This window comes from Ketobacter sp. (assembly GCF_003671495.1).
Lineage (GTDB): Bacteria > Pseudomonadota > Gammaproteobacteria > Pseudomonadales > Ketobacteraceae > Ketobacter.
In genome coordinates, this window is record NZ_RCHN01000039.1 from 1 (window position 1) to 54,092 (window position 54,092).

Annotated in this window: 38 protein-coding genes and 1 pseudogene; 33 read left to right on the forward strand and 6 right to left on the reverse strand. The window is 53.6% G+C overall.

Going from position 1 to position 54,092, the window contains the following annotated elements; translation table 11 throughout:
* The coding region (locus tag D9N14_RS18105; RefSeq protein ID WP_290582350.1) for a sugar transferase at positions 1 to 387 on the forward strand (387 nt) is incomplete at its 5' end.
* On the opposite strand, the gene xrtE is transcribed toward D9N14_RS18105, so the two are convergent.
* Together xrtE and D9N14_RS18115 are read right to left on the reverse strand one after the other, a co-directional pair.
* A complete protein-coding gene (gene xrtE, locus D9N14_RS18110; RefSeq protein WP_290582352.1) occupies positions 388 to 1,953 on the reverse strand; it encodes an exosortase E/protease, VPEID-CTERM system in 1,566 nt (521 codons plus the stop codon).
* Positions 1,954 to 2,196: 243 nt separating this feature from the next.
* Entirely contained in the window at positions 2,197 to 2,478 is a 282-nt protein-coding gene (locus D9N14_RS18115; protein WP_290582354.1) for a hypothetical protein, read from the reverse strand.
* 493 nt (positions 2,479 to 2,971) lie between these two features.
* On the opposite strand from D9N14_RS18115, the gene D9N14_RS18120 reads away from it, so the two are divergent.
* The 9 genes from D9N14_RS18120 to D9N14_RS18160 all read left to right on the forward strand — a co-directional run bounded on the left by D9N14_RS18120 (position 2,972) and on the right by D9N14_RS18160 (position 16,814).
* Complete coding sequence (locus D9N14_RS18120; RefSeq protein WP_290582356.1) at positions 2,972 to 3,811, forward strand: glycosyltransferase; 840 nt, start codon at positions 2,972 to 2,974, stop codon at positions 3,809 to 3,811.
* A gap of 26 nt (positions 3,812 to 3,837) precedes the next feature.
* Entirely contained in the window at positions 3,838 to 4,296 is a 459-nt protein-coding gene (locus tag D9N14_RS18125; protein ID WP_290582358.1) for a UDP-N-acetylglucosamine--LPS N-acetylglucosamine transferase, read from the forward strand.
* Positions 4,293 to 4,775: a glycosyltransferase gene (locus D9N14_RS18130; protein ID WP_290582360.1), complete on the forward strand. Its 483-nt coding sequence runs from the start codon at positions 4,293 to 4,295 to the stop codon at positions 4,773 to 4,775. Before D9N14_RS18125 ends, D9N14_RS18130 begins: the two co-directional genes overlap by 4 nt.
* 110 nt (positions 4,776 to 4,885) lie before the next feature.
* The gene (locus tag D9N14_RS18135) at positions 4,886 to 5,806 is read left to right on the forward strand and encodes an ExeA family protein (RefSeq protein ID WP_290582362.1); all 921 of its coding nucleotides are present in this window, start codon (positions 4,886 to 4,888) and stop codon (positions 5,804 to 5,806) included.
* Positions 5,807 to 6,427: 621 nt separating this feature from the next.
* Positions 6,428 to 7,243: a CheR family methyltransferase gene (locus D9N14_RS18140; protein ID WP_290582364.1), complete on the forward strand. Its 816-nt coding sequence runs from the start codon at positions 6,428 to 6,430 to the stop codon at positions 7,241 to 7,243.
* Positions 7,244 to 7,267: 24 nt separating this feature from the next.
* On the forward strand, positions 7,268 to 13,066 hold the full coding sequence (locus tag D9N14_RS18145; protein ID WP_290582366.1) for a non-ribosomal peptide synthetase: 5,799 nt from the start codon (positions 7,268 to 7,270) through the stop codon (positions 13,064 to 13,066).
* A gap of 277 nt (positions 13,067 to 13,343) precedes the next feature.
* Positions 13,344 to 14,495 (forward strand): O-antigen ligase family protein, encoded by a 1,152-nt coding sequence (locus tag D9N14_RS18150; protein WP_290582368.1) that lies wholly within the window; start codon positions 13,344 to 13,346, stop codon positions 14,493 to 14,495.
* Between the two features lie 111 nt (positions 14,496 to 14,606).
* A complete protein-coding gene (locus D9N14_RS18155) occupies positions 14,607 to 15,542 on the forward strand; it encodes a glycosyltransferase family 2 protein (RefSeq protein WP_290582371.1) in 936 nt (311 codons plus the stop codon).
* A 42-nt stretch (positions 15,543 to 15,584) separates the two neighbouring features.
* On the forward strand, positions 15,585 to 16,814 hold the full coding sequence (locus D9N14_RS18160; protein ID WP_290582373.1) for a glycosyltransferase family 4 protein: 1,230 nt from the start codon (positions 15,585 to 15,587) through the stop codon (positions 16,812 to 16,814).
* A gap of 117 nt (positions 16,815 to 16,931) precedes the next feature.
* On the opposite strand, the pseudogene D9N14_RS22720 reads toward D9N14_RS18160, so the two are convergent.
* Positions 16,932 to 17,141 (reverse strand): annotated as a pseudogene (locus D9N14_RS22720) (hypothetical protein); the annotation flags it as partial.
* Between the two features lie 830 nt (positions 17,142 to 17,971).
* Here D9N14_RS22720 and D9N14_RS18170 point away from each other — a divergent pair.
* From D9N14_RS18170 to D9N14_RS18200, 7 genes are all read left to right on the forward strand, one after another.
* Positions 17,972 to 19,753, forward strand: coding sequence for a hypothetical protein (locus D9N14_RS18170; RefSeq protein WP_290582377.1), 1,782 nt, complete (start codon positions 17,972 to 17,974; stop codon positions 19,751 to 19,753).
* Between the two features lie 352 nt (positions 19,754 to 20,105).
* Positions 20,106 to 21,653, forward strand: coding sequence for a GumC family protein (locus D9N14_RS18175; protein WP_290582379.1), 1,548 nt, complete (start codon positions 20,106 to 20,108; stop codon positions 21,651 to 21,653).
* A gap of 28 nt (positions 21,654 to 21,681) precedes the next feature.
* The gene (locus tag D9N14_RS18180) at positions 21,682 to 22,491 is read left to right on the forward strand and encodes a CpsD/CapB family tyrosine-protein kinase (protein WP_290582381.1); all 810 of its coding nucleotides are present in this window, start codon (positions 21,682 to 21,684) and stop codon (positions 22,489 to 22,491) included.
* 15 nt (positions 22,492 to 22,506) lie between these two features.
* Entirely contained in the window at positions 22,507 to 23,775 is a 1,269-nt protein-coding gene (locus D9N14_RS18185) for a polysaccharide pyruvyl transferase family protein (RefSeq protein WP_290582384.1), read from the forward strand.
* A 33-nt stretch (positions 23,776 to 23,808) separates the two neighbouring features.
* Positions 23,809 to 25,044 (forward strand): Coenzyme F420 hydrogenase/dehydrogenase, beta subunit C-terminal domain, encoded by a 1,236-nt coding sequence (locus tag D9N14_RS18190; protein ID WP_290582386.1) that lies wholly within the window; start codon positions 23,809 to 23,811, stop codon positions 25,042 to 25,044.
* 53 nt (positions 25,045 to 25,097) lie between these two features.
* A complete protein-coding gene (locus D9N14_RS18195) occupies positions 25,098 to 26,549 on the forward strand; it encodes an oligosaccharide flippase family protein (protein ID WP_290582388.1) in 1,452 nt (483 codons plus the stop codon).
* Positions 26,549 to 27,262, forward strand: a complete 714-nt coding sequence (locus D9N14_RS18200; RefSeq protein ID WP_290582390.1) for a CatB-related O-acetyltransferase — start codon at positions 26,549 to 26,551, stop codon at positions 27,260 to 27,262. Before D9N14_RS18195 ends, D9N14_RS18200 begins: the two co-directional genes overlap by 1 nt.
* On the opposite strand, the gene D9N14_RS18205 is transcribed toward D9N14_RS18200, so the two are convergent.
* Positions 27,259 to 28,128 carry a prolyl oligopeptidase family serine peptidase gene (locus D9N14_RS18205; RefSeq protein ID WP_290582392.1) on the reverse strand — a complete coding sequence of 290 codons (870 nt, stop codon included), beginning with the start codon at positions 28,126 to 28,128 and terminating at the stop codon, positions 27,259 to 27,261. The two genes, D9N14_RS18200 and D9N14_RS18205, sit on opposite strands and share 4 nt — an antisense overlap.
* 325 nt (positions 28,129 to 28,453) lie before the next feature.
* Between D9N14_RS18205 and asnB the strand changes: the two genes are divergently transcribed.
* From asnB to D9N14_RS18245, 8 genes are all read left to right on the forward strand, one after another.
* Positions 28,454 to 30,436, forward strand: coding sequence for an asparagine synthase (glutamine-hydrolyzing) (asnB, locus tag D9N14_RS18210; RefSeq protein ID WP_290582394.1), 1,983 nt, complete (start codon positions 28,454 to 28,456; stop codon positions 30,434 to 30,436).
* A gap of 29 nt (positions 30,437 to 30,465) precedes the next feature.
* A complete protein-coding gene (locus tag D9N14_RS18215; protein WP_290582396.1) occupies positions 30,466 to 30,723 on the forward strand; it encodes an acyl carrier protein in 258 nt (85 codons plus the stop codon).
* On the forward strand, positions 30,720 to 31,778 hold the full coding sequence (locus D9N14_RS18220; RefSeq protein WP_290582398.1) for a hypothetical protein: 1,059 nt from the start codon (positions 30,720 to 30,722) through the stop codon (positions 31,776 to 31,778). Before D9N14_RS18215 ends, D9N14_RS18220 begins: the two co-directional genes overlap by 4 nt.
* Before the next feature lie 40 nt (positions 31,779 to 31,818).
* Positions 31,819 to 33,006, forward strand: a complete 1,188-nt coding sequence (locus D9N14_RS18225) for an acyltransferase family protein (RefSeq protein ID WP_290582400.1) — start codon at positions 31,819 to 31,821, stop codon at positions 33,004 to 33,006.
* Positions 32,996 to 36,184 (forward strand): non-ribosomal peptide synthetase, encoded by a 3,189-nt coding sequence (locus D9N14_RS18230; protein WP_290582402.1) that lies wholly within the window; start codon positions 32,996 to 32,998, stop codon positions 36,182 to 36,184. The genes D9N14_RS18225 and D9N14_RS18230 overlap by 11 nt, the downstream gene beginning before the upstream one ends.
* The gene (locus D9N14_RS18235) at positions 36,184 to 37,002 is read left to right on the forward strand and encodes a prolyl oligopeptidase family serine peptidase (protein WP_290582404.1); all 819 of its coding nucleotides are present in this window, start codon (positions 36,184 to 36,186) and stop codon (positions 37,000 to 37,002) included. Before D9N14_RS18230 ends, D9N14_RS18235 begins: the two co-directional genes overlap by 1 nt.
* The gene (locus tag D9N14_RS18240; RefSeq protein WP_290582406.1) at positions 36,995 to 40,696 is read left to right on the forward strand and encodes a beta-ketoacyl synthase N-terminal-like domain-containing protein; all 3,702 of its coding nucleotides are present in this window, start codon (positions 36,995 to 36,997) and stop codon (positions 40,694 to 40,696) included. Before D9N14_RS18235 ends, D9N14_RS18240 begins: the two co-directional genes overlap by 8 nt.
* 151 nt (positions 40,697 to 40,847) lie before the next feature.
* Positions 40,848 to 42,239: an alginate lyase family protein gene (locus D9N14_RS18245; RefSeq protein ID WP_290582408.1), complete on the forward strand. Its 1,392-nt coding sequence runs from the start codon at positions 40,848 to 40,850 to the stop codon at positions 42,237 to 42,239.
* A 23-nt stretch (positions 42,240 to 42,262) separates the two neighbouring features.
* On the opposite strand, the gene D9N14_RS18250 is transcribed toward D9N14_RS18245, so the two are convergent.
* Together D9N14_RS18250 and D9N14_RS18255 are read right to left on the reverse strand one after the other, a co-directional pair.
* Positions 42,263 to 43,891 carry a methyl-accepting chemotaxis protein gene (locus D9N14_RS18250; protein ID WP_290582410.1) on the reverse strand — a complete coding sequence of 543 codons (1,629 nt, stop codon included), beginning with the start codon at positions 43,889 to 43,891 and terminating at the stop codon, positions 42,263 to 42,265.
* Positions 43,892 to 43,982: 91 nt separating this feature from the next.
* Positions 43,983 to 46,064 carry a CocE/NonD family hydrolase gene (locus D9N14_RS18255; protein WP_290582412.1) on the reverse strand — a complete coding sequence of 694 codons (2,082 nt, stop codon included), beginning with the start codon at positions 46,062 to 46,064 and terminating at the stop codon, positions 43,983 to 43,985.
* 252 nt (positions 46,065 to 46,316) lie between these two features.
* Here D9N14_RS18255 and D9N14_RS18260 point away from each other — a divergent pair, with 252 nt between their 5' ends.
* The 8 genes from D9N14_RS18260 (at position 46,317) to atpE (ending at position 53,970) form a co-directional block, all read left to right on the forward strand.
* Positions 46,317 to 47,711, forward strand: coding sequence for a hypothetical protein (locus D9N14_RS18260; protein WP_290582414.1), 1,395 nt, complete (start codon positions 46,317 to 46,319; stop codon positions 47,709 to 47,711).
* A 137-nt stretch (positions 47,712 to 47,848) separates the two neighbouring features.
* The gene (gene mnmG, locus D9N14_RS18265; RefSeq protein WP_411267959.1) at positions 47,849 to 49,738 is read left to right on the forward strand and encodes a tRNA uridine-5-carboxymethylaminomethyl(34) synthesis enzyme MnmG; all 1,890 of its coding nucleotides are present in this window, start codon (positions 47,849 to 47,851) and stop codon (positions 49,736 to 49,738) included.
* An 18-nt stretch (positions 49,739 to 49,756) separates the two neighbouring features.
* The gene (rsmG, locus tag D9N14_RS18270) at positions 49,757 to 50,401 is read left to right on the forward strand and encodes a 16S rRNA (guanine(527)-N(7))-methyltransferase RsmG (RefSeq protein ID WP_290582418.1); all 645 of its coding nucleotides are present in this window, start codon (positions 49,757 to 49,759) and stop codon (positions 50,399 to 50,401) included.
* A gap of 20 nt (positions 50,402 to 50,421) precedes the next feature.
* Positions 50,422 to 51,222, forward strand: coding sequence for a ParA family protein (locus D9N14_RS18275; RefSeq protein WP_290582420.1), 801 nt, complete (start codon positions 50,422 to 50,424; stop codon positions 51,220 to 51,222).
* A 100-nt stretch (positions 51,223 to 51,322) separates the two neighbouring features.
* Complete coding sequence (locus D9N14_RS18280) at positions 51,323 to 52,222, forward strand: ParB/RepB/Spo0J family partition protein (protein WP_290582422.1); 900 nt, start codon at positions 51,323 to 51,325, stop codon at positions 52,220 to 52,222.
* A 157-nt stretch (positions 52,223 to 52,379) separates the two neighbouring features.
* Positions 52,380 to 52,772, forward strand: a complete 393-nt coding sequence (locus tag D9N14_RS18285; protein WP_290582424.1) for an ATP synthase subunit I — start codon at positions 52,380 to 52,382, stop codon at positions 52,770 to 52,772.
* Between the two features lie 44 nt (positions 52,773 to 52,816).
* Complete coding sequence (gene atpB / locus D9N14_RS18290) at positions 52,817 to 53,668, forward strand: F0F1 ATP synthase subunit A (protein ID WP_290582426.1); 852 nt, start codon at positions 52,817 to 52,819, stop codon at positions 53,666 to 53,668.
* Between the two features lie 65 nt (positions 53,669 to 53,733).
* Positions 53,734 to 53,970 carry a F0F1 ATP synthase subunit C gene (gene atpE, locus D9N14_RS18295; protein ID WP_101894459.1) on the forward strand — a complete coding sequence of 79 codons (237 nt, stop codon included), beginning with the start codon at positions 53,734 to 53,736 and terminating at the stop codon, positions 53,968 to 53,970.
* The last annotated feature ends 122 nt before the right edge of the window (positions 53,971 to 54,092 follow it).

Below are 54,092 nucleotides of genomic sequence, written 5' to 3' on the forward strand. Positions count from 1 at the left end.
GCCAAGGTAACGCAGGCATCAAAAAACGATTCCCGCATCACGCCCTTCGGAGCTTTCCTGCGCCGTACCTCGCTGGACGAGTTGCCCCAGTTCATCAATGTGCTGCAGGGTACCATGTCCATTGTGGGGCCCCGACCCCATGCGGTTGCCCACAACGAGGAATACCGCAAGCAGATCGAGTACTACATGCTGCGGCACAAGATGAAACCCGGTATTACCGGCTGGGCTCAGGTCAACGGCTGGCGCGGTGAGACGGACACCCTGGACAAGATGAAAATGCGCATCCACTACGACCTGGAGTACATCCGCCATTGGTCCCTGTGGATGGACTGCAAAATCATATTTGCAACCTTCACCAAAGGCTTTGTGGGCGCCAACGCGTACTGATCACAGTAACGACCACTGGCCGTTGTAAAGCACCACCGCAAACAGCACCGCATTGGTAACGCCGTGGGCGATGATGGCGTCCAGGATGTGGGTGCTGCGGTAGCGCACCCACGCGTACACGAATCCGGCTAACGTCCCTTCCAACCAGGCACCGTGCAGCAGGCCAAAGGCCACCGAACTGCCCACAAAGGCAAAGGCGGAAAACAACAGCGGCCCCCGGTTGGCAACCGGCTGGGACGAGAGCTTGCACAGAAGATAGCTCCTGAACCCCAGCTCTTCCGCAATGGGCACGGTCACTGACGATCCCACCAGGCGGAAGAACAGCCAGAGCCCCACCAGCCAACCCGGCGTTTGCTCAAATGCGCTGCTGTACTGCTGATCCACCTCGGCATCCGTGTTCACCATCAGTATCCACATCACCGCCACAACCAATCCCGCCGCGATGGAAAAATAGTTCCAGGTGAATGGCCGCAGGTCCAGATAGCGAAAACAGTACAGCACCACCGCACCCACCACGATGACGCGCAAAGGATACAACCAGTCGAACTGGCCGGAGAGGGCCTGGGTGAGGAATGTCATGGCCAGCAACGCAATCAATGGGAGCAGTGTCGCGATGGGTACGTTCATGGTGTGGGAGAACGGTTGGGCGGAGGCTTTTTGTTTGACGAAAAACGCGCTGTGATGGGCCAGCCACATCAAGCCGACGGAGGTCAGGATAAAGGTGATCCAGCCGGCCTGGGTATGGAACCCCCAGACGGCCACATCCGGTGACCACAGGGCACCGATGAGAATCAGAACCACTATCCGTACGATGTTGAACAACCAGATGACGATGGCGCCGATGGGGAACAGCAGCAGCGCCCGTGGAAACCGAAAATCCGCCCGAAAGCTGTAAAGAAACACAAACACAAAGGCGGTCACCAGGCCAATGCCCTCATAACCGGAGCATTGCGTGTCGATGTTCACCAGAAAACGGTGGAAGCCGATGATTCGATCTTCGGGGTCCACATAGACATCGTTACTGAACCACGCCAGACAACCGGCGACCAGATAGAAGGTGAAATCAGCAAAGTGGGTCCACAGCCCCTGGGTGGCGATACTCAGGGTCCATACCAACACACTGAGGGCCACCGCAAAAACGATGGCCCACTTTTGTTCCCTCAGGATCCGTTGCCAGAACTCCAGGCTGGCAAAGGCCGCCAATGTCAGCAGGGCCAGCAATAGCCCCAGCGCCAACCACAGGGATTGAAAAGCCACCTGCCCGGGGCCCGGCAGGAAGGCAGGCGTAGTACACCAGTAAAACAGACCAAAAACGGCCACCTGGGCCAGCAACATCACCACAGAGCGCGGGCTGTAGAGCGTGATGAACAAACGTCGATAGTCGTTTAACTGCTTTTGAATGAGAATCAGAAAAATAATAACGGCCAGCACCACGGAGCGGGATATGGCTTTCCCATGGCTGAACAGCAGCTCCCCCAACACGGTGTCGTGGGAATTTTTCACCGCCGAATACACATGGGAACCAATTGCAAACTTTTCCAGTACCAACACCAGAAAGACCAGCAAGATGCTTCCGATGATGAGGAATTGTGAAGCTGGTTTAGTCTGTAATGTGCCCATTCAACCTGCTTTAACCACAGAGTGGCGCTTGAAAGTGGACTGTTATATTAGCGTGGAGAAGGACGTACCTTAAAGCGCATTTGCAGCGCGGACATGGCTGCGTCCTTTTGCAGGAGGATCATACAGAGTGAACAGAAACCCGAACCCCGGATAGCAATCCGGTAGCCCGGGTTCTGCCTGCGTAACGGTTTAACCCCGATCAGAGCTGCGACGCTCTCGGGCGACCAACACCAGGCCGCTCAGCAGGGCCAAAGCGATGGCGGTGCCACCGGCATTGATTTCGGGTACTTTCTCAGCGTCATGAGAGTGGTCTTTTTCGCAGTATTGACCGCCATGATGGTGGCCACGCTTGTGACCCTTGTGATCACGATCGCTGTAGCGATGCTTGTCCGGATGGGAGCTACCGCTGAAGGCATAGCTCGGCACCATCACAATCACCAGTGTTAACAAGAATGCTTTCACGGTATTCATTTAAGTTTGCCCCACATTGAAAATTGATGCTTTAACACCGGATACAACCAGAATCGGCGATTAACGCTCCGGCACCTGGGGTAAAGCAAGTAGTGGGCCAATCTGTGCCCGCCTACAATATCAGCCATTTAGAGCATTTTATGATCAATGTTGCAAAAAAATCCGACACCGATACGCGCGAATCCATCGACTGAATCACATTAATGAAATTTTTATTCGAGATAATTCCCGGTTGCTCTATCGGATTGTGTGATTTTTGGCCAGATACCGGTTTGCGGGGGTCAACTGTTAATGATTTCGACACTGCTTGCATAACCGGATTCCACAGGGGTTTGATTTGCAATCAAGACCGGAGCAGAGCATGCTTTGCAAGTCGCGGGAGTGTGGTAAATGGCGGTTCCCCGCTGGCAGACTCCCGCATTCCTGTGCTGGCAAAACGCATACGTTTTCGAGTCTTCACTTTTATTTTTGATTATCTGACAGGGACTTAGCAGTGTTTAGTATTGTCATTCCGGCCCATAACGAAGCTTCGGTCATTGGGCGGTGTCTGGCTGCCTTGCTGGAAGGTTTGGAGGGCAATCAGTTCGAAATCATCGTGGTCTGCAATGGCTGTGTAGACGAGACGGCCACCATCGCCCGCCAGTATTCCGGAGTCCAGGTCATTGAACTGGAGGTTGCCTCCAAAGTGGCAGCATTGAATGCCGGGGATGAAGCAGCTTCAGGTTTTCCAAGGGCTTACATCGATGCGGACATTCAGTTGAAGGGGTCAGACCTGTTGCGGGCCCTGCAGGCGTTTGAAACGCCCGGGGTTGAAATAGTGGCCCCCAGATTGCATGTAGATTTGGCCAGATCCAGCGCCATGGTCAAGGCGTTCTATGGCATCTGGATGCAGCTTCCCTATTTTGCCGATGGCCAGATGGTGGGGTCCGGGGTGTTCATACTGTCAGAATCAGGGCGTCAGCGCTTTGGGCCGTTCCCCCAGATCATAGCCGATGACGGCTATGTCCGATCCTTGTTCGGCGGACAGGAACGACGCACAGCCACAGGCTGTCAGTTCACCATTTTTGCCCCCCAGAACCTCTCGGATCTGATCAAGATCAAGAGCCGGGTGCGGTTTGGCAACATGGAGCTGAAAATGAAATTCCCGGAGCTTGCGGTGGGCAGTGAGAACTCCCCCCGAGCCTTGTTGTCTCTGGTATTGAAGAAGCCGTGGTTGCTGCCTGCGGCGGTGGTGTATGCCTACGTACAATGGCAAACCAAACGCAACGCAGACCATCGCATGGCCATCGCGGATTTCAGTACCTGGGAGCGGGACAACTCATCCAGGGTGTAGCGGTTACAAAGGAGTAGAGTCATTCAATGAAGGCAAAGAAAAGAATACTGTTGATATCATCCTGCGGTGGGCATTGGGTTCAAATGAACCGATTGCGACCGGCATTTGAAGATCATGATGTGTATTTTGCCTGTACTGAGCGAGCCTACGCACAAGCCGCACCGGAAGGGCGGTTCTACTATGTGCCGGATGCGTCATTGAAGAGCAACCCGCTCAAGATCCTTTGGCTTGCCTTTAGTGTGCTGGCTATACTGATTAAAATAAGACCACATGTGGTGCTCAGTACCGGCGCGGCGCCGGGTTTCTTTGCGCTCATATTTGCTAAGCTGATTAGGAGCAAGACCATTTGGGTGGACAGTATTGCCAACGTCAATGAGCTGTCTGTGAGTGGCCAGAAAGTGGGGCGGTTCGCTGATCTCTACATCACCCAGTGGGAACACCTGGCACGGGAAGACGGACCACAGTATTTTGGATCAGTTGTATGATTTTTGTGACCGTTGGCACCCAGTTGCCGTTTGAAAGACTGATCGAAGCCGTTGACCTGTGGGCTGCGGAGCACCCGGAAACCGAAGTGTTCGCCCAGGTCGGGGAAACCCGGTACCAGGCCCGGCACATGACCTGTGTTGAGAAACTGGGCCCTGGTGAATACACCGAAAAATTCAATCAGGCCGATGTGGTGGTGTCCCATGTGGGCATGGGAACCATCATTTCCGGCCTGGAACATGCAAAGCCCCTGGTATTGATGCCCCGGCTGGCCGAAAAAGGTGAACACCGCAACAATCACCAGCTGGGCACTGCGGAGAAGTTTGCCAAGTACAAGCAGATCCAGTTTGTGAACACGGCCCAGGAACTGAATACCGCCATTTCGGCGTGCCTGGCCACCAAGCTCAGCTCTGAACAGGGGTGTCCGGAGACTTCAGTGAACCTGATCAAAAAACTGAAATCTTTTGTCAATGAAGAGTAGAATAGTTTACATATGAATGATTCGGTGATTGCTAAATTATTGGACACCGGTCCAGCTGATCCACAGCGGAACCCAGCGATGAGTACCCGGAACGGGTAACGGAGCGCACGATGTACGAAGCATATTTTGGACTCAAGAAAAAGCCTTTCACGCTGATATCAGATGCTGAGTTTCTGTACATGGGAAACACGCACAGCGCAGCGTTTGCGATGCTGGAGTATGGTGTGCTCAATCAAGCCGGTTTCACTGTGATCACCGGAGAAGTCGGCAGCGGTAAAACCACGCTGATCCAACATCTGCTCAAGCAGTTGCCGGGCAAAATCACCGTCGGTCTGATCACCAACACGCGCAAGAACATGGGTGAGTTGCTGCCCTGGGTGTTGCACTCATTCAAGCTGGACTACCGCGAGCAGCACCCGGTGGCGCTGTATGAAAACTTCTCCAAGTTTCTGCAGAAACAGTTCGAATTGAAAAAGCGAACGGTGTTGATCATCGACGAAGCTCAAAACCTGGGTGAAGACGTGTTGGAAGAGCTGCGCATGCTGTCCAACATCAACGCCACCAATGACCAGTTTCTGCAGGTCATCCTGGTGGGCCAGCCGGAGCTCCGGGAGTTGTTGAGCAAACCGCAGTTGATGCAGTTTTCCCAGCGGGTCACCGTTGATTACCATATCGCCCCCCTCACACCCCTGGAAACCGCCTCTTATATCAAATGGAGACTGGTGCAGGCGGGAGCAGAACGGGATCTGTTCACCAAAGCGGCTTATCAGTTGATCTACGCCGCCAGTCGGGGTGTTCCGCGTCTGATCAACGTCCTCTGTGATACGGCGCTGTCCTTTGCCTTTGGCGATCGGATCAAGGTCATTGATGAGGAATACCTCATGGGCGTGCTGAAAGAGCGCGCAGAAGGGGGTCTGCTGGCCTTGGGTCAAAACCCCATGCGACAGCTTGGCGATAAAGCGTTTCAGGCACAGGATTTCGAGCAACTGTTCAATAATGTGGTGACCAGCATCAAGAGCAGAAGAGGTTAATCGCCTAAATGTGTCGAGAAAATTGACACAGACACTTCCTTTTTAACAGTAAGGCACTGTTTTTTCTAATTTATTTTGGTTATGGTTCGATTATTGCCTATGCATTGCCATGGCAGATATTGAGTGACTCCAAACCATGAAAGCATCATCAGTCAGTCAAATAATGGGTGTTTAATGTACCGGAGTGATTGGCGCGGAGCAGTGCAACACCGCAGTCTTCGATCAGCACTCATTCGTTTTCAAGCACCAATAGCCGAGTTTTTGCCCTCTGTCTGCTTGGGGTGATCGGCCAAGCACCAATCTGTACTATGAAGAACATCTGGATCGATAGTTGCGGGCCTGCATGTGATATTTGTTCTGAACAGCATTTGCCCTCCAGCTACACCGTTTTGTTTTTCTTAATATTAAAATTCATACCAACGAAAATGTGATAATTTTCAGGTGTAATAATTTTAAATGTTTGAATAATAAGGCCATCCATAGTGGCCTTTTAGTTGGGTGGGGAATCAAGCCTGACGTTTCCGGATAAGTCTGGAGTTCTACCCGGCCAACATTGTTGTGTCTCCCCGGGTTGATGGACCTACGAACCTTATAGCATCTTCAGTGAGCAGTGGAACAGACATGCGCGAATCAAAGTTAAAACGGTTTTTGCGAACCCTAAAGTATCGGCTGATATTGAAATTCAAACCTCGTAAAAACCGGGTTTATACCCAGTTCTATCGCTTTCCAAACCAATATGTAGCGATTGTGGACCGGGTCATCCCCGAATTAATGCAGAGCTCGTCCTATCGCGATGACGACGTGCTCGAAATCGTGATCTTCGCCTGTTGCAACGGCGCTGAGGCCTTCACGTTATCGCATTTGTTAAAATCGAAATTCCCCAACCTGAAATTCAGAATCCGGGGATTCGATATTGTTCCTGAAGTCATCAGCCAGGCACAAACTCAAAAATACACCCGCGATGAGGTGTACTGCGGCCCGTTCGTCACCGAAGAGTTCGTCGCAGAAACCTTCGATAAGATCGACAACGATGTCTACATCATCAAGCCCGAGATCGCGAACCCCGTACAGTTTGCAGTGGGTGATATGCTGGATAAACCCTTTATGAACTCACTGGGGAAAGTGGATCTGTTATTTGCCCAGAATGTTCTGTTCCATCTGCCACCGCCAAAATCAAAAGAAGCCTTCGCCAATCTGGTGGATCTGTTGAAGCCGGGCTCCACCTTGTTCATCAATGGCATGGATACAGACATGCGAATCAAATTGACCAAGCGCTACGGGTTGGACCCACTTGAATATCTGATTGAGGAAATCCACAACGACGCACGCGTTGATCGCGGCGCGGGTTGGGCAGGTGCGTACTGGGGAAGAGAGCCCTTTTCCCGCAGCACGAAAGAATGGGTGAGGAAGCACTGCACCATTTTTTCTTTGAGATGAACCCTGACTTTAAATGGATTGGTCATGAGCATGTATAACAGTCACCTGAACGAGTTTTCCCGCTTTCCCAAGGTTGCAACGGAGCAGTCGATCGCAACCCGGTTTGAACAGCAGGTGGAACTCCACAGTGACCACATGGCAGTGGTGGACGCAAAGGCGGCTCTCACCTATAACGAACTGAATCGTCAGGCCAACAGAATCGCACGCACTATCTGTGCGCGCCTGGACAACCAGGCATCTCAGCGGGTGGCAATCTACCTTGAGAAAGGTACGCTCAACATGGCGGCAATACTGGGCGTATTGAAATCCGGTAATACCTATGTCCCGGTTGACCCCGCGTTCCCTGAATCCAGAAACGAATATATTTTCAATGACGCCCAGGCAGCACTGATACTGACCAATACCGAGCACCTGGGATCAGCACAAGCCGTGTCGGGTGATGCCTCGGTACTGGTGAACCTGGACACCATCGACCCCACTACGGATGACAGTAACCTCGAGCTGAACATCGATCCCGACACCCTGGCCTACATCCTGTACACCTCCGGCTCTACTGGCAAACCCAAAGGCGTCATGCAGAACCACCGTAACGTTCTGCACGGATGCATGCGGCGCAGTAACCTGCAATCCGTCACGCCCGAAGATCGCTTCACGCAATTGTATTCCGCCAGTGTTATGGGAGCGGTGTACTGCATTTATGGCGCCTTGCTGAACGGTGCCTCCCTGTATTCCTATGACATCCGGGAACAGGGTCTGGACAACCTGGCGGCCTGGCTGGTGGATAATAAAATCACCATCTATCACTCGGTGGCCTCGGTATTCCGGCAATTCGCCGCTGAGAATGAAACCAGCGGCGCAGACTATGCCATCCGCCTGGTGATTTTCGGGGGGGAGCGGGTACTGACGTCGGATGTGCACCTTGCCCGCAAGGTATTTGGCCAGCACATTCATTTCTTTACCGGCTTGGGTTCCACAGAAACCGGTACCATCCGTCACTTTAAAATCGACCCGGAAACCAAACTGGAAGGCAAGGTGGTGCCCATTGGATTTCCGGTGGACGATGTGGAAGTACGTTTACTGGGGGAAGATGGTGCACCGGTGGCGGTGGGCGAGGTGGGTGAAATCACCGTGCGTAGCCCTTATATCGCCCTGGGCTACTGGCGCAATGAAGAGATCACCCGGCAGGTATTCGAAACCGACCCCGACCAGCCGGATACGCGAGTGTACCGCACTGGCGATATGGGGATGATGCTGGAAAACGGCCTCTTGCTCCACAAAGGCAGGAAGGATTTTCAAGTCAAAATCCGGGGGTTCCGGATTGAAATAGGCGAAATCGAAACTGCATTGCTGGATCACCCCTGTGTGGAAGAGACCGTTGTGGTTGCGAAGGACGTCGGCCAGGACACCCAGTTGGTGGCTTACCTGGTATTGACCCCAGGCGATGCATCCGAATCCATCAATGTGCGGATATTGCGCCAGCACCTGGCGGATCGGCTCCCTTACTACATGATTCCCGCCATGTTTATCAGGATGGAGTCGTTACCCAAAACCCCCAACAACAAAATTGACCGCAACCAGTTACCAGACCCCAGCCCCGAAAACGAAATCGTCACGGATCAATACGTCGGCCCTGCCAATGAGTGCGAGCAGGCACTGGTTGAGTTGTGCGAAGCCCTGCTGAAAAAAGAAAAACTCAGTACCAACCAGAGTTTCTTCGAATATGGTGGGGATTCCTTGAAAGCCACGCAGCTGGTGTCCCGCATCAACAAGCGCTTTGGCGTGAAATTGTCGATGCGATCCGTGTTCGATGCGATTGACCTCAAACAACTGGCAGAGAGCATCGAGTCGGCCGCCTCCGAATCCACGGATGCCCTGCCAGATCTGCTGCCCATCCCCAGAGCGGACAACCAAAAGCTGCCCACCAGCTACGCGCAAAGAAGAATGTGGCTGGTGAACCAGCTGCAGGGGGGCAGTGCCTCCTACAATATTTCCAACACCGTTCGGCTGAGTGGCGAACTGAATAAGCGGGCGTTGGAAGCGGCGTTAACCGAAATGGTCGCGCGCCATGAAACCCTCAGAACCCATTTCCCCCATGATGATAACGGCCCTTACCAGGTCATCCGGCCACCTTATCCCATCACGCTCACCACCATGGATTTGTCGGATCTGGGCAGTGATGAACGTGAGCAAAAACTGGATGAGTTGGTGCACCAATCCCTGTCGAAAGTGCACCACGTTGAGCGTGATGCGCTGTTTGAGTGCTCCCTCATCAAACTGGGCAGCGAGGACCACGCCCTGGTCCTGATTTTCAATCACATCATCTACGATAACATCTGGTCTTCGGGCATATTCTTTCAAGAGCTTGGGTTACTGTACGATGCGTTTGCCAAGCAAATGGCCGCCGGCCAACCCCTGAATTCGCCGCTGCAACCGCTGGCGATCCAGTTTGCGGATTTTGCCGCCTGGGAGCAGCAGAACAGCCAAAGCCATTCCTATCGGGAAGATCTTGAATACTGGAAAGAACAACTGGCCAATCCACCGGAGCCACTTCAGTTGCCCAGTGACCACCGGCGCCCGGACAAACCCACCCTCAAAGGCGGCCAGGTCAAATTTACCATTCCTGCTTCATTGCGAATTGCATTGGAGTACTTCGCCCGGGATGAATCCGCCACCATGTTTATGGTGTTGCTGGCTGGCTGGCAACTGCTATTGCATCGTTACACACAACAAAACGATATTCTGGTGGGCACCCCTACCGGGCGCCGCAACCGAATCGAAACGGAAGGCCTCATCGGCCTGTTCATCAACAACCTGGTGATTCGCACCGATTTGTCTGGCAACCCTTCGTTCAAAACGCTGGTGTCCCGAGTGCGAAAAACCACCCTGGATGCGTTGTCGCACGATGAACTACCGTTTGAACGTCTGGTGGAGGAGCTGCGACCGGAACGCAAGGCCGGAATATCCCCGTATTTCCAGCATCTGTTCATTCACCGCAATGCCAAGCACACGGAATGGACCATTCCCGGCCTGACGGTGACTCCGGTGGAAGCCCATCCGGGTGGCTCCAAGTTTGATTTGACGCTGTCGATGCTGGAGGAAGACCACGAACTCAGCGGCACACTGGAATACAGCACGGATCTTTTCAACCAGGATACCGTGGCCAGAATGGCTGACAACTACATCCAACTGCTGAGCAGTGCGATGGAAAATGCAGAACGCCCGGCCTGGGATATGGAGCTGCTCTCTGTTGCCGAACGGAACATGGTGTTTGAGCAATGGAATCAAACGCAACAGTCGTATCCTGACCGGCAGTGCACTTTTGAACTGTTCCAACAGCAGGTGGAACGCAAGCCGCAGGCCACGGCCCTGATTTCCGAAGCGGGCACCCTGAGTTATGAAGAACTCAATGTACGCGCCAATCAACTGGCTCAACACCTGATTGACCTGGGTGCCGGGCCAGAAAAACTGGTTGCCGTTTGTTTGAACCGCTCCGCCGAGCTGGTCATTGCATTGCTTGGGGTTATGAAAGCCGGCGCTGCCTATGTTCCGCTGGACCCGGATTTTCCTGCTGAGCGCCTGGTCTACATGATCGAAGATTCACAGGCAATGGTACTGATCACCCAGCCCGGAGTGGCCGAAAAACTGCCGGCCTGTGATGCTACCCCGGTATTGCTGACGCCGGATTCGGAAATCTTCGACTCCCCTCATACCGAGAATCCCCCCGTCAGTGTTAAACCTGAGAACCTGGCTTATGTGATCTATACATCCGGTTCCACCGGTAAGCCCAAGGGCGTGCAGTTACAGCATCAATCGCTGGTGAATTTTTTGTGTTCGATGCAGGTTGAGCCGGGAATCACTGAGCACGATATTCTGCATTCCATTACCACCATCTGCTTTGATATCGCTGCACTGGAAATATTCCTCCCTCTGATTACCGGCGCCCAACTGGTCATGAAAAGGCGCGAGGTCTCGATGTCACCCACGTTGCTGATGGAAAGCCTGAACCAGCACCGAGCCACCATTCTGCAGGCCACACCGGTGACCTGGCGCATGTTGCTGGAATTTGGCTGGACCGGGGAACCCAAGCTGAAAGCCCTGTGTGGCGGTGAAGCCATGGGGATCGATCTGGCGGAAAAGCTGATTGCCGTGGGTTGCGATGTCTGGAACCTGTATGGGCCAACGGAAACCACCATATGGTCATCCGTATGCAATGTGAAACGCAAAGAGGATGCACTGATCCTTGGGCATCCGATCGCCAATACACAACTGTATATCTGCAGCGATCGCCAAACCCTGCAGCCCATTGGTGCTCCCGGGGAGTTGTTGATCGGTGGTGATGGACTGGCACGGGGCTACTTCAATCGGGAAGACATCACCCGCGAGAAATTTATACCCAATCCATTCCTGTCCGGTACGCGACTGTACCGAACGGGCGATCTGGCCATTCGCCGGGCGAACGGGGATATCGAATTTTTGGGGCGGATGGATAATCAGGTCAAGATTCGCGGTTTTCGCATCGAGCTGGGCGACATCGAATCCCATATTTCTGAATACCCGGATATTGCCCATAACGTGGTTATCGCGCGGGAGGATACCCCGGGGGACGTGCGTCTGGTGGCCTACATGGTAGGCGCCGGGGGCGCAAAAATAGCGGTGGATCAGGTGCGCGAGCACATCCGCAACAGCTTACCGGATTACATGGTGCCATCGGCGTTCATTGAATTGGAAAGCTTTCCATTAACACCGAATGGAAAAGTCGACCGCAAGAAACTGCCGGCGCCACAGGAGCAGACCAAAACCACCACCGCCACCAATTATCTGTCCCAGAGCACCGTGACCAGCCAACTGCTCAAGATGTTTGAGGATGTGTTAAAAACGCCGGTTACCTCATTACAGGCGAATTTTTTTGATATGGGGGGGCACTCGCTTTCGGCGCTGCATCTGGTGGCCAAGATCAACAGACAGTTTGCCCTTGAGCTTCCGCCCACAATACTGTTTGAACTGCAATCGGTAGAAAAACTTTCCAATGCCATTGTCGCCATCACCCAGGCGGGAGATCAGTCCACGTATCAGGATTTTTCAACCCTGAGCGATGAAGATCGCAAGAAAGTGGATGACATACTCGCGGTCTTTTCCGGGTTGCCAAAGACGGAGCCAGCGCGAGCGAAAGGCGGCTTTGGTATGAAGGAATCCTGGCTGTGTAAACACCTTTTGTCGTGGATGTATAAAGTGGCGCCAGGCAAACTGAAGGGCTCCATCAAATTCCTGATTCTGAAGCTGGAAGGTGGCTCCACGTTCACGGTGACGATGCGCAAGATCTTCAAGGAGCAATACGATATCGAAGTGGGTGATTTCACCAGCCTCGCTTTCAACGTCCGTCATTTGCGCCGCACCACCAAGATCGGTAAATACTGCTCTGTGTTTCGTACATCCTTAATCCAGAATGCAGACCACCCGAGGAACACACTCTCCACCCACGGCATGTTCTATCATCCCCAGTTCGGCTTTACGCCGGGTTATGAACTGGATCGGGTACAGGTCGAAATCGGAAATGATGTATGGATCGGTGCAGACGCCAAGATACTGTACCCCACCAAGAAGATCGGTGACGGAGCGGTGATTGCTTCCGGTGCGGTCGTGGTGGGCGATGTGCCACCCTATGCGATTGTAGGAGGCTACCCGGCGCAGGTGATTCGGTATAGGTTCTCGCAGGAAACCATTGAAAAGCTGCTTGAAATCAAGTGGTGGGACTACTCGATCGAAGAGTTGCAAAGTATCAGGGATGAATTTATGAAGCCGTTGGAAGGGGACCGCATACGCTAATAATGTAATATAATTTTACTTATTGATTGCCGCGTATACAATTAGCCATTAAACCCGAAGCGAGATCGGGTTCAATGGCGTCAACGTTTAGGGTCGCGACGGCGTCCGTTCAGGAGGCCTAGACGGCGTTCACTACTGCTAATACCAAGAGTGGTATTTTATAAATGAAGCACCTTAAACTGGGAGGAATATGAGAGTTAGCCCCTTCCTCTTTTATTCGTTCTTCTTCGCAATGTTTCTCCCTACGACCATATCAATCAATCTGGGGTTTATGAGGATGACGCCCTACCGATTGATTCTGATCGTGTTCTTCCTGATGAACTTGCAGAAAATCCTGCTTCAATTCCAGTTCAAGCGTGGTAACCCAGGCTTCTATTTGGTGTTCTGCGGCTTTTGGTCGTTTCTGGCTCTCTGGTTAAACCATGATTTAGCGCTGGGACTGGAAACCGGAGGCATAAATTTTATTGAGCTCACTGCACCGTTCTTTATCGTGGCGGCCTATGCGAAGGACTTAAGGCGCTATGAGAAAATGATAAAAATCCTCATGATTCAGGTCTGTCTGCTTTTGACCATTTCACTTCCTGAGACCGTCACGGGGTTCAATTGGTTCAGAACGTTGACAGATGCCATTTTTGGCGGATGGCACGTCCACATTGATCCACGATTTGGATTTGACAGGGCGATGGCTACCTTCGACCACCCAATCATCAATGGCGTCGTTTCTTCTTCCATCATAGGCTTCGTTTATTTCTGTACCCGTTGGTGGATGACGGCGTTTCCCGTGGTCGCAACCGCAACCTCGCTCTCATCCGGAGCGATTGCGTCCATAATGACCCAGTTCATGTTGATGGGATGGGAGCGATTTGTAAAAGTTCGCAAACGTTGGCTTATTCTGTTTGGAATTCTGTTTGGAATTTATCTTGCTGCAGAATTCATTTCGAATCGATCCGGGGTTATGGCCATACTGAGTGTTTTGGTTTTCAGCCCAGGTACGGCATACAACCGCTATTACATATGGATATACGGAACCGAGAATGTCGCTAATAACCCATTCTTCGGATTGGGACTTAATGATTGGGAAAGACCCTCCTACATGGGTGCCAGTATCGACAATTATTGGCTGGTAATCATGATGCGTTATGGGCTACCTGCCTTGATCAGCTATGTTATCTTTATCTCGATTATCTGCCGACAACTGTTCCGATACCGGGTTAAAGACAAGAAGCTGACCGCATTGCGGCGTGGATGGTTGACCGGGCTGGCAGGTTTGTGTGTGTCGGCCGGCACAGTGCATTACTGGAATACAGCGTATATTTACTTTAACTTTTATATTGGCTTGGGTTTTGCTTTAATTCCGTTGCTCAGGGCAGCAGCTATGGAAGAGAGAGAGAACAAAAGGAAGAAGGCGAGCCCGCCAGCGGAAGCTTAGGTAGTATGTGATTATGGAATCTTTGGATTCTGATGGGCTGATGTGTACAAACAATTGGTTCATTGAGCCTGCAATGCGATAACCCTTATTACAACCGTAAAGGTAATTCAAATGACAACCCTATCCATCGTTATCGTCAGTTGGAATACAAAAGATATTCTTGATGACTGCTTGGAGTCTGTATATCGAGAAACTGACGGAATCGAGTTCGAAGTCATTGTGGTTGATAACGACTCACAGGATGGCTCGGCGGAAATGGTAAAAGAGAAATACCCTGGGGTTATCCTCATCGTTAATGAGAAAAATGTAGGATTTGCAGCAGCGAATAATATTGGATTCAACTACTGTAATGGTAAGTATATTCTCTTATTGAATAGTGACACTGTTGTTTTGGATGGCGCGCTGCAGAAGACAGTATCCTATGCGGATCAGCATCCTGATCTGGGTGTGCTGTCCTGTAAGATTCTCAATGATGACCATACTCTCCAGCCAAACTGTTCAATGTACCCCTCATTGCTAAACAGCGTGCTGTTCATAACGGGCCTTTACAAAGCATTTCCCAGAAGCAAATTTTTCGGACGAGCCCAAATGACTTGGTGGGATTACGACGACGAACGGCAAGTGCAGGTACTAAAAGGCTGCTTTATGCTCGTCCGCAAAGAGGCGCTGGATGCAACGGGTCCCATGGATGAGCGCTTCTTTATGTATTCTGAAGAAGTTGATTGGTGTTTTCGGTTCTCCAAAGCGGGGTGGAAACTGGGCTATTTCCCAGATGCCAGCATTATCCACCTCGGTGGGGTCAGTGCAGCAAAACTTGGCGGTAGCAGAGCGCTGGTTAAGGATAAGTCCACAAGGCGATACATGAAAAAGCACTGGAGTAAACCGGCTTATGCCGTTGGTCTCACCTTCATGTTTACTTTTTACCTGTCCCGCTTGCCCGGCGCATTGTTACTGGCGTTGCTAAGTGGAGGCAGCAGCAAGTACAAGAAGCGTCTGGAAAATCATTGGACGGGCTTGCGCGGCTTAGCGACCAAACAAGATATCTGATATTGAGTTCTACCAACTTACTTAATCTATTCAGGAATACATATGAACTCCGGTAAGAAGCTGAACATTTTGTTTCTGGCACCGTTCTGTGACGGAAAGGATGTTGGTGAATCGTTCAATTCGCATCGCTGGGCGTCTAAATTAATGGATAGGGTGAATTTGACAGTGCTTTCTTTGCATCGCAAAGGTCAGATTCCGTTGGCGGAACAGCTGCCCAACGCACGAACACACACCTGGAATGAACCAGCGTTCTTTGCCCAGTTTGAGCGCTTCAATGCCATAGCAAAGCCGGGTTACGTAAAATACTACTATGCGGTGAAGCAGTGGTTGCGTGAGGCACTCAAGAATGGGGAAACTTTCGACGTAATACACCAGATGACACCGGCAGCAATGCGTTACCCCAGTCCCGGAATCGGATTCGATATTCCGTTGATCCACGGGCCGGTTCAAGGCAGCCTCGAAACTCCGGAAGGCTTTAAATCTGAATGCAATGAAAGTACAGCCTGGTATATGAAGCTTCGAAATATCGATCGCTTTCGTTTGAAACATGATCCATGGCTTCGCAACTCCATCCAAAAGGCTGATCTGATGCTGGTCGGATCAAGGTACGCCCGGGAGTTGCTTGAGCTTGCACAGCCGAAAGCAGTGGCTGAACTGGTTCACTTGAACATTGATGACGTTGTCGAGCATCCGGAGCGTAAGAACCCTGAGCCAGGTAATTTAAAATTACTTCATGTTGGGCGTACGGTCAGAACGAAGGGGCTTTTGGACTCTATTCGTGCACTAGCCCAACTGGACAAGGACCTCAATGTATCCTTGGACGTGGTCGGTGATGGAGATAACATGAGTGCCTGCGTGGCTGAAGTGAAGAGACTGCAGTTAGAATCGAAAGTAATTTTCCACGGCAAACAACCACGGGCCCAAGTGGAAAGTTTCTATGCTAACTGCGATGCGTTGCTCTTCCCAAGTTTTCGAGAGCCGGCCGGCGGTGTGGTACTGGAGGCAATGCGCCATGGGCTTCCGGTAATAACGACCAACTTAGGTGGACCAGGTTATTATGTGAATGAGGACTGTGGGTTTACGGTGGATGCCATCACCCCTGCGCAATTATCAGATGACATTGCCAAGGCCGTTACCAAGCTGGCTACCGAACCCGGGCTTTATCGTAAGATGCAGGATGGTGCCTACGAGCGAGTAAAAGATTTGGGAAATATGGACAAAAAGCTTAACTGGTTACTGGATCAATACCTGAGGTTAAGTAAAGCCCCCTGAGGCTTTTTAGTTGGGGTGTTGGGCTGGTGCATGAAGTATAGGGTTGTTGTCTTCCAGATCGGCCACGCTCACGCAAAAATCCTTGCGGAACTGAACCAATTCATTGAATGAACGTTCCCACCAGAGACTTTCCAAGAGTGATGCAATGGTATCCTCATCGAACCGGTAGCGGATGATCTTTGCCGGATTCCCGGTGACGATGGCGTAATCGGGAACACTTTTTGTCACCACCGCTCCGGCTCCGATAATGGCGCCGGTGCCAACTCGCTTGCAGCCCGGCAGAATGATGGCGCCCTGGCCGATCCATACGTCATGGCCTATCACTGACTCGCTCGGTTCAAGCTGATCAGATTCCACGACCCCAAAACCACGTTCATAGAAATAGGGATGGCTGCTCAAGCGGTCGATAGGATGGTTTTGTGTGAATACCCGGACGTCTCTGGCAATGGAAACAAATTTTCCCACTTTGACACTGGGTGCGAACGCACCTGGAACGAAGCATTCCCCATAGCTGTGTGCTTCGACTTCAACCGAGTAATCGCGGGCCAGTAACGCCCGCACCGACGCAGAGCGGTATTGGCCACCTTCCAATCGGAACAGTAACTTGAACACCAGCTTGGCTACCGATCTTCTTCGCTTGCCACCCAAGACCTCATAGATTCGGACTAATAGCGGGGACAGGGGGTGCTTGCGCAGATCAGACACAGAGATCTCCTTTAATCATCCGGTGAGATACACATCAATCGCGAGCCCGCGATTATAGCAGTGCACGAAAGGAAACGAACAATAATGTACCAATTAGGTCGAATTCGGATGTGGTTAGAGGAATTTGGCCGGTAAACTAATGAAATGAGGCCCTTCATTCCGTGCATAGATAACACCACACATGATAACCAGTTACAATTACGGAATCAGGCTACAGACTGATTTGCAATTTGGTTGGTCTTTTTAGCGTGAGTTGCTGCTCATATTGGGGGTGTCAGTATAGATTGATAATGTCAGGGTGCTAGACTCACATATACTGTATCAAGGTATGCAGTTTTTTACTTTTGATAACCCAGCACAAAGCTTTCCGGCCTGGTTAATAATTGTTCAGAATTACGAGTTCAATGAATGTATTGGATCCAGGCACACTATGCCAGTTAACAGGTATGCACATGAAACACACGGTAGTTTTATCAACCTTATTCCGATCAAAATTTATACGCTTACTTCCACTGCTCATGGTGGCCGGCGGTTACAGTACCGTTGCCCAGGCAGCTTGTGATTGCGGATCGACGGATGAGTCAAAACCCTGTACGGGTAACAGTATAAATGTCAGTGTGACTGACTCAAGAACAGTATCGTTCAACTGGTCTTTTAATTCTGGCGGCAGCAACGCATTCTGTGGACAGTTTGCAAACGGTGACTATTGGATTGCTCCTGCTTCTGGCAAGAGCAGTGTGACGGTAACGGCACTCACCGCGAGTGGCAGTGGGCCGGTTGCTCTTGATGTGAATCCGCAGCTGGAAGCCATGGGCTTGCTCGATTCTTCCGATACCTACGGCAACTACGTAGCTTCTGAGAACATTCGTGGCAAGTTGCCGGCAACCTACAGCAAAGCGGTGTCTTTGGTGGCTGCTACCGAGCGGAATGAAAGCGCTCATGGTGAATGTGGAACCAAGCAGATCGTGGGCAATTGCGCAGACGTATACAACGTCGTTACCGTCTTGACTGCTCCGCCAAAAAATAACGGCGCTTATACCCTCCGCCCGAATATTGATGACGATGTCAAAGACTTGATCACCTTTGATGATATCGACTTCAGCCGCCTGCCCTCCAAGAGCTACCTGCAGGGTACCGATGCGGACGGGCTGGAAGCCATTCGACAACGCTGGTCACATTCCACGGAAGTGTTGTCGGTCCGTGGATACGATGGTTCGCTGTACTCTGAGGGTGGGCGCGCGTTCCGGGCGAGCCTGCTGGTACCGGACTACGGTGGTGGTGTGGCCAAGGTTTGGCATGACGATCTCATGAAGCTGTTCTCCAGCGACAATACCCTGGAAGAAAAGAAACCCGCTCTGGCAGCCATGCTGGTATACGGCAAAGACCTGTTCCACGCCATGTACGATGGCTCAACCAGAACCCGTAACTGGGGTTCCGGCGCAGGCCAGTCACTGGGCAAATTCCCCACGGCTGTGTTCTTCGCCGCCATGATGAAAGATACCTTCTACGCCGATGTTCTTTCCAAGACTTCGACAACCTTACTGGGGTACGACGATTTGCGCGGCCCGCACGAGCTTGATCAGGTGAATATCGGTAAGAATGGCCCCATTTGGGGAGATTATCCTGACGACATGTCTGAGACAGATATCGGAGCATATTGGGCCAGTGCTCTGAAATCCCAGTGTTTCGACGGTGCAACGGGCTCTTGTAATCCTAATGTTGGCAAGAAGACATCCCGCGATCCCTATGGCTATATCGATGGACCGCCTAATAATCCCGGCACCAGCTATATGTCAGTCTCATTGGGCCCTATGCGATCCATGGTTGCCACCATGTTCCTGCTGCCAAAAATGTGTGACATCGTAAATTACCAACCTCTGGTGGAGTATGTTGACCGAGTGCACAAGGATGGTATCAAAGCGAGTGACGATCCCTGTGCACCGCCCGATCCGCGGGAAAGCGTTAGCGGATGCGATGCCTATCGTGGTGGTGACGGTTGCCGATATTACGGAGTAACCTGGGGCCCAGATCCGAGCAATCCCGGTATGTGTATTACCAATGGGGCTGGCCAGAATGGCCGATTCCCAGACCGCGATGGCGATCGGTTGAACCCAGGGTACCCTTCGTCACAAGTTGAGGATAATTGGGAACGCATTCGGGGCAGTCAGCCTACCTGCTTGAGTGCGAACTTACCCATGCCCCCCAATACCATCAACGTTCAGCAAACCAACTAATTCTACAATTGCGAAAAAGCCGCCATCCCCCCGGGGGTGGCGGCTTTTTTTTGTCTAAACTCATGGTAGTTCATCTTTGTAACCTGGCCCTGTGCTATGTAGATACACAGCCAACAATGGTGGGTGTTGGACAAGGGTAAGGTAACCGGCTGGTACGATTGTCTGCCTCTACCGGCTCTGAAAAACCCTATTCAATAACAAACGGTTACCAGACTCTCTATTGGCACAGTTAAGGTGTATCAATGTGTTTTATTAACTTTATTTCAGGCGGGAAACTGGCTTAACATGCTACAATCAGTCGCTTTTTAATCAAACTGGCACCTAAAATCGGTATTTCAAGGCAATATTCACGATGTACGAAGAAGACGAACAATCACCGTCCAATATTCTTCCGGCTCTGAAGCGCTACAAATGGCATTTAATTGTTTCAATACCCCTGCTACTGATCATTGCTGTTGTGGTTGTACTGGCAATACCGCCGGTCTACCGCTCAACCGGTACCGTGATGGTCGAAACACAACAGATTCCGTCCAGTTTGGTGCAGTCCACCGTAACCAACGCCGCCTCAGAACAGATTGAGATCATAACGCAACGGGTAATGACCCGAGAGAAGTTGGCGGGCATCGTGGGGGCACATGAGTACTTCGGTTATCATGTGGCCGACCAATTCGGGCAAAGCCGGATACTCAGCGAATTTCGCGACAATGTGGACATCAGGGTCACCAGCGCCAAATCCGGGCGTGAAACCGTCGCCATCGGCTTCAGTGTTTCCTATGATTCTGATAGCCCGGGTGTTGCCCAGGCAATGGCAAGAAGCTTGACCAAGCTGTTCCTGGATGAGAACGTCAAAGCCAGAACTGAACGGGCGTCCGAAACCACTGATTTCCTGCGTACTGAAGCAGATAAAATCAAGATCCAGCTTGAGAAAACCGAAGCTGAAGTAGCAGAGTTCAAGCGCAAGAACAAGGATGCCCTGCCGGAACACCTGAACCTGTATATGGGGATGCGGGAAGACGCCAGGCGCAACCTGAGTGGCGTCAACGAATCGATTACCGCGGTGAAAGACCAGATCAGCATTTTGCAAAACCAGCTTTCACTCTCCAAACAGCAGGGCGTGGTGGTTGGCAGCGAGGCGCAATCCGAATTAACCGCCTTAAAGCAGGACTATAATCGCCTGCTGCTTCAATATCAGCCGGACCACCCCGATGTGGTCTTGCTGAAAGACAAAATTGCGCTGTTGGAAGGCAGCTCAGGGCAGGGCCAAAACAACGATCTGAATACCGAGGTTCAGAGGAACCTGCAATCCCAGATTTCCTCGCTGCAGGCCAAGCTTCGGTATCTGGAAGAAGACAAGCAGGAAGTTAACGAAAAGCTGGCGGACCTGGAACAGCGCATCATCAAAATCCCCCAGGTTGAACGGGATTTCACGTCTATCAATCGAAACTATCAAACCATACTGGAACAGTACCAATCGTTGCAGGCCAAAGCCCAAAGCGCGGCCATGGCAGAAAGCCTGGAGCACGAACAAAAAGCCGAACGATTCACGCTGCTGGAAGCGCCATTCCTGCCCACCCAACCCTACAAACCGGATCGCAAAAAACTGTTGGTTGTTGCCGTAGGCGCAGCGATGGGTTTACCGGTGGCGATCGTTTTTCTGCTGGGCTTTCTTGATCGCAGCATTCGCAGTGCCGAGGCACTGACCAAGATCGTGGGCACTGGCCCGCTGGTGGAGATCCCCTACATAACCACTCGAGCGGAAGAAGAGGCAGCCCGCAAGCAATTGCTGTATGGGGTAGCCGCTGCGGTGGGGTTTGTGGTGTTTGGGTTGCTCATCATACATCTGATGGTGATGCCGCTGGACGTGTTTCTGGGTAAAGTCGTTACTCGTATTGGAATTTGATTATGACCGATTTTAGGAGGTTGCTTGGATGAGTCGAATAAAATCGATTGTTGAGCATGGAAAGCAAGAGCTTGGAATCGGGAATCAGGCGGCAGAACCTGCCAATGTGGGGGATGACCGCTCCGGTAAGCTCTACCCCCAATATACCAACACCCGAACGGTGGAAGTGACCCCGGACACACTGCTCGCCAATCGCATCATTGCTCAAGGTAACCTCGACCCCCGCGCCAAGCGCTTTCAGGTTCTGCGCACCAAAATCCTGCAGCAGATGCGTAAGAAGAACTGGAATACGTTGGCGATCACGGCACCGACAGAAGGGGCAGGTAAATCGCTGGTTGCTGCCAACCTTGCGGTGAGTATGGCCATGGAAGGGAACCAGACAGTACTGCTGGTGGACATGGATCTGAGTAAACCCAGTATCCATCGTTATTTTGGCCTGCATCCTGAGCACGGTATTCACGACTATTTTGATGGCTCATCAGGAATCGAGGAAATCCTGGTGCACCCGGGCATCGAGCGTTTGGTGCTCCTGCCGGGAAAAAGAGGCATTGTAAACTCATCGGAACAGATATCGTCGCCTATGGTTAAGCATCTGGTGCAGGAATTGAAAGCGCGATATGAGTCCAGACTGGTCATTTTCGATCTGCCACCCACGCTGGTGTCGGATGAAGTTTTGGTGTTTTTGCCCTATGTGGACTGTTCCTTGCTTGTCGTTGAGGCAGGCAAGAATACGCCAAAGGAAGTGGAAAACGCTTTGGAAGCCGTGGGCACCAATCCTTTGCTGGGGACCGTGCTGAACAAATCAGATCAAGCGAAAGATCTGCCGATCTACAATTAATTTTTGGGGAAGGAAATGAGCGGGCTGGAACTCATCCTGGCTGGTGCTGCACCTGATACGGGAAACTTGGGCGTATCTGCACTATGTTATTCCACTGTAGCCAATATACTGAAACAACGGGAAGATGCTCACATCAGTATACTGGGGCACGGAAGTCACAAGAAAACAGAGCAATTTACAGTAAACGGCAATCAAACCTGTGATGTGGTTGCCGCCAAGCACACCCGCCGGTTTTACGATCCTTCTGCGTTCATCAACATTCGATACTCCATCAAGCTCGGGCCCCTGGCATCGAAAACGGCCAAAATGTTTCGCAATGCCAATGCGCTGTTGGACATCAGCGGCGGTGACAGCTTCACCGACCTGTACGGTAAGCGGCGTTTTGAAGCGATTGTGTTACCCAAAATCATCGCACTGGAAAACAATATTCCCCTGGTTCTGCTGCCACAAACCTATGGCCCGTTTGTGGAAGGCGGTGAACCGAGAGCCGTGGCGAAGGACTTGATACGAAGATCCCGGTTGGCCTATGCCCGCGATCAGTACTCATTTGAATATATGAAAGAAATGTTGGGTGAAGATTTCAATCCCCAGGTGCACAAGCAGGGGGTGGACGTGGCCTTCTTGTTGCCTGCTGCCAGCAAAGAACAGGTGGATGCAAAAGGTTTGACTCCCTCCAGGGAGCCATCCACCGAAGTGTTTGGCATCAATGTCAGCGGATTGATTTACAACGATCCTGAGAATGCGAAAACCCAGTACGGCATCAAGGTCGATTATCACGCCTTGCTGAAAACGTTCATCGAGCATGTGCTCAGTCAGTCCGCCGGTGATGTCTGGTTGGTTCCCCATGTTCATGCACCCTATGGGCATTATGAGTCGGATCTGTTTGCCTGTGAAAAGCTGAGATCCCATTTCAGTGAATCACAACAGCAGCGCATCAAAGTGGTTAACGGCGACTATGATCAATGCGAAATCAAGGGGGTCATTGGCCAATGTGACTGGTTTACTGGCACGCGCATGCATTCAACCGTCGGTTCTCTTTCACAGGCTGTGCCGACTGCCGCGATAGCCTACAGCGGAAAAACCCGAGGCGTGTTTGCCACCGCTGGCCAGGAGGCAATGGTGTTTGATGCCCGCCAGGAAACGACGGAAAACCTGCTGGAGCAGCTGATCGGTTCCTGGGCCTTGAGATCACAAACCAAAGAAGAGTTGGAGCGAGATATTCCGTTGTTGAAGCAGCGCGCCCACCGCCAGTTCGAAGAAATCGTATCCAGTATTTCCCAATAGATTCATTCACTTCTTTTTTCTCAAGAGTGCATCATGATCAAGGTTAAAAACATTGATGACGTTGTTGAATGGCAGTTGTGCACAGGTTGTGGAATGTGTGCCGCAATGGAGCCGCAACGATTTTACATGGATGATATCCCTCACTTGGGTATGCGGCCAAAGCTTAAGGCCTCGCCAGAGCCTGAATCTGGCACAGCATTCAAGCATTGCCCGGGGCATCAATTGGAACATCGTTTTTCCCCGAATGATCCGCAGCTGGTGCAAAGTCTGGTGGCGGGTTGGGGCCCGATTCTGGGGGTGTGGGAGGCACACGCCAGCGATCCGGACATTCGGTTCAGGGGCTCCAGTGGCGGAGCTGCTACGGCGTTAGCTCTCTATGGGATTGAGCAAGGTGGCGCCAGCAAAGTTCTGCATGTGGCGAGCAAAGCCGATAAGCCTTACCTTAATGAGACCGTCTTCAGTTCCAACAAACAGGAGTTGTTGATGCGCGAGGGGTCGCGCTATGCCCCTGCCAGCCCTTGCGAAAAAATCAATGAGGTTGCGGCAGACAGTGAACGTACGGTGTTCATCGGTAAGCCCTGCGATGTGGCTGCAGTAGCCAGTTGGGAGGCAGAATCCAAAGCCAATGAGATGGCCATTAAAATCGGCTTTTTCTGTGCTGGTGCGCCTTCAACCAACGGCAACCTTGAACTGATCAAGCGGCAAAAAATCGAACAGCAGAATCTGGTGCGATTAAAGTACCGCGGTGAAGGTTGGCCCGGCATGTGGAGAGCAGAAGAAGACTCCGGAAAATCCAGCGAACTCACTTATGCGGAATCCTGGGGGTTTTTGCAGAGCTTTAGACAGTGGCGCTGCTATATCTGCCCAGACCATACGGCGGAATTTGCCGACATAGCGGTGGGCGATCCCTGGTATCGCGACATAAAAGAGGGGGAGCACGGCAGCTCATTGATTATCGCCCGGACGGAAAAAGGCCTGCGCTACCTGAAAGCGGCCGAAGCAGCCGGATACATCAATGTTGTCGGTGAAGACCCGAGCCTGTTGCCGCGGTCACAACCCAACCTGATGCGCACCCGTGGCATGTTGTGGGCGCGATTGATTGTGCTGGCTGTGCTGGGGGGGGCGGTACCCAAGTTTAAAGGGTTCCCCTTATTTCAGTTCTGGTGGAAGGAGCTACCAATGAAGGAAAAAATTCAGTCCTTCACTGGAACCGTCAAACGGGTGTTCCGTAAATCGTTGAATAAAAGAATCAACGTCTCTCGTGGATAAGCGATCGTAACGCCGGCATTATCACGGCACGATCCACTCTGGAAACTCTGGGCATGGCATTCAAAAAGTTGGTAAAAGGCGCATCGCTGTTAACCACAAGTCAGTTGTTGGTGGCGTTGTGCACCTTTTTCCGTAATATCATCGTTGCTCGACTCATCAGTGTTGAAGATTATGGTATCGCAACGATCTTTGCCTTAACCGTCTCGCTGATTGAAATGAGCGGGAACATGGCATTCGACAGAATCCTGGTGCAAGACAAGAAAGGGTCCTCTGACGATATGCTGGCATCAGCGCATCTGCTGCAGTGGTCCAAGTCATTCGTGATGGCGCTGATACTCTTTCTGTTGGCCTCTCCGGTAGCCGATTTGTTTGATTTACCTGAGTTGATCTGGGCATTTCAGGTTTTGGCGCTAATTCCGTTTATCAAGGGCTTCACCCATTTTGACAGTGTCACCCAACAGCGGGATCTGAAATTCACCGCAACCGCCTATATCGACTCCATTCCCCAGATTGTGGTGATTGCCGCAGCCTATCCTTTGGCCCGCTGGCTGGGTGACTATCGCGTTATGTTGGTGATCGTGATCGCCCAGACAGCGGTCAGTGTGCTGCTGTCACACATTTTGGCGACCCGACCTTACCGTTGGACCATCAACAAAGAATTGATCTACAAGAAGCTGAATTTCGGTTGGCCATTGTTAATCAATGGCCTGCTGATGTTCGCCATATTCCAGGGTGATAAGGCCATCATCGGTGCTCAATACAGTATGGAAATTCTGGGTTGGTATGGTGCTGCTTTTGCGCTCACCATGATGCCCACGCTGTTGTTTGCCAAGGTAAGCGGATTTCTGTTGCTGCCCGTGTTGTCGAAGAGCCGTGACGATGAAACCCGGTTCATCTCGGTCGGCATGCTGTCAATTGTGTTCTGTACTTCGGTCGCGGTTTTTTGTGCTATTTTTTTCACCATCGGCGGAGCAGCGTTTATCAACCTCAGTTACGGTGAAAAATACCTTGCCGGTGGTACGGTGATTGCCATATTGGGGCTCATGCAAGGCATGCGGATTATCCGGATTGCGCCTACGGTCATGGCAACGTCACAGGCAGACACAAAAAACCCCATGTATTCCAACATTGTACGAACTGTAGCACTGATTCTGGCGTTGATTTTCGCTTACTATAAGCTGTCTGTTGAGTGGATCGCACTGAGCGGTTTGATCGGCGAGGTTTTTGCATTAATAGCGGCATTGTATTTGTTGAAACTACCGAGCAGTAAGTCGAAGTATATAAACTGTATGTTGATTCAGCTTTTTGTCAGTTCCGCTATCTGTGCCTTGGTGTACTTCGTTGTGCCAGCTCCCGATTTAAGCAGTTTGTCCTCAACCCTCATTCGCCTGGTGGAGGCGGTTCTGGCGAGTCTGGTGTTGGGCATTTTCGTGGCGATGGTGGATAGCACAACTCGACAGTTTGTAATCCAGCAGTATCGACGCTTGTTGAATAGGGCATCTTGATGACTGAGCGAAACTCAGAGAAAGTAAGGGAGCTCGCGTGGGCAAAAGCAAAACAGGACGTATCCGAATCCAGGTTCAGCCGTTGTCTTTATCTGCTGTATGCCAATCGACGACTGAGACCTTACATCACGCGCATCGTCAAGCGCCTGGAGGCCGGTGAATTTTTCTCAAAAACGTTAAGAGCGATTTTTAAGGATTATCATCAGATCACGGTGGGAAGGTACAGCTATGGCTGTTTTCGACGTTCGTTCCCGCCGGGCACCACCATCGGTTCCTATGTCTCTGTTGCAGAAGATGTCACCATACTGCGACGCAATCATCCCTACACGCGCTTAACCCAGCATCCCTTCTTTTATAACCACGAATTGGGCCTTGTTGAGAGCGATACCATTGAGCTGGATAGCGATAATCCCCTCACCATCGGCAGTGATGTTTGGATCGGGCGGGGCACTCTGATATTACCGGGCTGCCGAACCATAGGGGACGGTGCCATCATTGGCGCGAACTCCGTAGTAACCAGGGATGTGCCGGCCTTTGCCATTGTGGGCGGCAACCCGGCCAAAAAAATCCGGGATCGCTTTGATCCGGAGGTGGCTGCTGAACTTCATGCATTGAAATGGTGGGAACGCAGCATTGAGGAATTGATCGAAGGCGACTTTCCCTACCTGGACGATTGCAACCTCCAGCTGCTCAAGCGCTTTACACTGCCTTAAGCCTCATTCTTTTGCGCAAATAACCATTCGAACAGTTCTTTGGTATAAACCTGATCCCGTATGTCGTGCCCGGCGTTGGGCAGTTCAGTATAGATGGCGTTGTTGGGGAAGCTTTGCAATGCCTGGTTCAGCGCCCGGCTATTTTCAACCGGAGTGATGGTATCGGCGCTGCCGTGGAAGAAGCGTATCGGCATACGTTCAACGCGGGGCAGGGCTGCCGGATCACCGGCGCCGTTCAACGGGATGGCCGCGGCGAATAGATCCGGGTAGTACGTCAACGCATCCCAGGTGCCTTCACCGCCCATGGAAATCCCGGTGATATAGACTCGTTCCCGGTCGATGCCATAGGTATCAATCACATGCTGGAGCAGCTGAATCGCCGTTTTCAGGTTGGCGCTTTGGGGGATCTCCTGCTGGCTGAAATTCAGGAAGGGCGGGGAAAAGGAGTCGTAGTCGACCCAATGGGTCCATTCGTCGGCCTGGGGCGCCAGAACATAAGCGGGCTCGATCCCCTGGACGAGATCTGAAATGAGGATCTCGATGGTGTGATCAATCTGCTTGATGTTGTCGTTGGCCCGACCGCGCCCGCTGTGGAGTGCCAGAATGATGGGATAAGCCCGGTCTGTAGCGGTTGCTGCTGACTTTGGTATGAACAGCCGATAGGGCATCTGCACATCCAGTTCAGCGTTGTGGTAGTGACCCGCCACCATCCTTTCGGCCACGCTGAGCTGCATCTGTCGATACGCTTTACGCTCCTGCTGCTTACTGTAGGATTTGTGGGCCTTGATGGTGACAAAGATGCCCAAAATCACAATCAGAACGAATACGGATACCTTAAGGCCACCCTGGAACATGTTGCTACTCACCCCTATTACCAAGTGCTTGCTGCAAAACTACCGCGAAAGGCGCTAGGTGGGCTAGGTTGGCATAATATCTGCGTAGATTAAATAGGCAGTTAACCAAAGATGAGCGTGATGGCTCTCCTGAATCAGGCCGCATTTGTGGCACGCCCAGGCCCCGTACAGCGCGCGTTTCGCTGGCCAGGCTTGAGCCCGGCGGATCGATGTTTGGGAAGTTGAATCCCAGATATCAACTATACTCAAAAAGATCAACCACCTGAACTAGGTGAATAAGAGTTGAAGTTGGGAGTGCGTATAGGCTTTTCTATCATTTAGTTAGAGGACACAGCGTGTGTGTGGGGTATTCGGAATCTACGCTCCCGACCTGTCGCGGGAGCAGATACGGGAACAACTCTATCTCGGAGTAGCTCAACTGGATCATCGTGGGCCGGATGCCTGGGGTTGCTATTTTAGCGACGGCTTGGCCCTGGGCCACACCCGGCTATCTATATTCGATGTGGCGGATGGCCATCAGCCCATGATTACGGAGTCCTCGGCGTTGGTGTACAACGGTGAGGTGTACAACCACTATGAATTACGCCGGGAGTTGGAGCGTGATGGTGTGGTGTTCCACAGTAAGTGTGATACGGAAGTCATCCAGAGGCTTTACGAAAAAGAAGGGCCTGCCTGCCTGAGCAAAATGAATGGTCAGTTCGCCATAATACTGTGGGACAAACGCAGCCGAACCCTGTTCCTGGCGCGGGACCGTCTGGGAATGCGGCCGCTCTATGTGCTGGAGCGCAATGGTGCCCTGTATTTCAGCTCGGAGATGAAGGCATTCGACGCAATTTTCCCGGGTGAGCGCTCCATTGATCCTGCGCGCCTGCTGGACCATGCCCTGCTTTGGAATACCCTGGGCCGGGACACGATCTACCGTAACATCAGCACGGTCGCCTCCGGCACCTACGAATGCTATCAGGGTGGTCGCCTCACCGAGCGCAAGCGTTACTATGAGATTGGCGAGCAGACCCGTGATGGCTTCAGTGCGTTGTCGTTTGACGAGGCAATGGAGGCGTTCAAAGCCAAACTGGATGAGAGTGTACAATTGCGGCTGCGCAGCGATGTGCCGGTTGGGGCCTACCTGAGTGGTGGAATTGATTCCACGGTGATCTCCAGCCTGGTGAAGCAGCACAAACAGGATCTGTTCAAAACCTTCTCGGTGGAATTTGAGCAGGCGCAATTTGATGAAAGCCGGTATCAGCGCCTGGTGAGCGAGGCCATCCAATCGCAACATCACCCGGTTTCCATCAGCAGCGAAACCTTAAGCGAAAACTTTCTCAATACTGTTTACCATTGCGAACGACCGATCTTCAGGACGGCACCGATACCCATGCTGCAGCTCTCCAAAAAGGTGCGGGAAACGGATATCAAAGTGGTGCTGACTGGTGAGGGCGCAGATGAGATTCTGTTTGGCTACGATACCTTTAAAGAGCTGAAGATACTGGAAAGATGGTCCCAGGGTGAGGGCGCGGCGGAGATAGACAGCGCCATTTCGAATCTTTACCCCCATCTGAATCACTATGCCGATCCCAAACAGTTCGGCCTGATCAAGATGTACTATGAAGGGTTTCTCAATTCTTTTGGTAATAATTTTGTTGGCCTGAACATCAGGATGAACAACAATAAAATAATACAGAACTACCTGAACAAGGATTGGGGTCTGAAACCGGACCCGGCAGATCTTGCCTCCAGGCTGGATGCGACACTGCCGAATAATTTTACAGATTGGAGTCTGCTGCAAAAGAACTCTTTTCTGGAAATCAAAACCCTGCTTCAGGGGTATTTGTTGTCTTCCCAGGGCGATCGGATGGCCCTGGGCAATAGCGTCGAAGGGCGTTATCCCTTTTTGGATCACAACCTAATTGAGTTTGTTTTTTCCTTGCCGGATGAATACAAGCTCCAGGGCTTCACCGAAAAACATTTGCTCAAACAAGCATTTGCCGAGCAGATACCACAAGATATTATAGACCGCCCCAAACGGCCCTATATGGCACCGGATATCGCGGCATTTTATCGTGGCGGAGAGTTGGTGGAAGTCGCCGAAGAACTCCTGAATCCAGCGAAGGTCGCTGAATATGGCTGTTTTGACGAAAAGATGGTGACCCGGTTTTTGCGAAAATTCAAGAACGGTGTTCCAGATCATGTTGGTTACCGCGACAACATGATATTCACATTTCTGATGTCAACGCAGGCATGCCAGTATTGGATCGACCATCCGCGGCAAAAGCCACTGTATCTGGACAAGTGCACAGTGGAAGTGTTCGAGTATCACTAGAAACTGAAGATTAAATATTGGATGAGCAAATGAGTTTTAATGCAGAGCAGGCGAGATCGCAGCTGTTGGAATTTATCGTTAACAGCTACATGGTGGATCTGGAGGAAATTCCTCTGGATGAATCCCTCATTGATGAGGGCATCATTGATTCGTTTGGCCTGGTGGAGATCGCCACGTTTCTGGAGAAGGCGTTCAAAATCAAGGTCGCCGAAGAAGACATGATTCGGGAGAATTTCGGCTCTGTTAACAAATTGATTGCGTTTGCCGAGAGGAAACAAAACTCATGAGCGAGAGTACCGGCTATGAACGCTGTACCAAATGCGTGTTATCCAAACACTTCCCACGAATCAAGTTCGATGAGGACGGCGTTTGCAATTATTGTCGGCAGCCCAATACCATCATCAAGACGGAAGATGTCATAGCCGAGGCTCGGGACCAGATTGAATCCTTGTTCAAGAACCGGGATCACACCAAGGAGTATGACGCCATCGTGTGCTACAGCGGTGGCAAAGACAGTACCTATACGTTGCAACTGGCGGTACAAAAATACAATCTGAGGGTGTTGGCGTTTACCCTGGACAATGGCTTCATCTCCAAGGCCGCCTGGAACAATATAGAGCGGGTGGTGGATAAGCTGGGCGTGGATCATTGGGTTTTTCGCCCCAATTCCAAACACTATGCGGCCATCGCCAAAGCCAGTGCCGAGCATGACATCTACAACAAGAAAACGTTGACAAGAATTTCGTCGATCTGCAATTCCTGCATCTCGATTGTGAACACCACGGCATTGAAGTTGGCGCTGGAAAAAGACATTCCTTTTATTCTGGCCGGTTTCACCCTCGGCCAGATTCCCATCAACTCCATCATTTATAAAAACCATCAGAAATTCCTGGCGGAATCCAGGGCTGCGTCAATGGAAAAACTGAGGCAGCACGCCGGTGATTTTGTGGACCAGTATCTGGCTGTGCCCGACACCCTGTTGCGGGATCTGGAAAACTATCCCCACAACATTAACATCCTCTGTGTTGAAAATGTTACCGAAGAAGAGATCATCGAACAGGTCAAGACCCTGGACTGGAGAAGCCCTGGCGATGTGGATGGTTGTTCTTCCAACTGCATGTTGAACACCTTCAACAACTATGTGCATGAGCGTGTTTTTGACTACAACCCCTATGAGATGGAATTGAGCCACTTGATCAGGGAGGGCTTGCTCACCAGAGAAGAGGCCCTTACCAAAATGCAGACTCAGCCCAGGGAAATGATTCCAACCATTATGAAGAAGCTGGATATCGACGATGCATCCATTGATAAAGTGAAGTGGATCTACTCAAACCAGAAGTAACGACACACGCTCTTTTAACCAATCAGGACACGTTAGCCGAATGGGGGCAGACAGTTTTAATTTTCAGCTTTTGTATTACGTAGCACTGGTACTGGCAACGTATCTGGTGTCGGCTGCGGTTGCCTGGGTCATCGGGAAACTGCCTGCACTGGCCTATCTGCAGGGGCGTGCGGGCCGGTTCGCAGCCCTGGATGGCGTGCGTGGTTATCTTGCGCTTGGCGTGTTCATCCACCATTTTGTGTTCTCCTGGTACTGGTTGAACAAAAATGATGGCGGTGCCACCCGGATACTTGAGCCGTTGTTTTTCAATATCGGGCGGGTATCGGTTCTGATCTTTTTTATGATCACCGGATTTCTCTTTATCCGTCGCATCCTGGCAGGCTATTACCATGGCAACTGGAAAAGCCTGTATGTTTCCAGGTTCTTCAGAATTTATCCGCTGTTTATTTTTGTGGTGATCTGTATTTCGTTGGTGGTGGCTGTGAAGACCGGATTCACTCTGGAAGTCTCCATCGTGAAATGGGCACTGCAACACGTGAAGTGGTTGTTGTTGCTCGGTGGCCAGATCAACAATTTTGCGGATACCTGGCTGGTGATTTTCGGAGTGTATTGGACACTGAAATATGAATGGGCGTTCTATCTGTCGATTCCACTGTTGGCGCTGCTCTTCCGGCTGAACCGGTTTGCTCTGGCCATTCTGGCGGTGCTGACCATTCCGCTCTTTCTGTATCCGGTGCAGGGAATGTACTTTTCCAGCGAATATCTGATTTATTTTGCCGTGGGTGGAGTGGCCGCGTATCTGGTAGAGAAGCAACCCGCCATTACCCAGTACCTGGAATCCAGGATGGTGAGTGTGTTTGCCCTGGCCGCCGTTTTGCTGGTGTTGAATGTGGGTGATGAAACCAGTTTGATCTACACCATATTGATTGCCCTGTTTTTCATTCCCATCGCCAATGGCAATGATCTGTTCCGGCTTCTGGCCCGCCAATGTTCAATCGTATTGGGAGAGATCAGCTATTCGATATACCTGATGCACGGATTGTTACTGTACCTGTTCCTGGTGGGATGGCCGCTGCTGCCCGTGAAAGATGTTGCCTTTCATGATCACCTGATCTGGATGCCGTTGTTCAGTGGTTTGGTGGTGCTGGTGTCGTCACTCACATTCCTGTTCATAGAAAAGCCTCTTATTCACTTTGGTAAACGACTGATCAGATCAAATGAAAAATAGCGCTCACGTACGAAAAGCTTCGGATGTTGAAAAGCAGTTCTGGCTCCTGGATCAACAGGGTAAGAGCACGGCATACAACATCGTGTCGGCATTTTGGGTAGCTGATCCGGACGTGGGTCGGCTGTCGCAGGTGGTGCAGGCCGTGATGACGGACTGGGGCATCGGAACCCAGGTGTACCGGCTGGAAAACGGGGAACTGCAGTGTGTGGAGAATGCCCGTGCGCTGGAAACCTGTACCCTGAGCCTGGCGTCGGAAAATTTTGCAGAGGCCGCTGAGGCGCGTTTTCGTGAGTTTTGTGAATCGAAGTTTGATATCGAAAACGGGCCATTGGCGAAGTTGGTGACCATCCAGGCGCCAGGTGCTGAACGAGCCTGGTTTGGCATCATCGTGCACCACATTGCTATTGATCTGCGCACCAAAGAGCTTCTGGCCAGTGAAATTGAGCGCCGCTGGACGGCACCTGAACAGTTGTACTCGCTGGATGAAACCTATGAGGAATTTGTGCAGGAACACGCTGCCTGGCTGCAATCGGACAAAGCCGACAAGGCACGCAGTTATTGGAAAACGCAGCTTGAAACGCTGACCAATGCCACGATGTTGGCACAATCAACACCGGCGCCATCGCAACACCGCGCAGGGGGGCTGTTTGAGTTCACTCTGGATGCGGGGCTGAGCGGTAAGCTGGACCGGTTTGCTGCCAGCAGCAGGATCGATCCGTTCATCCTGTATTTTGCCGCGTATCAGCTTACCTTATCCAGGCTGAAAGTTGCGGACCAGTTGAGCATCGGGGTACCCCTTTCGAATCGTTTCGGCCATAAATTTGAAAATAGCGTTGGCTGTTTCGTCAATACCCTGCCCATCGTCAGTCAGCTGGATTGGGATGTCTCGAAAGACCAGTATCTGGGGGCTGTGCGGCAGAAGTTTCTGTTGGCAAACCGTCACCAGGCCTTGCCGGTGTTTGAGATCAAACGCCTGTTACCCTCTACCCAGACCACGCTGTTTGATTTCGGCTTTACGCTGGAACCTCCCATGGCCCTGGACCTGGCGGGCACCGACATTCGCCGTATTCCGTTTTACAACGGCAGTGCTCAACTTGATGTTTTCCTCCGCGGTTGGGAAGACGAGGGTGGGATGTGTTTCCGCGTCGAATACGATGACGCCAAGTACGGCCACGATTTTTCGCGGCGACTGGCGGCTGTTTTCCAGTTGATGCTGGATGGTCTGGTGGCGGAGGATAAACCGCTCAGGCAGATCCCTTACCTGCCTGCGGAAGATGCCCAGGTCATTGACACGGCCAACCGCACGCAAGGGCCTGTGGAGGCGGCAGCCAATCTGAAAGAGGCATTCGAAGCCCAGGTCAAATCCACGCCCGATGCCATTGCCTTGGTATCTGCCCGCGGGCAGCTCACCTATGCGCAGTTTGATGGGTTGGCCGGTAAACTGGCGAACTGTCTGTTGCAACAGGCGCAGGTGGCGCCCGGCGCTATCGTGGGTGTGTATTGCGATCGAAGCGAACAGCTGCTTGTCAGTATCTATGCCATCATCAAAGCGGGATGCGCGTATTTGCCCCTCGATGTGGATGCGCCACTGGAGCGCACCCGTTACATGCTTGAACAGGCACAGGCCCGTGTCGTGGTCACCACCACGGCGAACCACAGCCAACTTGAGACGCTGGCCGTCGACTGCATTGCATTAAGCACCGACTACGGGAATATCGAACACTTTGAGGCGCAACTGCCCCCCATTGAGGTGTCAGCGGAAAGCCCGGCCTACGTGCTCTTTACCTCCGGGTCCACCGGGTTGCCAAAAGGGGTGGTCAATTCCCATCGGGGCATCATGAATCGCCTGTACTGGATGCAGGAGTACTTTCAGGTACAGGATGACGTCATACTGCAAAAAACCCCGGTCACCTTTGATGTGTCAGTGTGGGAGCTTTTCCTGCCGCTGCAGGTAGGTGGAACCCTGGCCATTGCCGATCACAACAGCCACAAAGACCCCTACCAACTCTGTCGCCAGATAGAGACTTTCGGTGTCACCTTCGCCCATTTTGTGCCGGCGATGTTGGCGGTGTTTCTGGGTGTGGACCTGGAGCGCCCGCTGCCACTGAAAACCGTTGTTTGCAGTGGCGAGGAACTGAGTAAGGAACTTCAAGGCAGGTTCTTTCGCAAGTTTAACCGGGTGTCGCTCTATAACCTGTATGGCCCCACTGAGGCTGCGGTGGATGTGACGTGCTGGAAATGTGAAGGCGACGATCATCGACACTTTGTGCCCATCGGCAAACCCATATTGAACACGCAGATTCACATTGTGGACAAGCAGGGGAATGCCGTACCCATCGGGGTGCCGGGGGAAATTATGATCGGTGGCGTCCAGGTGGCGGACGGCTATATCAATAATCCGACCCTGACCGATGAAAAGTTTTTTGTCGATGAGTTTGGCCGGGGGCGGCTGTACCGAACCGGAGACCTGGCGCAATGGGACCAGGATGGGCAAATTGAGTATCTGGGCCGCTTGGATTTCCAGGTGAAAATCAATGGTGTTCGTATTGAGCTGGGGGAAATCGAAAATTCGATCCTGAGCCTGCCCGAAATCAAAATGGCGGTGGTGACCTATAAGAAGGAGAACGGGATTGGCTTGGTGGCCCACTATGTGCCGAATCCGGTTGCGGACAACGGCAACAGCATCAACAACCAAGCCAGCATTACCGAAGAATCCATAAAGCGCCAGTTGGCGGCACGGCTGCCACTGCATATGCTGCCGCGCGCCTTTATTCAACTGGCCACTATGCCGATGACGCCCAGTGGCAAGATTGATCGCAAGAGTCTGCCCTATGACCAGCTTGATGTGCCGAAGGCTGCTGTAACATCGGAATTTGCTCCGGGCACCACCGAGCGCCTGGTCATGGACGCATGGCAGTCTGTACTGGGTAAAACCGACTTTGCCGCCAATGCCAGCTTTTTTGATGCGGGTGGGGATTCGTTGAAGCTGATGGAGGTGTATCAGTTCTTGCTGCCGCATCTGAAGCGCAGGATCGCCAGTACCGATATGTTTGCCTACCCCACCATCGAGAGTCTGGCCAGATACATCGACAGCGATGGTGAAAAATCGCCGGACCAGGATGCCCGTATCAGGAATCGGGCGCAAAAAATGAAGTCCGCCTTCAAAAGACCAAGATAATGATGAAACCGATAGCACTGATCATGATTGTGGTGGCATTGCTGATGTTGTCAGCGGCTGCTCTGTTTAAAATTCGATACGATTTTAATCTGACTACGTTGAAGTTGGATCTGATGACCGAAGCGCATCGCGATGCATCGCTGCCTTACCGAACCTACATACCAGAGCGGGCGCAAGAGGGTACAAGACCTTTGATACTCTATCTGCAGAGCGGAGCCGGTCGGGGCGACGATAATCTGGGTCAACTGCGGCAGGAGATGTGGCGCCTGATTGAGGCCCAACAGCAGTACGGGTTGGATTACATGATCCTGGCACCCCAGTGTCCGGATGGTGTGGAATGGAATAATGCGCAGTCCGGCTCCCCGCCCTATCCCAATCTGGATTTTACCCGCCTGGAGGAGAGTGAGCGCTTCCGGCAACTGCTGCAATTGGTTCAACACTATATTGACCAGGGCATCGCCGATCCGGATCGCATCTACGTCGTGGGTATTTCCATGGGGGCGACGGCGGCCTGGGAATTCCTTTACCGGCACCCGGATAAATTCGCTGCGGCGCTGATCATGAATGGGCGCTCCGATCCCGGTGTTGCCCAGGCCATTGCCAAGACACCGATCTGGCTTGGCCATGGCGAGAAAGACACCGTAGCACCCATTGCAAACAGTACGGCAATGTCCTTGGCTTTAGCGCAACAGGATGCTGATCTGGTATTCCGCACCTTCGATGCCGGTCACCAGATTGCGAACGTGGCCATCACGGAAGAATCACTGAGCTGGATACTGACAAAACACAAGAACAGCAGCTGGAATCGACATGACTGATCTCGATGACTCCTTTGATGATGACGCCCTGGATAACGCCATTGCCGTGGTGGGCATGTCCGGTGCGTTCCCCGGCGCCGAAGACATAAACCAGTATTGGGATCATATCGTCCACGGTCGTTGCCTGGTCTCCGAGCTGTCGGACCACGACCTGATCAACGCCGGTGTTCCCCCTCAGCTGATCGAAAATCCCAACTATGTGAAGCGCTCCGGCATACTGGATAAGGTGGACTGTTTTGATGCTGAATTCTTTGGCTATGGCCGGGATGAGGCAGAAACCATTGATCCACAGCAGCGGCTGTTTCTGGAGCACGCCTGGAAAGCGCTGGAAAGCGCCGGGTATCGACCACGGGAAATCCAGGAGCCGGTGGGTGTGTTTGCCGGCTGTGGATGGAACCGCTACGCCATCCATAACCTTGATTTCGATCTCAGCTCCTTCGGGGTGTCTGACTTCCAGAAGATGCTGAACAACGATAAAGATTTTCTGGCGACCCGCGTTGCCTATAAGTTGAACCTCAAAGGGCCGGCGCTGGATATTCAAACGGCGTGCTCGACTTCATTGGTGACCATTCAAACGGGCATGCTCTCGCTGCTGACCTATCAATGTGATATGGCGATCTGTGGCGGTGTTTGTGTCAACATCCCCCACGGCGGCGGTTACTTGTATTCCGAAGGTTTGATTATGTCCAAAGATGGATATTGCAGACCCTTCAGCCCCAATGCGAATGGCACCGTGTTCAGTGAGGGCGTGGGCGTTGTGGTGCTCAAGCGCTATGAGGATGCACTGGAGCAAGGGGATTCCATTCTTGCCGTGATCCGTGGTGCTGCGGTCAATAATGATGGTGCCGACAAGGTGGGCTACACTGCGCCCAGCGTATCCGGCCAGGCGGATGTCATCGAACTGGCATTGCAGTTGGCAAACCTGTCGCCATCCGATCTGGACTACATAGAAACCCACGGCACCGGTACCAAGCTGGGCGACCCCATTGAAATGTCTGCGCTTGAGCGTGTGTTTGGCAGCAATGCGGACAAGCACATTGGGCTGGGCACGCTGAAAGCCAATATCGGCCACCTGGATGCAGCCGCTGGCGTAGCCTCTTTCATCAAAGCAGTCTGCGTTGCTAAAACCAAGGTTATTCCGCCAAATTTGTATGCCCAGGATTCCAAACCGGAATATCATGGTGAAGGTCCCTTCTATTTTACCGCCAGCGCCATTGAGCTGAACTCAAAACAGAATGTGAATGTGGGGGTCAGCTCGTTTGGTGTCGGGGGCACGAACGCCCATATCATCGTGTCCTCCCCGCCGCCAGTTGAGCATGACCGCCCGTCCAATAGCGCAATTCTGCCGCTGCTGTACAGCGCAAAAAGTGAATATTCTTTGCGGGAGATTCAGAAAAAGACGGACCAGTACATCGTCGGTCGATTGGATGCAGCCGAAGGCTGTGTCAACACCTTGCTGAATCACCGAACACCTTTCGAGTTTCGAACTCACAGTGTGCTGGACGTCGGGGATGCTGAACATTCCGATGGAAGAATTGTCCCTTCCGGCAGGGTGCAGAAAGCAATTGACGCCCCGAAAAATGCGTTTATGTTTTCCGGGCAAGGCAGCCAGTTTCACAGAATGGGGTGTGAACTGTACGAAGCTGACGGCCGCTATCGTGATTACCTGGATCAATGTATCCAGGCCATGCAGAGTGACCTGGCCAATGAAGTGAAGCAGGCGCTGCTGGGCACAGATTACTCCGACCGGCGCATTCTGGATACGCAAATTGCACAGCTTTGTTTGTTCACCCTGGAATATTCGCTGGCCAGGACACTCATGGACTATGGCATCAAGCCGGATGTATTGATCGGCCACAGTCTGGGGGAGTTCTCGGCGGCCTGTATCGCCAATGTGTTCTCTCTTGCGGATGCCGTGACCATTGTGTCTGAGCGCGGCCGGCTGATGGCCAGTACCGATGAGGGCGCCATGGTGGCCGTGCTTGCCCCCCGCAGCAAGATCGAGCCCCTGCTGTTCGGGTCGCTGGCGGTTTCCGTGGAAAACAGTCCGTTGAATACCGTTATTTCGGGCACCGCTGAGGATGTCCAAAGCCTGGAACACACGTTGAAAACGGAAAAACTGGCTGGCGTGAAACTCGCAACCCGGTTTCCCTTCCACTCCCGCTTTATGGAGCCTATTTTAGAGGCGTTCCGCTCGGTCTTTGCCGGCATCACGTTGCGCCCACCGGAGATCCCCATTGTTTGTTGCACCGCTGTCGATGGCTCTGCGGCGTCGGAGACTGAACCCTTCGTGAATGCGGAGTATTGGGTTCAGCATCTGCGCAAGGAAGTGAATTTTCACCAGGGCGTGCAACGGTTAATCGATCAATACGCTGTGGATAATCTGATTGAGATCGGGCCGGGTGATGCGTTGATCAATTTTGTGCGTACCATCACCCTGGACCGGGTGAACCTGATCCAGACTCTGCCCGGTGCCAAGATGTCTGCCAATGGGCTTGAGCTGTTTGTGAGTTCGATGGCGCAATTGTGGTGTACCGGTGTCAACGTCGATTTTGCCAAAGCCGGGCTGGTGGGTTCCAGCGCCGTTGTGGATCTGCCCACTTACCAATTCCAGCGCACGCCGTTCTGGCGCAACGAAAAATCCGCTGCGGCGTTTTCCCAGACCAATGCGCCGACGTTCCCGCCAGTCAATACGACCAGCTTCGCGGAAGAGGTAGAGGAACAGGATGCCTATAAAGAGATCCGGGATGTTTGGGAGCGCTATATTCAGAAACCGGAATACAGTGACGACGACAGTTATTTTGATCTGGGTGGCCATTCATTGAATGGCGTGCAGTTGATTGGGGAGTTGAACAAGCGGTACAACCAGAACGTTGAGATTTCCGACTTTTTTGATCAGCCCACCTTTAACCACCTTTTGAAAGCCTATGGCATTACAACGGCCGCCAACGGAGAAGAACCGGTGCAGGCCGCTCCGCACCCGGCGTCTGCTGCGGAAGCGGATATCCATCAACTGCAGTATCATGGAACAAATCAACCCTCCAAGATCTGGATGCAGGAAAGCCTGGTGGCCAAGTGGATACTGGCGCGCTTGTACGGCCCATCCAGGATGACCATCCGCCGTATTCTGGAACGGATCATTTTCAAGCTGGAAGGGGGAGAGCTGTTTTCAGTCACCGTGCGTAAACTGTATAAGAAGTTTTACGACATGGATATTGGACACTATACCGCCGGTTGTTTTGACAAGGGCAACTTCAAACCCGGTACCACCATCGGTCGCTATTCTTCCATTACCCCGACCGCGCGATTTGAGACCGCAGATCACCCCTCCACCACGGTTTCCAGCAGCGGCCTGTTCTATCGGGAATCCTTTGGGTTTTCCGATGGTATGGATATCCCGCGAACCAAAATTGTGATCGGCAATGATGTGTTCATCGGCCACAATGCCACCCTGGTTTATCCCTGTTCCAAAGTGGGCGACGGCGCCATCATCGGTGCCGGTACCATTGTCAATTTTGATGTGCCTCCCTATGCCATCGTCGGCGGTTCACCGGCGATGATCATTCGTTACCGGTTCCCGAAAGCCAAAATCGAAGCGCTATTGGAAAGCCGTTGGTGGGAAAACGATCTGGAGCAACTGTATCCGGCCCGGGGTGAATTTATGAAGCCGGTGTCAGGCTCCAGAATTCGATAAGGGGTGTGAGCGGGGCATTTCCGGTGGTAATTCTCGCTGGGAGTGTGATCAAGGTGGGATTCCTGAGGAATCCCCCAGGGTTGCTGTTTTGTCGTTAAGGTTTTTTTGGTCCAATAGCGGGACACCCGGTTCCACCCTGTCGAGCTCCGCTATGAATCCATTAAAAATCTGCACCGCCCTCTGCGCTCTATTCCTGACACTGACGGTTCCACAATTCGCCTATTCAGCCTGCTCCGATGGCAATGACTGTGGTTTATCTCCGGGGTTGTTTGTTTCCCGCGCCAATCTGGCGGTGGTCAAGCAGCGAATCCAGGCCGGAGAGCAACCCTATGCCGCCTTCTATGAAAGTTTTCTTCGGCAAGCCAATTCATCGCTCACTCGATCGCCAAATCCGTTTCGGATGGCAGACGTCAAAGACATTACCTTTGGTTGGTGTGGCACAGCAGGGGGAGCCGACGACACCCTGAATGATCTGGTGAAAAAAATCACCGATGATTCTCATCTGGCGCGCAATCTGGCCGTTGCCTACCTGCTTTCTGATGATGTGCGCTTTGCTGACAAAGCCCGGGAATTTATGCTGGCATGGGCCACCAGCAGCACCTTGTTCAATATCTACGATTTCAATGTGGATTTTAAGAACGCCAGCTTTGACGGTATCGAAGAGGGGTTCTGTAACAACTCCTGGAACATGGCGCTGGACAGCATGTGGCAAGGCTATGGGCTGATTAATTTCAGTGATGTGTACGCCATCCTGACCCGCAACGGCTACTCGCTGTCGGCGACAGATCGCACAGTATTGCAGGGTTGGCTGGGCCAGGAACTGTTTCCCGCCATGAACGCCGGTTGCCATGCCTGGACCCGCTGGGCCGATAACCACACCGGATCAGGCGCCTATACCCGCTACCGCAGTGACAACCATCTCAGCTGGTGTGTGGCCGGCTGGGCGTCCGCTGCTGCGGCTTTGAACCATGGCGCCATGTGGGATTACACCTTCAAGGGTGGAGTCTACGATGATGGCCACAGCGGACCGTACGCCAATCCGTCGAACTTTGAGGCTCAAGTGGGATACGCCGTCAGCCAGGGTGGTGAGATCTACGATCAGGCGGTGCGCTCGTCTTCCCACAAGGGACTGTTTTACGGCAACTTCAGCCTGTGGTCGCTGGCCCTGGCGGCACAGATTGCTGAGGTGCATCAGGGAGTGAACTATTGGACCTTCGCCGGTAAACAGGGCGGATCTTTGCTGACGGCGTTTGACTATTATGCCCGTTATACCGCTGGGGACCTGGCGCCCCCGGACCCCGAAGAAACCACCGACCCGGCGTTTTTCCGGTTCCTTTATGAAATGCTGGTGGGCAATGAGGGGCTGAGTGCAGAACGGGATGCATTATATCGGCGTGCTCGGCAAAGTGCTGCGCGAACCCAGGTGCTGAGTCAGTCCATTGGCCCGGTATCACTGCTCACCGGTGACCTGGGGCTGGCTTCCACCCCTTTGAGTCCGCCCAATCCCCCCAGGGATACCCGGGGGGTTCCGGTTTCCAACTGAGCGCACAACCGAGCCCTTAGCCTTCAGGTCCGGTAGCGTGCCGCCATGGTGCGGAAGCTGCCGGCCAGCTCGGAGAGCTTTTCACTGATCTCTCGGCTGCTGGCCACGGACTCGTGGGTTTCTTGCGCCAGCAGTGCTACGCCATTGATATTGGCGTTAATGTCTTCGGCAACGGAACTCTGTTCCTCGGCGGCAGTAGCGATCTGGGTGTTCATGCCTTTGATGGCCTCGACGGCGATGGTGACGCTGCTGATGGCCTCTCCAGCCTGCTGTGAAAGCGTCACACAATTGGCGGTGCGATCCTGGCTCACCTGCATGGCCTGGATGGCGTTCTGGGTGCCGTTATTCACATTGTTGATGATCTGGTGAATTTCTTCAGTGGATTCCTGTGTCCGTTGTGCCAGGGTGCGCACTTCATCGGCCACTACGGCAAATCCGCGGCCCTGCTCACCGGCCCGGGCTGCCTCGATGGCAGCATTCAACGCCAGCAGGTTGGTCTGTTCCGCAATGCCTTTGATGACATCCAGTACGCTGCCAACGCGATCAGTGTCGGCCGCCAGCTTATTCATGACATTCGCCACATTCTGCACCTCATCGGCCAGACGGTTGATGGCAGTGATGGTGTCGTTCATTACCTGAATGCCGTGTTGCGCGCCCTGATCGGCTTTGAGTGCAGCATCTGCTGCGCCGGATGCATTGCCGGCGACCTCCTGTGATGCGGCCGTCATTTCGTTGGTGGCGGTGGCCAGCAGCTCAGTGCGGTTCTGTACATCGTCGCTCTGCCGCAGCATGTTGTTCATCATGGTTTGCAGGCGTTGGGCGTTGTCATCCAGGGTGGACGCACTGTGTTTCATGTTTTCCACCATGGTGCGCAGGCCCAACTGCATCTCGTTGACATCATTGGATAGCTGACCCAATTCACCTTTGGCGGTGGTGTTGATCGGATGGGTGTAATCGCCTTGGGTCATGTGCCGGATTCCCACCATCAGGGATTGCAGGGGAGCGATGATCAGCCTATTCATGATCACCAGAATGGCGGAGGCGATGATAATCACCGCCACCAGCGAAAGTGGGATAATCACCGCAATCAGGCCCTTAGCCTCGCGGGCGTTGGATTCTGCTTTTTGATGGGCGATTTGATTCAGTTTTGTGACCGCTGCACTCAGGTGCTGGGCCGGTTCACGATCGATGCCCTTGACGGCAGCATCCCCCGCTTTGTGGTCAAAGCCGGCGGTGATGAATTGCTGGTAGCCGTCCCGGTAAGCGCCCGCCATGGTGCGGTGGGATGCCAGGAACGTGGATACTTCCTCCTGGCCATCTCCGGGTGCCAGGTGTTGCAGCAGCTCGTTACCCAGGGACTGGATTTCCTGCTCGCGTTCCTGGAATGCGCTCCAATACTGCTCGCGGCGGGCCGGATCGTGGCCCCGCAGCAGCACGTTCTTCCATTCCTGGACCTGAACCTTGAACAGATAGTTCATATCCTGGATGGTGCTCACATGGGCCAGATCTTCGGTCACCATGGTTTCGAACTGGCTGACGATGCGGGATTGATACCAGATGGCCCCGCAGCAGATCAGCGTCACCAGCGCAAAGCCCAGACAGACCCCCTTGGACAGCAGTGACAGGGTGCTGGAGTTACGAGTCGCGTCCATACCATATATCCTTATCAGTTTTTGCAACAAAGCGGATGATTTAAGTATAGATACTTTCTCGGCCGCGGCTGCGCTCACCAGCCCCTGGTATTTAATTCAACGCGCTCACCGGCACCACCGGCAATACCACGCTGGAAGGGTATTGCGGACTGCTGTGGATCTGGGTGACTCCATCCCGCGCCCTTGCCCGGCGGGGCTCATTCAACATGCCCTGGGCCTGATTGCTGGGTGAAATGGACACCCGCAGCCGGTTGCCTTCGCGGATCAGGGCCGAGGTGGGGAAAATCTCCACCTGCATCAGGGTGGGCTCGCCGGGCTCGAGAAAGGTCTCCGCCTCCTGGGTAAAGTAGTGGTAAGGCTGGATCATCTCCCCATTCAGGTAGCGGGACCGCAAGGGGTCCACGGTGCGGGCGGAGGCCAGCAGCATGCCGTCGGTAATGGGAATCACCCGGCCCGAAGCGGTCACTTCATCAATGCGCACCGCCAGCACCGCTTCAGTCTTGTCACTTTGCATCCAGATGTCCGCCTGGATGGGGCCGTTAATGTAATAGTCCTCCGGCATGGGCTCTGATTCGTAATTCAACGCATCCCGCTCCAGGCGGCGCAGATCCCAGAAGCAGACTTTGGGCGTGGCGAGGCCAGCACTGCCCAGGGTCCATTGCACAAAGCTGGGGGAGCATTCGCTGCCGTCGTTGAGGAACACGTTCAGACGCAGCAACCCGCCCTGATCGTTCTTGCCGTATTCATAGTCCGCAAACGGTGGCGTGGTCATGCTGTGACTGGGCTCCAGCATTTCCGGCATCTGTCGGCTCAGGCTCAGATCGCCGCGCAAATACCAGCGCTCCGGGGCGGCCTCAGGGTGGGGCCAGTCGCTGCTGGTGGCAAAGCCCTGCCAGATACCGGACTGGTAGTTCCTGACGTACTGGATCACCGGAGGAATGTTGTCCACCTGGGCATCCATGCCCATCAGGTATTCATCGAACCACTGCAGCATCAGGTGCAGGATGGGGTCCACCTTGTCGGTACCGGGGAAGGCCTGCAGGAAATGGCTGAGATGGTCGCCGTTGTAAATCACCAGGCGGCGGTCCACCCGGTCTTTCAGCGTTTCGTACAATAACGGGGCATCCCGTTGGAAGATGTCGTTCAGGGCACCCATAAAAAACGTCGGCGCCTGGATTCGATCCATATTCTCAATGGGGGAGCGGGTGCGCCAGAACTCGCCATCGTAGGTTAGATCAGGGTCCCCGTGCAGGGTGCCTTCGATGATGGGCAGGTAGTAATGGTCGATCTGGGCAATGTGATCGGCGGTGGATTGGGAAATCTGTTCCAGGTGCTTGGGAAACTGGATCATGGCCGGAATGTTCTGGGTGGAGGTGAGGTGGGTCAGGGTCATCCAGCGGCTCATAAAGGTGGCGTTGATCATCCCGCCAATGCCCACCGTGCCCCGTTGCGCGTCACCCATGGGCACGCTGGCGAACACCGCTTTGACGTCGTGCGGTCGTTGCTGGGCGGTGAACAGGCCGGTGATGGCCATATAAGAAGCACCGGCCACCCCAATGTCCCCGTTGGACCAGGGCTGCTGCTTGATCCAGTCCACGGCGTCGCCATAGCCGGATTGCTCTTCTGCCCCCAGCATTTCCCAACCGCCTTCGGACACCCCGCCGCCGATCACATCCACTGACACCTGGGCATAGCCCCGTCGCACCATGTACGGATCGGGTGCCCCCAGCAGCACGCCGCCGGGCATGGGGACATAGGACACCATGGTGATGTTGTAGGCGCTTTGCACCAGGATAGTGGGGAAGGGGCCCTCCGCCGGTGTGCCGTCTGCGTGGGCCGGCAAAGTGACCCGCACGCCGATCAGATGGCCGCTGGTGGTGGGGATGTATTCCAGGTGGTGTACTTTGATTTTCGGGTAGTCGGCGGCACGGTCATAGGCCCCCAGTGTCAGGGGATTGGTCAGGGGATTGTCCGGCGCCGGCTTCTCATCCGGTGTTGGGCTTTGGGGGGGCGTATCCTGCTGCGGGCTTTCCTGCTGGTTGCGTGGCGCGGCCGTTGTGTCGTCACCGGAAGAGGACCCGCCGCCACCGCAGGCCACCAGAAAGCAGGAAAACACAAGAATGGGTAAAAAATGGACACGTGCGCGCAGGCCGCCGAGATTGGGCTTCAGCATGCTGTTCACTCCCTGTAGGTTGTCGTTTTTGTTATTTATCTCAAGTCGATTCCTGTACTTGAGTACTACATTGGGTAAACACGGAGTATGGCACGGCCATATTGTCAAGGGCATGGCCGATTGCGACAAAAATCCCGCCTAATGTGAAAACATTGGATGTCAGTTTGGCGTCCCAGGTCATAGATGTGTCGCCGCCATTGGGCCTACAGTGAAGCTTCCAGGAAGACAACAATAATCAGAGGGAGAATGGGTATGGAGCAGATGCGTCGCAGGGGGATTCGCCCCCTGATGGGATTGGCGGTGGCCTCAATGATCGGTTTGATCGTCGCCTGCGGGGCCACGTTGATACCGGTCTGGATTGCCGATTTGGGGGAGTCTCAGTACCACAACTATCTGTACAGTGGGGAGGATGGGGAGACCACCTATCTGGTGAGCGTCGGCTATTGGGCGGGGCGCTTGCAGGTGACAAAGCTGGATGGCGATGGCCAGGTTGCGGGGGAGTGGGCGCTGGTCAGCACTGAACTGGACCGCTATACCGGCGGCAGACTGATCCCGTTGGGGCAGGATCGAGCCATGCTGGTGGGGTACCAGCCACACCAGCTGTTGCTGCTGGACCCGGCGGCGGGCCGGATTGAACTCGGGCTCAAGGGGCTGCAGCTGGCTGCAGATGAGCGCCTGCGAATTCATAATGCCCACCTGACCGATGGGGGGCACCTGGTTTTCAGTGGCACCCTGTTCACGGGCGAAAGTGGGGAGGAAGTGCGCGCGGCGGCCAGCGGCAGCTTCGATCAGGAACGCAATCTGCTTGAAATGCACGTGAACCGGGACCTGAACGTGAACAACCCCCTGTACGATGCCGAGCACAACCGCTATGTGGCGGCACTTGAGGTGGAAGTCGGCGAGGAAGGGGAAGAAGAGGTGCACACCCTGCTGCAGATCCTGGATCAGCGGTTGGTGGTGCAGTCACAACAGGTGCTGCCCCATTGGTTTCGGCCGGTCACCATCATCCACGGCTTTGTGCTCGGTGCCACCGGCACTAATCGGGGATTGGCTATTGCGTTGGATGGCAGTGCTGCCTACCCGGCCAATATTGACTACAGCGCCGATCGCTTCCCCGTGGAGGACGGCTACTACGAGGTCAGCACCGGCTATAACAATGGCACGGTGGTGGATGCCTGCTTCTACGACCGCCAGTTCGTGCAGCAATGGTGCCGGCAGGCTGCACCGCCCAACCGGCGCCTGTATCTGCGCTCGCTCCGTCTCACCGAGCGTGGCGAGCTGGCGTTCACCACGGATACCCGAGCGGAGCGGGTGATGGGCCTGGTGCTCTCGGCAGAAGAGTTAACCGATGCCATCCAGGCCGGCGTACAGGTGCGGGGCGAGGTGCGTCAAACCGTGACGCACTACGTCTACAACCAGAGTGGCAGGCAAGTAGTCCGCTTTACGGAGCCGGAGTACTTTTATCGGGGCCCCATGCGCTTCTGTTCCATTTTCGAGTTCTGCATCGAGGCCGAGGAGATCACACCGGGCGTCTGCTCCGCTTCCACGGCCCTGTACCGTCGTGGCAACCAGATGATTTCTGCCGCCGGCTACTGTGATGATGCCTCCGGCAACTGGGACCGGCGGGTCAGCCTGTGGCAGTGGTAACCCGGCCATAGCGACCGTCTAATCCCCTTAGCCCTAAAATCGTAAAGCTTTTTTCTTTTTCTCAGGCTTGGCGTATAATGCCCGGCCTTTTCACCCAGCTGGTTATCTTGGGCCTTTTAGCGCATTTCGAGGGCGATATTGTGGATTATCCAAAGCATTACGGAGTCATCATCATCGGTGGAGGTCATGCCGGCACCGAGGCGGCATTGGCCAGCGCCCGCATGGGTGTGCAGACCCTGTTGCTGACCCACAATATTGAAACCCTGGGGCAAATGTCCTGCAATCCGGCCATCGGAGGTATCGGTAAAAGTCATCTGGTGAAAGAGATCGACGCCCTCGACGGCGCCATGGCCCGGGCCACCGATCGCGGTGGCATCCAGTTCCGTATTTTGAATTCCCGCAAAGGCCCCGCGGTGCGCGCCACCCGCGCCCAGGCTGATCGCGTCCTGTATAAGGCAGCGATCCGCGAAATCCTGGAGAACCAGGCCCACCTGGACATTTTCCAACAGGCGGCGGACGACCTGATCATCGAGGGCGAGACCGTCAAAGGCGTGGTCACCAACATGGGGGTGCGTTTCTTCTCCCAGGCGGTGGTACTCACCGCTGGCACCTTCCTCGGCGGCAAGATTCACATCGGTCTGGAGAACCATTCCGGTGGTCGTGCCGGTGATCCGCCGTCCATTGCCCTGGCTCAGCGCCTGCGCGAGCTGCCCTTCAATGTGGACCGCCTGAAAACCGGAACGCCCCCCCGCATTGACGCCAAGTCCGTGGATTTTTCGGTGATGACCGAGCAGCCCGGCGACACTCCGTTGCCGGTGATGTCTTTTATCGGCTCCCTGGCAGAACATCCGCGCCAGATCAGCTGTTACATCACCCATACCAATGAGCGTACTCACGACATTATCCGCGGCGGGCTGGACCGTTCCCCCATGTACACCGGGGTGATCGAAGGCATTGGCCCGCGCTATTGTCCTTCTATCGAAGACAAGATCCACCGCTTTGCGGACAAGGATTCCCACCAGATTTTCATCGAGCCGGAAGGGTTGACCACCCACGAGCTGTACCCCAACGGCATTTCCACCAGTCTGCCCTTTGATGTGCAGCTGGAACTGGTGCACTCCATTCGCGGCATGGAAAACGCCCATATCCTGCGACCGGGCTACGCCATTGAGTACGACTACTTCAATCCCCAGGATCTGAAGTATTCCCTGGAAACCAAATTCATCAATGGTCTGTTCTTTGCCGGCCAGATCAACGGCACCACCGGTTACGAAGAAGCCGGCGCCCAGGGCCTGCTGGCGGGATTGAACGCCGCCCGCCGCGCCCAGGATAAAGAGGCCTGGACACCGCGTCGGGACGAAGCCTACATCGGCGTGTTGGTGGACGACCTGATCAGCATGGGCACCCGGGAACCCTATCGTATGTTCACCAGCCGGGCAGAGCATCGCCTGTTGTTGCGGGAAGACAACGCCGATCTGCGTCTGACGGAAATCGGCCGTGAACTGGGCCTGGTGGGCGAGGAACGCTGGCGTGCCTTCTGCGCAAAGAAAGAAGCCATGGCGCAAGAGGAACAACGCCTGCGCAGCACCTGGGTGCTGCCCGACAGCGTGATGGCCAGGCAACTCAATCCCAAACTGGGCAACACCATCAGCCGTGAATACAACCTCAAGGATTTACTGCGCCGCCCGGAGCTGAACTACCGGGACATTGCCGCCCTGACGCCGGAGCTGAGCGTGGCGGAAGACGTGGCGGAGCAGATTGAAATCGGCGCCAAGTACGAAGGCTACATCGCCCGCCAGCAGGATGAAGTGGAACGCCTGCGCCGCAGCGAAGACACGCGGCTGCCGGATGACTTCGACTATGATTCCATCTCTGGCCTGTCCAACGAAATCAAAGCCAAACTGGGTCAGGCGCGACCCCAGACCCTGGGCCAGGCCGGTCGCATTCCCGGCGTGACTCCGGCGGCAATCTCCCTGTTGTTGATCCACTTGAAAAAGCGTGATCTGCAGAACAAGAAAAGCGCTTAGTCTGAAGACGGATTCAACGTGCAACTAACCCAACAACAAGCGGCGCGCCTGGCTTCAGGCTGTGAGCAATTGGGGCTCAGGCTCACCGACGCACAACAGCACACCCTGCGCGCCTACCTCGAAAACCTGCTGAAGTGGAACCGGGCGTACAACCTCACCGCTATCCGCGACCCGGACGAGATGGTGATCAAGCATCTGCTGGACAGTCTGTCCATCGTGCCCCATATCCAAGGTCAGAATATTCTCGACGTGGGCACCGGGCCAGGCCTGCCGGGCATCCCCGCCGCCATCTGTGATCCCCACCGGCATTGGACCCTGATCGACAGCAACGGCAAGAAAACCCGCTTTCTGGTGCAGATGAAGGCGGAGCTGAAACTGGATAACCTGTCTGTAATCAAGGGGCGCATTGAAGCAGTGCCCGCCAGCCAGCGCTACGACACCATTACCAGCCGCGCGTTTGCCTCCCTGGAAAGCTTTGTTGGTGTGTGCTTACCTCTGCTGGAAGAAGGCGGGGAATTGCTGGCCATGAAAGGCCTGGTGCCTCACGGGGAGATTGAAGCGCTGCAATCCCCGGGGCTGGAGATTCGCATCGAAACACTGAATGTGCCCTATTTGCATGAAGAGCGGCACCTGATTGTGGTAAAAAGAACGCACACAGGATAACGCTATCCGGGAGATCAATTGTGGGTAAAGTCATTTCAGTGACCAATCAAAAGGGCGGTGTGGGTAAAACCACCACCTCAGTCAATCTGGCGGCGTCACTGGTTGCGACCAAACGAAACGTACTGCTCATCGATCTGGACCCACAGGGCAACGCCACCATGGGCAGTGGGGTCAATAAACACGAACTGGAACACTCCATCTATGATGTGCTGGTGGACGAGATGCCGGTGTCCGAGGCGGTGGTGCACACCGATCCTGGCTATGGCCTGATTGGGGCCAATGCGGATCTGACCGCCGCAGAAGTGGAACTGCTGGACCTGGATGCCCGTGAGCAACGCCTGAACCGGGCTCTGGAAGGCGTCCGCTCCCAGTACGACTATATATTGATTGACTGCCCACCCTCCCTCAACATGCTCACGGTGAACGCGTTGGTGGCATCGGACTCGGTGATCATTCCCATGCAGTGCGAGTACTATGCCCTGGAGGGATTGTCCGCGCTGTTGAACACCATCGAGAAAATCCAGAGCGTGCTCAACCCCAAGCTGGAAATCGACGGCCTGTTGCGCACCATGTACGATCCCCGCATCGCCCTGGCCAATCAAGTGTCCAGTCAATTGACAGAACACTTCGGCGACAAAGTCTATCGCACCATCATTCCCCGCAACGTGCGCCTGGCGGAAGCCCCCAGCCACGGCCTGCCGGTATTGGAATACGACCGTCGCTCCCGGGGTGCCGTCTCTTACCTGGCCCTGGCTGGCGAGCTGATTCGCCGGGCAGAACAGAAATTGGCCGGGTCCGGCGCGGAAACCGCCACCGCCTGATTGCGTCCCACTTCCAGCTCCTTATAATGTGGAAGCCTTATCCTCGACACCACAGATCAGGGTAAGCCGCATTTTTCACCGACGACAATAAAGGCGATACATGGCTGCCAAGAAAAAAGGATTGGGTCGAGGACTGGACGCGCTGTTGGGAAGCGCCAACATCCCGCAAAAAGAAGTCTCCACCGATGCCAGCAAACCGGTTACCGTGAGCCGCGAAGACGTCGACGGTGAATTGAGGCACCTGCCCATCGAATTCCTGCAGCGGGGCCGTTATCAGCCCCGCCGCGACATGGACCCGCAGGCCCTGGAAGACCTGGCCAGCTCCATCAAAGCCCAGGGCATCATGCAACCCATCGTGGTGCGTCCGTTAGCCGGTCCCAATCAATACGAAATCATTGCCGGTGAGCGTCGTTGGCGGGCCAGCCAGTTGGCCGGCCTGGATAAAGTGCCCTGTGTCATTCGCGCGGTCAGTGATGAAGCCGCCATCGCCATGGCCCTGATCGAAAACATCCAGCGCGAGGATCTCAACCCCATCGAAGAAGCCGCGGCCCTGCAGCGTTTTCAGGATGAGTTCGAGCTGACCCACCAACAGGTGGCGGAAGCGGTGGGCAAATCCCGCACCACCGTGACCAATCTGCTGCGCCTCATGAGCCTCAGCGCCGAGGCCAAAAAGCTGGTGGAACACGGCGATCTGGAGATGGGGCATGCCCGTGCCATCCTCACTCTGGACAGTGGCAAACAGACCGACGCCGCCCGCGCCATTGTGGCCAAGGGCCTCTCTGTGCGTCAGACCGAAGCCCTGGTGCGCCGCCTGCAGCAGGAGCAAATGGCCGTGGCTGATACCAAAATCGATCCGGATATCAAATTGTTACAAGATAATTTGTCGGACAAGCTGGGGGCCCCCGTGATGATCCAGCACAGCGCCAAGGGCAAGGGCAAGCTGGTGATCCGCTACAGCAGTCTGGACGAACTGGACGGCATTCTCGACCACATCAAATAACGCCCACCGGCCGGCAACCTGTGTTGCCTGTGCTTTGGAAAGTCTCTATAATCGGCACCGCCTTACACAGGCACCTGCAATCAGCGTTTATGCTGACCCAAAAGGTCCACTGTCATAAGAGAGTAATCCGCTGGTTGAGGGCAAACGGAAAAAGACTGTGACAAAGCCAGGCACGTTAAACAAAGGTTATTTGGGTGTTTACGTGGTGGGTTCGCAGGCCCTGATCTCGACCTTGATTCCTGTAATCCTGTTGTGTGTTGCGGGTAAAGCGGCTGCGTTGGCGGCCTTGGTAGGTGGCTGGATAGCGGTACTGGCCAATCTTTACTTCGCCATCCAGGCATTCCGTTTCTCGGGGGCGCGTGCATCGCAAGAGATGGTGCGGGCATTTTATCGGGGTGAGGCAGGAAAATTTGTCATCGTCATGCTGCTGTTCATTGCAGCGTTCAAACTGCTCCCAGGTGTTCGTGAAAGCGCGGCATATTTGTTTTCAGCCTTCTTTGTAGTGTACGGTGTCGCCTGGTTGGCACCTCTCGTGTTGCGCGAGCAATAATCCAAAGAAGCTAAGTCCGACTTCGAATTAAGGTATTGGGTACTATGGCTGCAGATTCTTCAGAATACATCAAGCACCACTTGACTAATCTGGTATATGGCCAGCATCCCGATGGTTCATGGGGTTTTGCCCATTCTGCTGCAGAAGCTGCTGAAATGGGGTTCTGGAAATTCCATGTGGACTCTCTGGGGTGGTCTGTGGGTCTGGGTTTCCTGTTCCTGCTGTTGTTCCGCATGGCGGCCAAGCGTGCCACCACCGATGTTCCCAAGGGCTTCCAGAACTTCGTCGAAATCCTGGTGGATTTTGTGGATACCCAGGTTAAAGAGAACTTCCACGGCCGCAATGCCATGATCGCCCCCATGGGCCTGACCATCTTCTGCTGGGTGTTCCTGATGAACCTGATGGATCTGGTCCCGGTGGATTGGATTCCGGCCCTGGCCAGTGCCGCGGGCATTCACTATATGAAAATCGTACCCTCCACGGATCCCAATATCACCCTGGGTATGTCCTTCACCGTATTCTTCCTGATCATCTTCTACAGCATCAAAGTCAAAGGCATTGGCGGTTTTGCCGGTGAGCTGACCCTGCATCCGTTCAGCAGCAACAACATCGCCGTCAAGATCCTGCTGATCCCCGTTAACCTGTTTTTGGAAACCGTGAACCTGCTGGCCAAGCCCATCTCTCTGGGCCTGCGATTGTTCGGCAACATGTACGCGGGTGAAATGATCTTCATTCTTATTGCTCTGATGTTCAATGCCGGTGTGATCATGGCGCTGTTTGGCGGCGTGTTGCAACTGGGCTGGGCGATCTTCCACATTCTGGTTATTACCCTGCAGGCCTTCCTGTTCATGGTGTTGACCATTGTGTACTTGAGCACAGCACACGAAGATCACTAAGAATTGAGTTTCGACCTTAACCATTAACTTAACCTTAAACTTTAAAAGTAATACCAGGAGATAACATGGAAACTGCATCTGCACTTGTATTGATCGCCGCTGGTCTGGTAATCGGTCTGGGCGCGTTGGGTACTGCAATCGGCTTTGGTCTGTTGGGTGGCCGTCTGTTGGAAGGTACTGCCCGTCAGCCGGAAATGGCGCCCATGCTGCAAGGTAAAATGTTCTTGATGGCGGGTCTGTTGGACGCGGTACCCATGATCGGTGTAGGTATCGGCATGTACATGATCTTCGTATTGGCCTAAGTCCATCGCTTCGAGAAAGTAGCGTCACACATTTACTTTAACGAGCGAGAGGGTTTGGTATGGATATTAATGCCACCATCATAGGTCAATCCATCGCCTTTGCCGTATTCGTATTTTTCTGT

What these genes read in the sequence shown, in the direction of transcription:
- D9N14_RS18155 (WP_290582371.1), top strand. Translation starts at nt 14,607, where the DNA reads ATGACAACCCTATCCATCGTTATCGTCAGTTGGAATACAAAAGATATT.
- D9N14_RS18215 (WP_290582396.1), top strand. Translation starts at nt 30,466, where the DNA reads ATGAGTTTTAATGCAGAGCAGGCGAGATCGCAGCTGTTGGAATTTATC.
- D9N14_RS18190 (WP_290582386.1), top strand. Translation starts at nt 23,809, where the DNA reads ATGATCAAGGTTAAAAACATTGATGACGTTGTTGAATGGCAGTTGTGC.
- D9N14_RS18220 (WP_290582398.1), top strand. Translation starts at nt 30,720, where the DNA reads ATGAGCGAGAGTACCGGCTATGAACGCTGTACCAAATGCGTGTTATCC.
- D9N14_RS18230 (WP_290582402.1), top strand. Translation starts at nt 32,996, where the DNA reads ATGAAAAATAGCGCTCACGTACGAAAAGCTTCGGATGTTGAAAAGCAG.
- D9N14_RS18280 (WP_290582422.1), top strand. Translation starts at nt 51,323, where the DNA reads ATGGCTGCCAAGAAAAAAGGATTGGGTCGAGGACTGGACGCGCTGTTG.
- D9N14_RS18115 (WP_290582354.1), bottom strand. Translation starts at nt 2,478, where the DNA reads ATGAATACCGTGAAAGCATTCTTGTTAACACTGGTGATTGTGATGGTG.
- D9N14_RS18235 (WP_290582404.1), top strand. Translation starts at nt 36,184, where the DNA reads ATGATGAAACCGATAGCACTGATCATGATTGTGGTGGCATTGCTGATG.
- D9N14_RS18160 (WP_290582373.1), top strand. Translation starts at nt 15,585, where the DNA reads ATGAACTCCGGTAAGAAGCTGAACATTTTGTTTCTGGCACCGTTCTGT.
- D9N14_RS18140 (WP_290582364.1), top strand. Translation starts at nt 6,428, where the DNA reads ATGCGCGAATCAAAGTTAAAACGGTTTTTGCGAACCCTAAAGTATCGG.
- D9N14_RS18150 (WP_290582368.1), top strand. Translation starts at nt 13,344, where the DNA reads ATGACGCCCTACCGATTGATTCTGATCGTGTTCTTCCTGATGAACTTG.
- atpB (WP_290582426.1), top strand. Translation starts at nt 52,817, where the DNA reads ATGGCTGCAGATTCTTCAGAATACATCAAGCACCACTTGACTAATCTG.
- D9N14_RS18240 (WP_290582406.1), top strand. Translation starts at nt 36,995, where the DNA reads ATGACTGATCTCGATGACTCCTTTGATGATGACGCCCTGGATAACGCC.
- D9N14_RS18180 (WP_290582381.1), top strand. Translation starts at nt 21,682, where the DNA reads ATGAGTCGAATAAAATCGATTGTTGAGCATGGAAAGCAAGAGCTTGGA.
- D9N14_RS18145 (WP_290582366.1), top strand. Translation starts at nt 7,268, where the DNA reads ATGAGCATGTATAACAGTCACCTGAACGAGTTTTCCCGCTTTCCCAAG.
- atpE (WP_101894459.1), top strand. Translation starts at nt 53,734, where the DNA reads ATGGAAACTGCATCTGCACTTGTATTGATCGCCGCTGGTCTGGTAATC.
- D9N14_RS18135 (WP_290582362.1), top strand. Translation starts at nt 4,886, where the DNA reads ATGTACGAAGCATATTTTGGACTCAAGAAAAAGCCTTTCACGCTGATA.
- D9N14_RS18245 (WP_290582408.1), top strand. Translation starts at nt 40,848, where the DNA reads ATGAATCCATTAAAAATCTGCACCGCCCTCTGCGCTCTATTCCTGACA.
- D9N14_RS18195 (WP_290582388.1), top strand. Translation starts at nt 25,098, where the DNA reads ATGGCATTCAAAAAGTTGGTAAAAGGCGCATCGCTGTTAACCACAAGT.
- D9N14_RS18170 (WP_290582377.1), top strand. Translation starts at nt 17,972, where the DNA reads ATGAAACACACGGTAGTTTTATCAACCTTATTCCGATCAAAATTTATA.
- D9N14_RS18200 (WP_290582390.1), top strand. Translation starts at nt 26,549, where the DNA reads ATGACTGAGCGAAACTCAGAGAAAGTAAGGGAGCTCGCGTGGGCAAAA.
- D9N14_RS18225 (WP_290582400.1), top strand. Translation starts at nt 31,819, where the DNA reads ATGGGGGCAGACAGTTTTAATTTTCAGCTTTTGTATTACGTAGCACTG.
- D9N14_RS18185 (WP_290582384.1), top strand. Translation starts at nt 22,507, where the DNA reads ATGAGCGGGCTGGAACTCATCCTGGCTGGTGCTGCACCTGATACGGGA.
- D9N14_RS18130 (WP_290582360.1), top strand. Translation starts at nt 4,293, where the DNA reads ATGATTTTTGTGACCGTTGGCACCCAGTTGCCGTTTGAAAGACTGATC.
- D9N14_RS18250 (WP_290582410.1), bottom strand. Translation starts at nt 43,891, where the DNA reads ATGGACGCGACTCGTAACTCCAGCACCCTGTCACTGCTGTCCAAGGGG.
- D9N14_RS18125 (WP_290582358.1), top strand. Translation starts at nt 3,838, where the DNA reads ATGAAGGCAAAGAAAAGAATACTGTTGATATCATCCTGCGGTGGGCAT.
- D9N14_RS18260 (WP_290582414.1), top strand. Translation starts at nt 46,317, where the DNA reads ATGGAGCAGATGCGTCGCAGGGGGATTCGCCCCCTGATGGGATTGGCG.
- D9N14_RS18175 (WP_290582379.1), top strand. Translation starts at nt 20,106, where the DNA reads ATGTACGAAGAAGACGAACAATCACCGTCCAATATTCTTCCGGCTCTG.
- D9N14_RS18255 (WP_290582412.1), bottom strand. Translation starts at nt 46,064, where the DNA reads ATGCTGAAGCCCAATCTCGGCGGCCTGCGCGCACGTGTCCATTTTTTA.